The following is a 56,644-nucleotide window of genomic DNA, read 5'->3' as shown; positions in this document are numbered from 1 at the left end:
TCGGCCTGCTGATCCCCCCGCTGCGCGAACCCGAGGAGGAGGCCGAAGAGGCACCCTCCGCGGTCTGACGCACCCCTCCTGGTCCGGCCCGGCCACACCCCCGTGTGCGCCGGGCCTTGAGAAAGGCACCGATGTCGCACCACCACTGGACCGCCCAGGTCATCAGCCCCCGCCCGCCCGAGGAGACCCCGTCCGCCGACGAGGCGGCCCGCCCGGCCGCCCTGCTTCGGGGCGAGTTCGCCGTACGGCCAGGCGTGCGAGCGGCCCGGCTGACGGTCACCGCGCTGGGCGTCTACGAGCTGGAGCTCAATGGCAGCGTGGTCGGCGACCACGTCCTGGCCCCGGGCTGGACCAGCTACCGCCACCGCCACCGCTTCCACTCCTTCGACGTGACCGGGCTGCTGCGCACCGGCACGAACGCCTGGGGCGCCCACCTCGCGGACGGCTGGTACCGGGGCCGGCTCGGCTTCAACGGCGGCACCCGCGACATCTACGGCCCGGACACCGGCCTCCTCGCCGAACTGCGCGTGGAGTACGCCGACGGCACGACCCAGACCGTCACCACCGGCCCCGACTGGCGCGCCTGTTACGGCCCGGTGCTCTCCGCCGGCCTGTACGAGGGCGAGCACCACGACGCGCGCCGCGAACAGCCCGGCTGGAGCGAGCCCGGTTTCGACGACCGCGCCTGGCACCCGGTGCGCGTCCTCGACTTCGACACCACCGTCCTCTTCCCCGCCGACAGCCCGCCCGTGCGCCGCGTCGAGACCGTCCGGCCCGTCGCGGTCACCGCGCTGCCCGGCGGTCGCGCGCTGCTGGACTTCGGACAGAACCTCGTCGGGCGCCTGCGCATCCGGGTGCGCGGCGAGGCCGGCCGCACGGTCACCCTGCGCCACGCCGAAGTCCTCGATCAGGATGGCGAGTTGTGCGTCCGGCCGCTGCGCACCGCCGCCGCCACCGACCGGTACACCCTGCGCGGCGGCACGGACGCGGAGGAGTGGGAGCCGCGCTTCACCTTCCACGGCTTCCGCTACGCCGAAATCGACGGCTGGCCCGGCCCGGTGACACCCGACGACGTCACCGCCGTAGTCCTCCACAGCGACCTGCGCCGCACCGGCTGGTTCTCCTGCTCCGACCCTGCCCTGCAGCGGCTGCACGAGAACGTCGTATGGGGCATGCGCGGCAACTTCCTCGACGTACCCACCGACTGCCCGCAGCGCGACGAGCGCCTCGGCTGGACCGGAGACGTGCAGGTCTTCGCCCCCACGGCCGCGTTCCTGTACGACGTGCGCGCCTTCCTGCGGTCCTGGCTGCGCGACCTGGCCGCCGACCAGAGCGAGGACGAGCACGGCATTCCACCGGTGTTCACCCCCGCCATCCCGGTCATCGCCGACGTCCCGCTGCCGCCCGGCAACCCGCCGATGGCCGGCTGGTGCGACGCCGCCGTCATCGTGCCCTGGGTGCTGTACGAGCGGTACGCCGACACCGACGCACTGCGCGAGCAGTACCCCTCGATGCGGGCGTGGGTCGACGCCGTCGAGGAGATCGCCGGGCCGGACCGGATCTGGGGCGAGGGCTTCCAGTTCGGTGACTGGCTGGACCCCACGGCCCCTCCCGAGGCCCCGGGGAAGGCCGTGACCTCCTCCGCCCTGGTCGCCACCGCCTACTTCGCCCGCTCCGCCCGCCTGCTCGCCCGCAGCGCCGAAGTCCTCGGCGACCTCGACGACGCGCTGCGCTACGACACCCTCGCCGACGCGGTGCGCGACGCCTTCCGCGGCCGCTTCCACGCGGCAGGCGGTCGGCTGACCGAGGAGACGCAGACCGCGTACGCGCTGGCCCTCAGCTTCGGCCTGCTGGAGGAACCGGCCGAGCAGGCCGCCGCCGGTGACCGGCTCGCCGCCCTGGTCGCCGCACGCGGCCACCGCATCGGCACCGGCTTCCTCGGCACCCCGCTCGTGTGCGACGCGCTCACCGCCACCGGGCACCTGGACACGGCGTACCGGCTGCTGCTGGAGCGGTCCTGCCCGTCCTGGCTCTACCAGGTGGACATGGGCGCCACGACCGTCTGGGAACGCTGGGACAGCATGCTGCCCGACGGGCACGTCAACCCCGGTGAGATGACCTCGTTCAACCACTACGCGCTGGGCGCGGTCGCCGACTTCATCCACCGCACGGTCGCCGGACTCGCCCCGGCCGCGCCCGGCTACCGGCGCCTGCTGGTCCGGCCCCGTCCCGGCGGCGGCCTGACCTGGGCGAAGGCCGCACACGACACGCCGTACGGCCGCGCCGAGGTGTTCTGGCGCATCGCCGGGCCCTCCCTGCACGCCGATGTCCTGGTGCCGCCCGGCACCACCGCCGAGGTCCACCTGCCGGGCGCCGAGCCCGTCGAGGCCGGACCGGGCCGCCACAGCTTCTGCATCCCCCACCCCATCCCCGCAGCCGCCGAGGAGCAGCAGTGACCCACCCGTACCAGGACCCCGCCCGCGGCGTGCAGGAGCGCGTCGCGGACCTGCTGCCCCGCATGACGGTGGAGGAGAAGGCCGGGCTGGTCTTCCACCACGTGATCGGCCCCGGCCCGCAGGCCGCGCCGGCCGGGCGCACCGCCGAGCAGATGCTCTCCGAGAGCCGGATGACGCACTTCAACGTCCTGGGCGCCGCTTCCCCCCGCGAGATGGCCGCCTTCCACAACCGGCTCCAGGAACGGGCCGCCCACACCCGGCTGGGCATCCCGGTCACCCTCTCCACCGACCCGCGGCACGCGTTCACCGACAACCCGGGCACCGCGATGATGGCCGGGCCCTTCTCCCAGTGGCCCGAGACGCTCGGCCTGGCGGCCGTCGGCGACGCCGACCTGGTGCGCCGGTACGCGGACACCGTACGCCGCGAGTACGTGGCCGTGGGCCTGCGCGTCGCGCTGCACCCGCAGATCGACCTGGCCACCGAGCCGCGCTGGGCCCGCATCTCCGGCACGTTCGGCGAGGACGCCGACCTGACGTCCCGCCTGGTCGCCGCGTACATCGAGGGCCTGCGCGGACCGGGCGGCGGTCTCGGTCACGACAGCGTCGCCGCGATGGTCAAGCACTTCCCGGGCGGCGGCCCGCAGAAGGACGGCGAGGACCCGCACTTCCCCTACGGCAAGGAGCAGGTGTACCCGGGCGGTTTCTTCGACTACCACCTCAAGCCGTTCGAGGCGGCCATCGCCACCGGGGCGACGCAGGTGATGCCGTACTACGGCAAGCCCGTCGGCACCGGCCACGAGGAGGTCGGCTTCGGCTTCAACAAGGACATCATCACCGGACTGCTGCGCGACAAGCTCGGTTTCGACGGCATCGTCTGCACCGACTGGGGCCTGGTGACCGACCAACTCGTCATGGGCGAACCGCACTTGGCCCGCGCCTGGGGCGTGGAGGACCTGACCCCGGCCGAACGCGTCCTGCGGATCTTCCACGCGGGCGCCGACCAGATCGGCGGCGAATCCTGCTCCGAGCTGGTCGCCGACCTCGTCCGGCACGGACAGCTCGCGGAGTCCCGCCTGGACGCCTCAGCCGCCCGGCTGCTCGCCGAGAAGTTCCGCCTCGGCCTGTTCGACGAGCGGCGCTACGTCGACGTGGACGCGGCCGAGGCCGTCGTCGGCCGCACCGACTTCCGCGCCGCCGGGGAGGCAGCCCAGCGCTCCGGCCTCACGCTGCTCAAGAACGGCGACGCCCTGCTGCCGCTGACCGGGACCCCGCGCCTGTACGTCGAAGGCGTCGACCCGGCCGTGGCCGCCGAGTACGCCTCACTCGTCGCCGACCCCGCCGACGCCGACCTCGCGGTGCTGCGGCTGGCCACCCCGCACGAGCCGCGCCCCGGTCTGTTCGAGTCCTTCTTCCACGCGGGGCGGCTCGACTTCGACGAGGACCGGCTGAAGGAGATCCTCACGCTGCTGGACACGGTGCCCACCGTCGTCGCCGTCCACCTGGAGCGGCCGGCCGTCATCCCGGAGATCGCCGACCGCTGCGCGGCGTTGCTCGCCGCGTTCGGCGCGGGCGACCGGGCGCTGCTGGACGTACTGTTCGGCCGGGCCGAGCCCGTGGGGCGGCTGCCGTTCCAGCTGCCGCGGTCGATGGCAGAGGTCAGGGCCGGCCGGCCGGATGTGCCGCAGGAGAGCCGCGACCCGCTGTTCGCCTTCGGGCACGGCTTGCGTTACGCACCGCGGGAGTGAACCGGGGGTGTAGCTTGGCCCCGGCCTGCTCACAGCCCCTTGCCGTCGGCCGAGATGGTCCGCAGCAGGTGGTCCAGATGTGAACGCGCGACCCCGGCGAGGTCGAAGGCACGGCCGCTGGCCAGCCACTGCAACCGCAGCCCCGCGTCGACGGCCGCGCACTCCCGCGCGATCGCCTCGTGGTCGAGATCGGGCTTGAGCTCACCGGACTCGCTCGCCGCGCGCAGCCGGTCGGTGAGCTCCCGGACTCCCTTCTCCTGCCACTCGGAGAAGAAGTCGTGCGCGGGGTGGCCCTCCGCGGTGGCCTCGGCGGCGAGCACCACGGACAGTTCGATGATGCCGGGCATGCGCAGCGCCTCCTCCATGTCCTCGACATGGCACCGGAAGGCGTCCCGTACGGAGCCGGTCACCCGCAGCCACCGTTCGTCCATCTGGTGGTGCCAGTACTCGACGACTGCCTGGAGCAACTGCTGCTTGCCCCCGAAGTGATGCAGCAACCCCGCGTCGGTGAGACCGGCGTCCCGCGCAACGCGGGCGAGCGAGGTGTTGTGGTAGCCGTCCTGGCCGAACCGCCGCATGGCCGCTTCCAGGATCTGCGGCCGCCTCGCCTGCCCCGCCGCGTACGAGCCACGCGGCCCTCTAGGTGTCCCCATGAGACAACCGTAATGGGCCACGTGTCCGGCTCACGATCAGCCCCGCGTCGGAAGGCGGACACCGCCCGGATCACGACGCACCGTCACGCAATGGTGCTGGAGTGTGACACGGGCGGTGTGGGTGTGCCTGTACAGCGGCCCCATCGTGGCTACCGGAGCAGGACTTCCTCGCTCATCAGATTCCACACCGTCCTGCTCCGTACCCTCCCTCGCCGGGATCGGGACTTGCGCTTACACGCCTATCGCTCCGTCGATCCGCTCCCGAAGCAGGTCGGCGTGGCCGTTGTGTCGCGCGTACTCCTCCACCATGTGTATGAGCACCCAGCGCAGCGAGACAGTGCCGCGCCACTCGTCGCTGCCCTCGACGTCGAGGTCAGGTGCTTCGGCGACGAAGTGGTCGGCGAAGGTCACTTCCGAGCGCCACGCCTCCCACGCCGCCGCGATGACCGCGGGGTCGGACACTGCACCGTCGAAGTCCCCGTCAGGGTCCGCCTTCGACGAGAAGAGAGGTGCTGCGTCCTCTCCGGCCAGCACCTTCCGGAACCATCGGCGTTCCACATCCGCGAGGTGCCGGACCAGACCGAGCAAAGAGAGCGTGGACGGCTCGACGGCCCGCAGTGACAACTCCTCTTCCAGGCCGGCGCACTTCAGCTCCAGAGTCGCACGCTGTGCCTGGAGAATGCCGACGAGCATCTGCCGCTCGTCGCCGGTCGCAGGGCCGCTGAAGCGGGGGTCATCGTCGTTGCCCGTGAAGAATTCGGCTCGCCTGGTCACGTTGGTCATTCCCTCCATCATCCTCTGCACTCCTCGGTTCGGAGGAGATCGATACCCTGGTCGTCCTGGCCAGGTCGTCGGTCGTCAACACAAGGAAAGAACATGGGCATTCGTCTTGGCGGCATCGTCGTCGACGCTGTGGACCTCGATCGTCTGGCCCGGTTCTGGAGTGGGTTGCTCGATCTGGAGGTGACCCGTCGTGAGGAGGACTGGATCAGTCTCGGCCCTGGCTTTGCCCTCCAGCGCGTCCCCGAGTCGAAGACGGCGAAGAACCGCGTCCACGTGGACCTGGTCGCCGATGATTTCCCTGAGGCCGTCGCCCGTGCCGCGGCGCTGGGAGCCACGGCGGTCGGAGAGATGCACGAGGACCTGTGGCAAGTCTGGCAGGACCCTGAAGGCAACGAATTCTGTCTCTGCGTCTCCTGACCCGCGGTGCCCTGCGAGCAGGGCCGGGGCCACGGTGGCAGGCTGGCTAGGCGGCACGGACGCGCAACCGCCGGTGCGGGCTCAGTCCCAGCACCAAGGTGCAGCCGTAGACGAGCACGACCATTCCCGGCCCCAGGTGCAACTCATCAGTCAGCACTCCCGTATCGCCGCACACGGCTGGCACTCACCACGCAGCCGCCTCACGGGCAGCATGTCAGGGCCACCGCACTCTGTCGCGGCAATTTGCCCTCAGGCCAAGCACGGACGGGGCGTGAAGGCTCGTAGTAAGTCCGCGACTACCGCTCGAACAGGCTGGGGGCAGTACCGCGCCAGTCAGGGGCAGCAGGTCATGCGCGCCTTCCGGTTGGGTCTCCGTGGGTACGGGATGTACCGGGCGGGCGGTGCCGTGGCTGCGACCACCGTCCGCCCGGAGTCTCAGGGGCGCGCCACGAGTGCGGCGTGTTCGGGATGGTCGTGGTCGCAGGTGTCGTCGATGCCGTAGGTGTCCCATGCGGGGAACGGATCGTCGGTCGGGAGGCTCTCGCCGTCCGCCATCAGGCAGTCGGTGAGCGCCGATCGGAGCACCTCGGCGTGCAGGTGTGTGCCGATGAAGACGAGCTCCTGGCCTGCCGGACTGTCGGTGTCACGGGCGGCGGAGGGCTCGAAGCGGGCGACGGAGCCGGCCTGCGACCACAGCCCCGTCACATGCGGCCGGCTGGCCAGGGTGAAGAACCCCTTGGAGCGCAGGATCTGCCCGTACGCGCCGCTGTCCATCTCCGCGGTCACGAACTGCCACAAACGCCCGGGGTGGAAGGGCAGTTCGGAGCGGAAGACGGTGGAGGAGATGCCGTATTCCTCGGTCTCCGGGACGTGGTCGCCATTGAGTTCCATGACCCAGCCGGGGGCCTGCTGGGCGCGTTCGAGATCAAACAGCCGGGTTCCGAGTACTTCCTTGAGCTCCACCTGACCGTGCACGGCGGGCACGATCCGGGCCGCCGGGTTGAGGCGGGTGAGCGTGGCCGTCAGGCGCTCGGCGGCGGTGTCGTCGACCAGGTCGAGTTTGTTGAGCACGATGACGTCGGCGAACTCGATCTGGTCCATCAACAGATCGCTGACGGTGCGTTCGTCGTCCTCGTACTGGTCGAGGCCGCGCTCGATGAGCTCATCGCCGCTGGCCAGTTCGGGCAGGAAGTTGGCGGCGTCGACGACCGTGACCATGGTGTCCAGGCACGCGAGGTCACCGAGGGTGGCACCGTCGTCGCGGGCGAAGGCGAAGGTGGCCGCGACCGGCATGGGCTCGGAGATGCCGCTGGACTCGATGAGGAGGTAGTCGAACCGTCCTTCCCGGGCCAGCCGCTCCACTTCCTCCAGCAGGTCGTCGCGGAGCGTGCAGCAGATGCACCCGTTGGTCATCTCGACCAGGCGCTCCTCGGTCCGCGACAGCGCCGCCTCACCGCCGCGCACGAGCGCCGCGTCGATGTTGACCTCACTCATGTCATTGACGATGACCGCGACGCGCAGCCCTTCACGGTTACCGAGCACGTGGTTGAGCAGCGTGGTCTTCCCCGCGCCGAGGAACCCGGACAGAACGGTCACCGGCAGCCGGTCGTGCGTCATCCTGGGCTCCTCTCAGTCTTGGGGACGGCCATGGTGCTCCCTCTTCGGGGGTGCGAGCAGAACGCTACATGAAAATGGATCCCATTACGAACTTCCGGGTGACCGGCAGGCCGTCGCACCGGCTGACGGCTACCCCGCCACGAGCCGCCCGTCCCGCATCTCGATCGCACGGTCCGCGAAGTGGCGTACGACTGCCTGGTCGTGGCAGATGAACAGGTAGGCGAGCCCCAGGTCTTCCTGAAGTCCGGCGAGCAGGTTGAGGATGCCGGCCCGGACGGACGGGTCGAGGGCGGAGACCGGCTCGTCGAGGACGAGGAGCCGGGGCTGGGACGCCAGCGCCCGTGCGATGCCCACGCGCTGGCACTGCCCGCCGGACAGCTCGTGCGGGAAGCGGTCGCCGTGGGCGCTGTCCAGGCCGACCCGTTCGAGGAGCTCGGCGACCCGGGCGGGGCCATCCGTGTCGTCCCAGCGTCCCTGGACGCGCAATGGTTCCGCCAACGCGTCCCGGACGCGGTGGCGAGGGCTGAGTGATCCGTAGGGGTCCTGGAACACCGGCTGCATCCGGGGGCGGAGGGGACGGAGCTCGCGTTCGGTGAGCGCGGTCAGCTCCCGGCCCTCGAAGCGGACCTCACCCCCGTCCGGGCGACGCAATTGCAGCACGGCGGTGATCGTCGAGGACTTGCCGCATCCAGAGGGGCCGTTCAGGGCGAGGGTCTCGCCCGCCTCCAGGGCGAAGGAGACGTGGTCCACGGCGGTGACCGGACCGTAGCGCACGACCAGGTCGCGAACGTCCAGCAGCGGATCGTCCCCGGTACGGCGCTGCGGGGGGATCACAGGCGTGCTCATACGGACCGCTCCAGGAACAACTCGGTCGCCGGACGGGGTACGTCCTCCCAGCGGTGACAGGAGACCTCGTGGCCGTCGCCCACCGTGCGGGCCCGCGGCTCCTCGCGTCGACAACGGTCGTCGGCCAGCGGACAGCGGGCCGCGAAGGCGCAGCCGGGCGGGAGACGGTCGAAGGCGGGCGGGGCTCCGGGGATGGTGGGGAGACGCCGACGCGCGCTGCGCCCACCGGATCGTCCCGGCGGCAGTGACGCCAGCAGCCCCGCTGTGTACGGAGCCGCGGGGTGGTCCAATACGCGTCGGGCCGGGCCCTGTTCGGCCTGGCGTCCGGCGTACATCACGAGCACGCGGTCGGCTCGGTCGCGGACCGTCCCCAGTTCGTGCGTGACCAGGACGAGGGCGGCGCCCACCGCCTCGCGCTGCTCCCCGAGGACGCGCAGCACCTGCTCCTGGAGGCCCGGGTCCAGCGCGGTCGTCGGCTCGTCCGCGATGAGCAGGTCCGGCTCGTTGATCGTGGCCATGGCGATGACGGCGCGCTGGCGCATCCCGCCGGAGTACTCGTGCGGATACGCCCGCGCCTTGCGTGCGGCGTCCGCGATGCCCACCCGGTCGAGCGCGGCGACCGCTCGCGCGCGCGCCTCCATCCGCGAGACGCGTGCCACGGACCGTACGGCCGCGACGAGTTGATCACCCACGGAGTGCACCGGTGAGAGCGCGGACAGGGCGTCCTGCGGAACGAGCGCCGTGCGGCGGCCCCGTAGGGCGGCGAGGACCGAGGCCGGGGCCCCCACAAGTTCGTCGTACGAGCCCGGCGTGCGGCGCAGCCGCACACTCCCCGTCACCAGGGCGCCTCGTGGGGCCGAGCCCAGCAGCGCACGTGCCGTGAGGGACTTGCCCGCGCCGGACTCGCCGACCACGGCGAGAACTTCCCTGGCGCGCACGTCGAAGGCCAGCCCACTGACGGCCGGGACGCCGTGCAGGGTGACACCGAGTTCGCGTACCGAGAGAAGGACGTCGGCGTCAGGTGGCGTCGCTGTCAAGGCAGGCCTCCTTCCGTGAGGGGTGGGCGGGGGAGCCGGGTCGAGCGGCTGCGCGGTCGGATGCCGTGCGGCGGGCGCGGACGGTGCTTCCCTGCGTGTACGCCGAGGTCGCCACGGCGAGACCGGCCAGCAGTGCGAGGGCGACCGCTGGGGTGAGCGCCGCCCACGGGGCCCGCTCCACGTACGCGCGGGACTCCTCCAGCAGCAGGCCCCACTCAGGGGCGGGCGGCTGGGCGCCGAGTCCCAGGAAGCCCAGGGAGGCCAGGGCGAGGGCGATGCCGGGGAGGCGGAGGACCGCGTGCCGGGCGACGGGGCCGGCCACCGACGGCAGGACGTGGCGGGTCAGGATCCACCACGGGGTGGCGCCGATGGCACGCTGGGCGGTCAGGAACGACGACGCGCGCACCTCCTGCACCAGGGCCGCCGCGTGCGCGGAGAGCGGGGGCCAGGAGACCAACGCGACCGCGAGGGCGGCGCCGCCCGTACCGGGGCCCACGGCGGCGGCTACCAATATGCCGACGATCACCGGGGGCAGTGAGTTGGCGATGTCGGAGGCCCCGGCGGTCACGCGCGGCAGGAATCCCAGGGCCAGCGCGAGGAGCAGGCTCGCGAGGCACACGGCGACGGCCGTGCCGACCGTCATGGTCGCGCCGTGCCCGAGCCGGGCCAGCACGTCCCGGCCGAGCCCGTCGGTGCCGAGCGGATGTGTCCACGACGGGGGCAGCAACCGGGCCGTCATGTCCACGGTGTACGGGTCGCGCAGCAGGCCCCAGCCGACGGCGGCCAGCAGTACGGCGCCCAGCGCCACGGGGACCGCAGGGTGAGCGCGTACGGGTCGCGGCACGGGCAACGTGAGGCCCGCGTCGCGCAGTGCCGGGCCGAGCAGACGACGCCGTACGAGCGCGGCCAGCGCGCCCGCGGCCAGTCCCAGCACCAGCAGGGCAAGCACGGAACCCTGGAGCAGCGGCAGGTCCTGGGACTTCGCCGCCCCGAGCGCCGTACGGCCGATGCCGGGCACCGAGAACACTGTCTCCACGGCGACCGCACCACCGGTCAGGCCGACGGCCACCATGCCGAACTGCGGGACCAGCGGCGGCAGGACGCGCCGAAGCGCTGCCGCCGCGGTGCGCGCCCTGCTGACCCCGGCCTCCCGCCACAGTTCCGTCCAGCGCTCGTCCAGCACGGGCGGCAGCGCGTCCGCGACCAGGCGGCCGAGGAGTCCGCCCGCCGGGACGCCCAGGGAAACGGCTGGCAGGATCAGGTACTGCGGGCCCTGCCAGCCGGAGGTCGGCAGTATCCCCAGCCACACTCCGCACACCAGCAGCGCGACTGTGGCGAGCAGGAACTCGGGAACGGCGGCGAGCATGGCGCCGAACGCGCCCGCCGACCCCCGGCCGCGCACGAGCACCGGCGCGACCAGCGCGCACGCGAGCAGCACCGCGACGGCGAGGGCGGCGGCCATCAGACTCAACGACACCTGCAGACCGGAAAGCACGGAAGGCAGTACGTCGGCGCCCGACACCCACGACGTGCCGAGGTCGCCGCGGACCAGTCCGGCGAGCCAGTCGCCCAGCAGCGCCAGGGGACCCGCGCCCAGGCCGAGATCGCGGCGCACCGCGTCCAGGGCCTCCTTGGTGGGCTCCTGCTCAGCCGACCGGGCCCGCAGCACGGTCAGCGCGGGATCGCGACCGGAGAGCCAGGGCAGCAGGCCGACGGCGGCCAGTACGGCGGTGAGGCAGACGAGTCGCGTCAGCGTGGCCGCACCGGCCTGCCACCGTATGCGGGACCTCACTTGACGTGGGTGTCGACCGTGACCAGTTCCCGCTCGCGCGGGTCATGGGCCGCGCCCGTGACGCCGGCCGCGTCACCCTGGATGACGCGCTCGTGCAGCATGGGCACCGCGGCGTCCGTGGCGAGTACGGCGGCCTCCGCCTCGATGATCGCCTTGCGCCGCGCGTCACCGGTGGCCGCCGAGGACGCCTTCTGCAGCGCCTTGTCGACGGCCGGGTCGGCCAACTGGGAGATGTTGAAGGACCCCTCGGAGCCGAAGTCGCTGTAGAGGTAGGCGGCCGGGTCGCCGGAGTCGAGGACGGTCGCCCGGGACAGGATGAACGCGTCGAACTCGCCGGCCAGAGCGTCGGACTCGATGTTCGCGTACTCGCGGATCTCCAGCTTCACCTCGAAGCCCGCCTCGCGCAGCTGCTGTTGCAGGGTGGCGGCGACCTCGGGAAGTTCGGCGCGGTCGGTGAAGGTACCGATGGTGAGGGTCTTCCCGGCCGGGTCGCCGGCCTTCGCCCGCTCCTCGACCGGCTCGCGCAATGCGGCCGCCCACGGGAGCGCCGGACCCAGGAGTCCCTCGGCGACGTCGGCGCGTCCCTCGTACACACCGTCCACGATGGATCTCGCGTCGATCGCCTCCCGCGCCACCGCACGCAGCGAGGCGTCCTTGAAGATGCCCTTCTGCGTGTTCAGGTAGAGGGTGTTGGTGCGGGGCATGGGGACCTCGGTGATCAAGTCCTGGTCCAGCACGGCGGCCTGCGAGACGGGGACCGCCTCGACGATGTCGGCCTCGCCGCTGCGCAGGGCGGCGGCGCGTGCGGTGCCGTCGGGTACGAACCTGACGTCGATACCGGGGGCCTTCGCCTTGCCGCCCCAGTAGTCGTCGTAGCGGTCGAGCGTGGCGGAGGAAGTGCCGTTGACCTTCGTCAGTTCGAAGGGACCCGTACCGGCACCGACCGGGTTGACGGTCTTCCCCTTGTACGCCTTGGTGGCGAGGATGGCGAGCTGCGGAGAACTGAGTCGCTGCGGGACGAGCGGGTCGTCCTCGGTGGTGGTGACGGTGACCCGGTCACCGTCGGCCTTCACGGACATGTCGACGCCGTCGAGGATGCGTGGCTTGGGGGAGGCGGTGGCGGCCCGGGTGAGGGAGTTGGCCACGGCCTCGGCGGTGAGGTCGGTGCCGTCGTGGAAGGTGACGCTGTCCCGGACGGTGAAGGTCCAACTGCGCCCGGAGCGCTGCCACTCGGTGGCGAGCGCGGGCTCGGCGTCGCCGTCCGCGTCCAGCTTCACCAAGGTCTCTGCGGCCGACCAGCGGGACAGCTTGAACGCGTCGTCGGAGAGCGGGGAGAGCCCGGAGCGCGGCGGCTGCATCATCGCGACGCGTATCCGGCGGCTCTCGCCCCCCGAAGCGCCGTCGGTGTCCGACGCCGCGGAGAAACAGCCGGTGAGGACGAAGCCGGCGGTCGCGGCCGCGGTGAGCGAGAGGGGACGGGCAGGGGGGCGCACGGGGACACTCCGGGGTGGTGCTCGGTCAAGATCGGATGTGCGATGACCGTAACACAATGACAATCGTTTTCATAAGTTCGGTGGCTTGGCGGGACTCTCTGCGCGACCCGGCGGAGGAGTGGGCCTCAACGTTGCGGGTCCGCGCCCCCGGCGCCTTCCGCGCAGCGGGGCACCAGCGCCACCGCCACGGCGGGAACCGCGGCGAGAAGCAGCCATGGCACCGCGGGAGGGAGGCCGAGGTCCAGGAGGGATCCGGTGGCGGAGCTGCCGATGAGGACGATCAGGCCGGAGACGGAGGACAGCGCGCCGGTGTACAGGCCGAGGCGTCCGTCCTCGGCGAGGTCGGAGACCCAGGCCCGGGCGGCCGGGACGATCAGCATCTGGCCGAGGGTGAGCAGGACGACGTACCCGGCGGCGGGCAGCAACCCGGCGATGCCCGTCCAGCCGGCGGGGCGTGCAGCGGCCACGACCGCGAATCCCGCGGCGACGAGAAGGAGGCCGGCCGTCATGGAGCGGCGCAGGTCGAGCCGGTCACCGGCCCAGCGGGTGAGGGGGAGTTGAGCGAAGACGATCAGGAGAGAGGAGAGGGCGAACAGCCAGGACAGGGCCGACTGCGAGCCCGTCGCACGCTGCACCTCGTCGGGCAGGGCGAGATAGAGCTGGTTGTAGGCGAGCAGGTAGGTGCCGTAGGCGCAACACAGGGCGAGGAAGCGGCGGTTGCGCAGCAGCGTGCGCAGCCCGCCCCGCTCCAGGGTGCGGGTCCGGCCCGGTATGTGCTGCGGCATCAGCCGCACGTGCCCGGTGAGGACGAGTACGAAGACGCCGGCCCCGGCGAGGCAGGCGGTACGGAAGTCCACGGCGAGGAGCAGGGCGCCGAGCAGCGGTCCGACGAAGGCTCCCGCCTGTCCGGCGGCGGAGAACAGGGCCAGCACGCGGGTACGCGGGCCGTGGCCCTCCGCCTCCCATGCCACGGCCTGCCGGGCGACCTCCGACTCCACGGCCGGGGAGAACAGCGCGGCGGCGAATCCGATCAGCAGCACCGCTGCGATCACCGCCCAGGTCTGTTGCGCGTATCCGAGCCAGGCGAACCCGGCGATGCGCAGCAGGCACCCGGCGAGGACGACCGGGCGTACGCCGTAGCGGTCGACGAGCCAGCCGCCGACCACGAACAGGCCCTGCTGGCTGAAGGTGCGCAGTCCGAGGACGAAGCCGACCATCCAGCCCGCCATGCCGATGGCGGTGCCGAGGTGTGCGGCGAGGAACGGCAGGACGGCGTAGAAGCCGACGTTGAAGGCGAGTTGGGTCAGGATCAGCAGCCGCAGCAGTGGGGAGAGGTGCTTCCAGGTCCGCTCGCGCGGAGGCTTCGCGGCCGGACGGCGGGGGTGTGTGCGGGGGAGCAGGTTGGTCATGGGGTTTCTGTGGGGGAGGCGGATACGGCGATGAGGGGGGTGTCGGCACGCGGCGGCCGGGTGCTCGACGTGACCGAGGGGGCGGGAGGGTCAGGCCGGGAGCGCGGCGGGCGAGGCGGGTTGTGCCGGGACAGACGCACCCCGCCCGCCGCGGTCACGGCAAGTGCGCCGAGGAGGGCGAGGGCGGCGGCGGGGGCGAGGACGGCCCAGGGGGCGCGTTCGGCGTACGGCTGGTTCTCGGCGAGCAGCAGGCCCCACTCGGGGGAGGGTGGCTGGGAGCCGAGGCCGAGGAAGCCGAGGGCAGCGAGGCTCAGGGCGATGCCGGGCAGCCGGAGCAGGGCGTGGCGGACGACGGGTGGCAGGACGGCGGGGAGCAGTTCATGCCGGAGCAGGTACCAGCGGCCGGCGCCGAGAGCGCGGGTGGCGGTCAGGTGGAGGGTGGCGCGCTCCTGTCGCAGGAGGGCGGAGAAGTGGGTGGCCAGCGAGGACCAGGCGACGACGGCGATGGCGAGGGCGGGTGTCCAGGGGCCGCTGCCCGCGATGCCGGTGACGAGAAGGGCGGCCAGCACCGGCGGTACGGCGTTGACGGTGTCGACCAGGGGGCCGGACAGGCGGGGCAGCAGGCCCAGCAGCATGCCGGTCAGCAGAGCGGCGGCGGCGACCGCGAGGGCGGTGCCGAGGGTGTCGAGTGCGCCGTGCGCGACGCGGGCGAGGACGTCACGGCCGAGCGCGTCGGTGCCGAAGGGGTGGGTGACGGAAGAGGATTGGAGTTTGGCGGTCGTGTCCAGGGCGAGCGGGTCGCGGGGCAGGCCGAGGCCGATGACGCCGGCGAGCAGCAGTGCGTAGACGACGGGTACGACGCGTGCGGCGGGCGGGGTGGGCCGGTGCAGGGAGTGCAGGGCGCCGTCGCGCAGTGCCGGCCCGATCAGCCGTCGCACGCCGAGCCGGGCCAGCACAGCCGCCGCTGCCGCGAGCGCGACGAGCGCGAGTGTGCCGGTCTGCAGGACGGGCAGGTCCTGGGCGAGCGCCGCGCGCAGGGTGAGCCGGCCGAGTCCCGGGATGTCGAAGATCTGCTCGACGGCGACCGAGCCGCCGGTCAGGCCGACCACGAACAGTCCCGCGTTGGGCAGCAGTCCCGGCGCACACCGGCGCAGTGCCTGCCGCGCGACGGAACCCGGCGGTATGCCGCGCGCGGCGGCGGCCAGCGCCCACGGTTCGGTGAACGCCGCGGGCAGCAGGTCGTCCAGCATCCGCCCGAGGACGGCTCCGGCGGGCAGGCCGAGGGCGAGCGAGGGCAGGATCATCCACTGGGGGCCGTACCAGCCGAGGGCGGGCAGCCAGCCCAGCTGTACGCCGACGACCGAGGCCAGCACAGAGGCGATGAGGAACTCCGGGAGCGCGGCCAGCACCGCCGATCCGGTACCGCCGGGGCCGCGGGTGCCGAGGCGGCGCCGCGAGCCGAGCCACAGGGTGCGGGCGCACACCGCCGCGACCGTGACCAGGGCGATGACGACGGCCCCCGCCATCAGCAGCAGGGAGGCGCCGAGGGCCTGCGTGGCGGCGGGCAGCACCTCGGTGTCCGACACCCAGGACCGGCCCGCGTCCCCGCGCAGCAGACCGCCCAGCCAGCGGCCGAGCAGTGTCACCGGGCCGTCGTCCAGGCCGAGTTCGTCCCGGATGGCCCGCAGCGTCTCCGGGGTGGGGTCGCGCTCCGCCGAGCGGGCCTTGAGCACGGTCAGCGCCGGGTCGGTGCGCGACAGCCACGGCAGCAGGCCGATCGCGCACACCAGGGCGCCCGTCAGAAGGGCCCGCCACAGCAGGGTGAGGCCGCCGCCCCGCGCGAGCGTGCGCAGGGCGGCGGCAAGGGGCCTGGCCAAGGGGTTCAGCGCCGGGTCCCGGTGCCGACGAACTGCCGCTCGTAGGGGTCGAGCAGCGCGCCCTGGACGGACGCACCGAGGCCGGTGACGACCTTCAGGTGCACCAGCGGGATCACCGCGTCGGTGCCGATGATCGCGGCCTCCGCCTTCATCGCGGCGTCCTGCCGTCTGCCCGGATCGGCCTCGGCCCGGGCCTTCTCGACCAGCCGGTCGACGTCCTTGTCGCACAGGAACGACAGGTTGTAGCTGCCGTCGCAGGTGAAGTCGCCGGCCAGGACGGTGACCGGGTCGCCGGTGTCGAGCATCATGTTGCGGGAGGCGACGGCGGCGTCGAACTTCTTCGCCAGCAGGTCGCTTTCGAGGCGTGCGTAGCTGCGCACCTCCAGCTTCACCGTGAACCCGGCCTTCTGGAGCTGCTGTTGGAGCACCTGGGCGGTCTCGGGCAGCTCGGCCCGGTCGTTGTAGGTGGCGATGGTGAGGGGCTTGCCGTCCGGGTCGGTGGCCTCGGCCCGGCCGGTCGGCTCGGTCCTCTTGCCCGCGGTCCAGGTCAGGGCGGGGCCGTAGATGCCCTGGGCGGGCTCGGCGTGCCCCTCGTACACGCCCTTGGCGACGGCGGAGGTGTCGATCGCCTCGCGCGCGGCGGCCCGCAGCCCCGCGTCCTCGAAGGCACCTCGCTGGGTGTTGAGGTACAGGCTGGTGTTCCGCGCGGTGTTGATCTCGTGGACGGTGTCCGTGTCCAGGGAGGCGACCTGCGCGACGGGCAGAGCCTCGGCGATGTCCACGTCCCCGGTGCGCAGCGCGTTGGCGCGGGCGGTGCCGTCCGAGACGAACTTCGCGTCGATGCCGGACGCCTGGGCGCGCCCGCCCCAGTAGTCGTCGTAGCGGTCCAGGGCGGCTGCCGTGTCCCCGGTGGTCCGGGTGAGTTCGAAGGGGCCGGTGGCGGTGCCGGCCGGGTTCACCTTGCCGTCCTTGCCGTACGCCTTGGGGGAGAACACCGCCAGGCTGGGGTTGGTCAGCCGCAGCGGCAGCACCGGGTCGGCCTCGCCCGTGCCGACCTTGACCTGGTCCTCCCCGACGGCCTCGGCGGTCAGCTTCACGCCGGAGATCGCGGTCGGCGCCGGGTCGGCAGCGGCGGCGTGGGTGAGGGCGGAGGCGACGGCCTTCGCGGTGACCTCACTGCCGTCCTGGAAGGTGGCGTCCCTCAGCGTGAACACCCAGCTTTTTCCGCCCTGTTGGCTGCTCCACGACTCGGCGAGCGCGGGGGCCGCGGTGCCGTTGGCGTCCAGCCGGGTCAGCCCTTCGCTCACACCGAGCCGGGACAGGATGAAGGTGTCCTGGCCGCCGTACGGCGAGTAGTTCTCCGTCGGCTGGAAGGCGAATGCCACCCGCAGGCGCCCGGCCTCACCCGAGCCGGAGGAGTCCGAGGACGAGTCGTCGTCAGTGGAGGCGAAGCAGCCGGAGAGCACGGGGGCGAGCAGCAGGCCGGCTATGAGTCGACGGCGGGGAGATCTCATGGTCCTCGTTCTGACTTTCCATAGGGCGGACGTTCCCGTACGGGTCGGTCGGCCGACATCGACCAGCATCATATGAATATGATTTTCATTTAAGCAAGCGGGATCTCGAAGTGCACCACGCCGTTGCCGCCGCCGGGCAGGTCCTCCCTCTCGTCGCAGACGGCCTTGCCCAGCGTCCGCCACAGACCCATCGCGCCGGGGGAGTGCGGGTCGGTGTGCAGGTACACGGACCGGTAACCGCCGTCCGTCCGCGCGAAGTCCAGCAGCTCTGTCACCAGTTGCCGGGCCAGCCCGCGCCGCCGGTGCTCCGGGCGCGTGTACACGCGCCGCAGCTGCGCGGTCTCACCCGACGGGTACCGCTCGGCCAGCCACCGCGGGTTCGGCGGATGGACCGGCCCCCGCGCGTCGAGCGCGGCCGTCGCGGCCACCGTCCCGTCCTCCTCGTCGACGGCGACCAGCAGGGTGTGCCGGGGCGGGGCGACGTAGAACGACCCCGGATCGATGATGTCGGCGTGCCAGCGCGGCACGTAGCCGGTGCCGAAGTCGCGGTAGACGGTGTCGAGCATCACCGCCCGCGCCTCGTCGAGGTCGGCGGCCATGGCGGCCCTGATGCGATAGTTCTGCATCTGCGCATCATATGCAGGTAGCCCTGTGCGATGATGTCCGGCGACAAGGCGACGGCGGACGAGGAAGCCGGTGTGAATCCGGCGCGGTCCCGCCACTGTGATCGGCGAGCCAGTCCCGAACAGGCCACTGCCCCAAGCCGGGTGGGAAGGCCGGGACGCGCTTCGACCCGAGAGCCAGGAGACTCACGCGGTCGCCTCCTCGACGAACCCGGGGCGGATTTCTCGGAGGAGGGTGGTTCGGCATGCCCGTGAGGCCGGCCGAGGAGGCGTACGGCAGCCCAGTGGGCGCAGTCGGTACAAGACCGGTAACTCCGGTGCCGTGCCGGGTCGTTGTGTGCCGGGACTGCTGCTGCGGCAGTCCCGAGGTGACCGGCGTCGATCACACCGCGCAGACCGCGCGCCTGGGCGAGGTCGCTCCCGTACGCGTCTCCGCCTGCCTGGATGTGTGCGATCAGGCCAACGTGATCGTCGTGCAGCCCTCCTCCGCCGGACGGACCGCCGGGGCGCGGCCGGTCCGGCTGGGCCTGGTCAACGACCCCGCCGCGACCGAGGACATCGCCGCCTGGGCGAGCGCGGGCGGCCACGGCATCGCTGCCCGGCCCGAGATCCTCGACCTCTACGCCTTCACCCCGCCCCGGCGCCGCGCGGCCCGCTGAGACCGGCAGCCTGCGCGCCGACCGTCCGTAGCACCCGTACGAGAGGACCTTCCCCATGACGGGCAGACGTCTGCTGTCCCCCTTGCTGGCCACGGCCACCGCTGTGCTCATCACCAGTTGCGGTGCAAACGCCCAGGACAACGCCCGGGGCTCCGACGGACCGGCCGTGAAGGGATTCCCGGTCACCGTGTCCAACTGCGGGGTGACAACGACGTTTCAGCGCCCGCCGCAGCGCGCGGTGTCCTTGAACCAGCACGCGACCGAGGTGATGCTGGCGCTCGGGCTGGAGAAGTCGATGGTCGGCACGGGCTACCTCGACGACGCGATCCTCCCCGAGTACCGGGCCGCCTACGACAAGGTCAAGGTGCTGTCGGAGCAGTACCCGTCGTACGAGACGCTGTTGGCCGCCGAGCCCGACTTCGTCTACGGCGGCTGGGCCTCCACCTTCGACGAGAAGGAGGGCCGCTCCCGTGACGCCTTCACCCAGGCCGGCATCAACACCCGCCTCAACATCGAGGAATGCCCGGCCGGGCCGGTGACGATGACCGCGATGGACAAGGAGATCCGCGAGGTCGCCAAGGTCTTCGGCGTCCCCGAGCGGGCAGAACGGCAGATCGAACGGCTGCACACCACCCTGGAGGAGGTGGACAGCAAACTCGACGGAGCGGAGCCGGTAAAGCTGTTCGTCTACGACAGCGGCGACAAGAGCGCCTTCACCGCGGGCGGCGCGGGCATCGGCAACGACATGATCGAGCGCGCCGGAGGCGTCAACCTCTTCGCCGACCTCGACAAGCCGTTCGGTGACGTGTCGTTCGAGCAGGTGGCCGAGCGGGCGCCCGAGGTCATCGTCATCTACGACTACGGCGACCAGAGCGTGGCGAAGAAGAAGGAGTTCCTGCTCGCCAATCCGGCGCTGAAGGACGTGCCCGCCATCAAGAACCGGCGGTTCGCGGTGCTGCCGCTGTCCTCCACCGTCGTGGGCGTACGGGTGCCCGCGGCCGTTGCGTCGCTGGCCCGTCAGCTCCACCCGGACCGCTTCCGGTGACCGGCGTGAGCGAACCGGCCGCCGCCGGCACCGACGCCGTCGCAACGGGCAGGACGCCGGTAACCGCCGACACGGTCGGCAAGGGCTCTGCCAGGACCGGGACCGCGCAGGCCGTCACCGGCCGCCGCAGGCTCCCTTACGCCCTGGTGCTGGCCGGGCTCGCCGCCTTGGTGGCGGTGGCGGCGACGTTCGGGATCGCGGCCGGTTCGGTCACGATCCCGGCCGACGAGGTGTGGGGCATCCTGCTCCACCACCTGCACCCCGCCCTCGCCGATGAGACGTGGCCCCCGGTACGGGAGACGATCGTCACCGACGTCCGGCTGCCCCGCGTACTGCTGTGCGCGGTGGTGGGAGCCGGCCTGACGGTGGCGGGCATGGCGTTGCAGGCACTGATCCGCAACCCGCTCGCCGACCCGATGCTGCTGGGAGTGTCGTCGGGCGCGAGCGTCGGCGCGGTCCTGGTCCTCGTCCTCAACGTCACGCTGTTCGGAGCCTTCTCGCTGCCGCTGGCGGCGTTCTGCGGCGCGCTGGCGGCCCTGGTCGCGGTGTACTTCCTGGCCCGCTCCGGCGGACGGATGACCACCGTACGGCTGGTCCTGGCGGGCGTGGCGATGGCCGAGGTGCTGTCGGCGGTGGCGAGTTTCCTCGTGGTCACCTCCAACGACCCCCACAAGACGCAGTCGGCGATGCGCTGGATGCTCGGCGGACTGGCCGGTACCACCTGGACGATCGTGTGGATCCCGGCCGCCGTGGTCCTGATCGGTACGGCCGTCCTGCTCGGGGTGAGCCGTCCGCTGAACCTGCTGCTCGCCGGTGAAGAGGCCGCAGCCGCCCTCGGCCTGGACGTCCACCGCTTCCGTGCCGCACTGTTCACCCTGGTCGCGTTGATGATCGGCACGATCGTCGCGGTCAGCGGCCAGATCGGCTTCGTGGGCCTGATCCTGCCCCACGTCGTACGGCTCCTGGTCGGGGCCGACCACCGCCGAGCGCTCCCGGCCGCGGCTCTGCTCGGCGCGGCCTTCCTGATCGCCGCCGACCTGGCCGCGCGCACCCTGATGAGCCCCGAGGAGATCCCCGTCGGCATCCTCACCGCTCTGGTCGGCGGCCCCTTCTTCCTCTGGCTGATGCGAAGGAGCGCGCGATGACCGGGATGACCGGACGGCCGCCAACGGCACCCGCGATTCTGCACATTGACGACGTGTCGGTGGTTGTCGACGGCACGCCCTTGGTCGACCAGGTCTCTCTGACGGTGTCCGCCGGAGAGATGGTCGGGCTCGTCGGCCCCAACGGCGCCGGCAAGTCCACCCTCCTGCGCACCGTCTACCGGGCACTGCGCCCCACGTCGGGTCGTGTGCTGCTGGACGGGACGGACGTCTGGCGGATGCCCGGCAAGCAACTGGCCCGGCAGTTGGCGGCTGTCCTGCAGGAGCACGCCGGGGACTTCGAGCTCACCGTGTATGAGGTGGTGGCCATGGGCCGCACCCCCCACAAGCGCCCCTTTGCGGGCGATGACGCCGACGACCGCGCCATCGTCACGGCCGCCCTGACGGAACTGGACGTCACCGACCTCGCCCAGGCACCCTTCGACCGGCTGTCCGGCGGTGAGAAGCAGCGCGTCCTGATCGCCCGCGCACTCGTCCAGCAGGCCGGGACGATCGTGCTGGACGAACCCACCAACCACCTCGATCTACGCCACCAGCTCGACGCGCTCCGCCTCGTCCGCCGCCTCGGGGTCACCGCCGTGGTCGCCTTGCACGACCTCAACCTCGCCGCTTCGTTCTGCGACCGCCTCTGCGTGATGGACGCCGGACGTGTGGTCGCCCACGGCACACCCCGCGATGTCCTCAGGCCCGCCCTGTTGAGGGACGTCTACCGCGTCGAGGCGGACATCACCGAGCATCCCCGCACCGGCCTGCCACAGGTGATCCCGCTCACCGCCCACCAGCCCGCACCCGAACAGGAAGCCACGCAGACATGACCGCACCGGTACCTGCACCTGCTCGTGCGCCCGCCCGGGCCGTCGCCGCCGCGCTGCAGGACGTAGCGGCGCTGGGAGGCTTCTTCACCCTGACCCTGGGCGGCCCCGACCAGGGATGGCACCCGGTCACCGATGCCTACGCCCGAGGCTTTGCCGACCTCGCGCAGGTGATCACCGACCGGTACGACACCCGGGAGACGCGCATCGGCCTCTCCATCGCGCAGCTCGGCCACGCCGCCCGCCTGTGGTCCCCGGTCCTGGCCTGCACCCTCCTCCACGGCATCGTCCCCGACCTGGCCGGGCTGCACCGGGCCGACGAGGGCCCCACGCTGAGGCTGCCCAACCCCAGCGGCTGGCCCGCCGACCGAATCCCGCACCTCACCGAGAAGTTGTACGAGGTGGTGGTCGAGCAGCACCTGGACGCGCTGGCCGCGGGGAGCCGCGTCAAGATCTCGCCCCGACTCCTTGACGGCAACGCCGCTTCAGCACTGGCCGGCACCGCCCAGGTGCTTCTGACGGCACGGCCGGACCTGCGCGGCCCGCTCACCGAGCTCACCACCGGTCTCCTGGCCACCGGACGCCTGTCCGGCACCGGCCACTTCACCGCCGCCGACCTCAGCTTCCGTCGCCGCAGCTGCTGCCTCTTCTACCGCACTCCGGCGGGCACGAAATGCGGAGACTGCTGCCTGACCGGATGAGCCTGTTTCCGACTGACACGGACTTACTCGGTGACGAAAGGTGCATATCCGACTGCCACCTCGCTCACCTGAAGCTCCGAGAAGAGCAAGGTCACGTTGTGCGCGTCGGTTTCCATGCGCACCTCGGACTCAGGGAGGAGTTTGGCTCCCGGGTACAGGGCGTGCCATCGTAATCGCGCATGTAGTTGGTATATCCGTGGTGCACGACCATGGATAGCGCCGTACTTGAGCAGATGTTGGACGAGACCTTCGATCACGCTCGCCCTTCTATCTCACTCGACGAGCCCTTTCATAGCGAGACGCACGGTTCTGGGCGCTGTTGCCTCATAGGTGAGGAGATCTTCCTGGTGCGGATGACCCGGCTGCCCCCTGCCTCGCCTGGCCGGCAGGGTCGAGGGGGATCACTTCCATGCGAAAGGTCAGTAGCACGGGTTCAGGGGAGCAGATCACTTGCCGGCGGAGGCGCGTACGGCTTCGTGGACGGCGCGGGCGAGGCGGGCGCCCCATAGGGAGCGAGGGCCTGCGAAGGCGTGGACCTCGGATTCGGCGCGCGGGGAACGGGCGGCTATGCAGACGGCGTCCGTGGGGGTGCCGGAGCAGTCGTACCCCGCGTCGAGCAGTGCCTGCACCTTGGCTTCCGTGGCTGTGGCCACCGCGTTGACCAGTGCCGCGTCGGTCAGGGCGACGGGGAGTGTCGCGACGATGTTGATCGTGCCGGCGTGCGGTGCCGTGACCGTGCCCTCGGCCGGGGAAGCAGCCCATCCGCGTACCCCGAGCCCCGCGGTGGCCACGGCGTGCACCCCGCCGTCGAGGGCGTACCCGTAGGCGCGGACATCGGCCGCGGTCATCAACCCGACGCCCGGGCCATGAGCGCCGGCGGCCCGCGCCAGGCTGGCGAGGTGGCGGTCCGGGTCGATTCGACGGTAGCCATGGCCGACTTGAGCGTTCAGGATCCAGGCGCGTTCGCCGATGCCGCCGCCGAGCACTGCGCTGCTGATCATCCGCCAGCCGTCGCCCAGCCGCCACAGCAGGCTGTGCAGGCGCTCACCGTCCTCGACGCGGGTGAGGTGTTGCATGCCGGGCAGGCCCGCACGGTGGCGGGTCGGCGGATCGAGGGCGGTCACCGGACGGGCTCCTGTGCTTGCCGGGCGAGGATCCGGGTGATCGTACGCCGCGCTGTGTGGGCGGGCTGTGCCGGGCCAGGGCCGTCAGCGCGGCCGTTGTCATCGCCGATGGAGAGCATGGTCCGCGGGGTCGGCCCGCTCGGGACGCCGAGCGTCCGCTAACCTACCGGCCAGTAAGAAGCTTGTCCGTCAGCTTCCGCCCGACGTTGCGAGGTACTCGTGGACTCCACCGCCTCCCGTACGCCCGACCGCGCCGCCGCTCTCGCCGCCGACCGGTCCGCACTCCAGCTTGCCGGACTTCTGGCCGTGGCGGGGGCCGCGCACTTTGCCGTGCCGAAGCCCTTCGACGCGATCGTGCCGCGCGGGCTGCCCGGCAGCCCGCGGACCTGGACCCATTTGAGCGGCGCGGCCGAACTCGCTGTCGCCGCGGCGCTCGCCGTGCCACGCACCCGGCGCGTCGGCGGCTGGCTGGCGGCGGGGCTGTTTCTCGCGGTGCTCCCCGCCAACGTGCAGATGGCAGTGGACTGGCAGCGCCGCTCACCGGCGCTGCGCGCCGCGGCTTGGGCGCGGGTGCCGTTGCAGGTCCCGCTCGTGATGCGGTCCCTGCGGGCGGCCCGGGGGGCGACGGGCGCGAAGACCTCCTCAGCGCCTCAGTAGTCCGAAGTACCGACCAGGGTGCGGTCCGTACCTGGTGGCCCGGCGGTGCGTGGGGCGGGCCACCCGCTGCGGTCGCAAACCGCAGGACCGTCGGGACCAAGCGGCTCCCGTCCGCAGAGGCGGGGGAGACGCTGGGCCTGGCATGCGCATTGCTGGAATATTCCCGTGCCCAGGCTCACTCCGGTCCCTATACTCTCGGTACGCGTCCGGCCCGAACTGGCCCGTGCGTCCTACGTGTTCCGAGTTCAGATGTGAGGGGAGGCCGACAGTGCGTACCGCCATCGCTGTCGTCTCCCCCTGGGCACGGTTCGACGTGATCCTCGTGTCTTCGTGAGCCCGGTGCCCGCCGCGCGGCCGGCACTGGAGATCCCGGTCGAAGACCGTCGCTGACCCCTGCCCTGCCGCGCCGTGACTTGTCGCGGCCCGGCGCAGGCGTGCGCCCCGCAGGCTTCGTCCGCCCATCGCGCTGCCTCTCACCACTCACGACACACGTAGAAGGGCCTCAAGGCCGTGCGTACCGACCTCACATTCCGCGCGCTCCAAGCCGTCCGCAACCTGGGCATCCTCGCCCACGTCGATGCCGGGAAGACCACCGTGACGGAGCGCATCCTGTTCCTGACCGGTGCCGTCCACAAGCGGGGCGAGGTGCACGAGGGCACCACCGTCACCGACTTCGACTCCCAGGAACGCGACCGGGGCATCACCATCTTCGCGGCGGCGGTCAGTTGCGACTGGGACGGACACCGCATCAACCTCATCGACACCCCGGGACACGTGGACTTCGCCGACGAGGTGACCCGCTCGCTGCGCGTCCTCGACGGCGCGGTGGCCGTCTTCGACGCCGTCGCCGGCGTCGAACCGCAGAGCGAAGCCGTGTGGCGAGAGGCCGACAAGCACCAGGTCGCACGCCTGGCATTCGTCAACAAGATGGACCGCGCGGGCGCCGACCTCGACACGGCGGTTACGTCGATCCGGGAACGGCTGGGCACCACACCCCTGGTGGTGCAGTTGCCGATCGGCCGCGAGGAGGGGTTCGAGGGCGTCGTCGACCTGGTCCGGATGCGGGCCGTGGTGTGGCCCCCGGACACGGACGCGTACGAGGAACGCCCCGTGCCCGAGGACTTGCGCGCCGAGGCCCTGCGACGCCGCCGGGCGCTGGAGGAGGCAGTCGCCGAACTGCATCCGCGGGCGCTGGAGGAGTACTGCACGGTCGGAGCGATCGCGGAGACAACACTGCGTACGGCGCTGCGCGAACTGACCGGCACAGGCACTGGTGAGGCCGTGGTGGTGCTGTGCGGTTCGGCGTACCGCAACCGTGGCATCGAGCCGTTGCTGGAGGCAGTGGTGGCGTACCTGCCCTCGCCGGCGGACGTGCCCGCCGTGCTCGGCACGATCGACGGAACCGAAGAGGAGCGTCCCGCCGATCCGGCCGCGCCCCTGGCCGCGCTGGCCTTCAAGGTGCACGCGGCGCCCACCGGCCGGATGACGTACCTGCGAATCTATTCCGGCGTCCTGCGAAAGGGGGACACGGTGCTGGACACGGGAGCCCAGCGCACCGAACGGGTCGGCCGGATCCTGCGGGTGCAGGCCGACCGGCACACCGAGACGGACCTGGCCGTGGCCGGGGACATCGTCGCCGTGATCGGTCCGAAGTCGGCGCGTGCCGGTACGACGTTGTGCGCCCCCTCGGCGCCGATCGTGCTGGAACCGCCGGGCACGGCCGACCCGGTGGTGTCGGTGGCCGTCGAGGCCCGACGCGGCCAGGACACCGACCGGCTGGCCTCGGCGCTGGCCAGGCTGGCGGAGGAGGATCCGTCGTTGGTGGTGCGTACCGATCCGGAGACCGGCCAGACGCTGCTGTCGGGCCTGGGTGAACTGCACCTGGAGGTGGCGGTGGAGAAACTGCGCCGCGACCGGGGCCTGGAGGTCTCGGTCGGCCGCCCGCAGGTGTCGTACCGGGAGACCGTGGTCCGCGGGGTGACGGGTCTGCTGTACCGGCACGTCAAGCAGGACGGCGGCGCCGGGCAGTTCGCCCATGTGGTGCTGGACGTGGAGCCGTTGGACTCTGCGGACGGCGAGGCCGGCTTCGTGTTCCGTTCGACGGTGGTCGGTGGCCGGGTCCCGCGGGAGTTCGCCCGCGCGGTCGAGGCCGGTTGCCGGGACGCGCTGACGGAGGGTCCGCTGGGCGGTCATCCGGTGACCGGAGTGCGGGTCACGCTCACCGACGGAGCCACGCACACCAAGGACTCCTCGGAACTCGCGTTCCGTGCCGCCGGCCGGCTCGGACTGCGGGAAGCCCTGCGGGCCTGCGTGCTGCGGCTGCTGGAGCCGGTAGCCGAGGTGACGGTGACCGTGCCGGAGGACTGCGTGGGGGCGGTCCTGGGCGATCTGGCAGCGCGCCGCGGACGGGTGTCGGCGTCGGCGACGCGCGGCGGTACGGCAGTGGTGACGGCAACGGTGCCGCTGGCCGAACTCTTCGGCTACGCCTCCCGCCTGCGCGGACGCACCCAGGGCCGGGGCACGTTCACCACCCGCCCGGCGGGCTACGCGGAGGTTCCACAGGGCCTGACGGCGGCGGGGGTGAGGGGACGGTATTGACATCCTCTCCCCCCTTGAAGGGGGGAGATTCCCGCCTACCGCGCCGTTGAAGCCTGCGGGTCGAGTGGGTTCCTGCTTCACTGCGCGGTGCGGGCACGGGTGCCCGTCTTACCTGCGCTCCACAGGCTGACACGGCCAGTCCGGCCGCCTTGGCGACGTTGACCGCCGCGTTGAGGTCCCGGTCGAGGACGGCCCCGCAGGCACTACAGGTCCACACACGGACGTTAAGGTGCTTGGGGCCGTCTTGACACCGCACGCCGAGCACACCTGAGACGTGGGCTCGAAGCGGCCGATCCGGATGAAGGTCCGCCCGTACCGGGCAGCCTTGTATTCCAGCATGCTCACGAACGCCGACCATCCGGCGTCGTGCACGGACTTGGCCAGGCGCGTGCGCGCGAGTCCCTTCACCGCCAGGTCCTCAACGGCGACCGCTTGGTTCTCGCGGATCAGCTTCGTGGAGAGCTGGTGGTGGAACTCGCGGCGCGCGTCGGCCACCTTCGCGTGAGCGCGGGCGACCGTCAACCGGGCCTTGTTCCGGTTGCTGGAACCCCTTTGTTTGCGGGTGAGGGCGCGCTGTGCCTTCTTCAGACGCTTCTCGGCCCGGCGCAAAAAGCGCGGGCTGTCGACTTTCGTCCCGTCCGACAGCACCGCGAAGTGCCCAAGGCCCAGATCGATGCCCAGCTCGGGCGTGACCTCGGGCAGGACTTCCTCAGGGCCGCTCTCCACGACGAAACTCGCGAAGTACCGGCCCGCCGAGTCCTTGAGCACCGTCACCGTGGACGGCGTCGACGGCAGCGTGCGCGACCACTTCACCTTCAGGTCGCCGATCTTCGGCAGACGCAGCTTCCCGCCCGGCGTGATCGACCAGCGGGCGTTCGCCGTGAAGCGGACGGCCTGCCGGCTGTCCTTACGCGACTTGAACCGGGGCGCACCCATGCGGGGGCGTTTGCCCTTCAGTCCGTCGAAGAAGTTCCGGTATGCGGTGTCCAGGTCCCGCAGAGACTGCTGAAGGACGACCGCCGACACCTCACCCAGCCACGCCCGCTCCGGGGTGTTCTTCGCCTCGGTGATCAGCGCCTTGGACAGGTCGCCGGTCTTCGGGAACGGCATGCCCTCGCTGCGGGCCCTCTCCCGAGCGCGCAGCGCGTCGTTGTAGACCACCCTCGCATACCCGAACGCCCTCGCCAACGCGATGCGCTGACCGGCGCCCGGATACAAGCGGAAGCTGTACCGTAGCTGCACGCGAATCACGATACAGACTGGCTCGTCACGGCATCTTCCGCATGCACGTCCACTTGGTCTTTGTGACGAGTACCGACACAGCGTCTTCGCCGACCGGCACCTGACGCGCTGCGAGCAGATCATGCGCGCCGTGTGCGAGGACTTCGAGGCCGAACTGGTCGAGTTCAACGGCGAGGCCAACCATGTCCACCTCCTCGTGAACTTCCCGCCGAAGGTCGCCGTGTCCAGGCTGGTGAACTCCCCTCAAGCCGTGTCCTCGCGCAGGCTCCGCCAGGAGTTCCCCGGCCTCGTCCACCACTACTGGCGGGCACAGCGCCTGTGGTCCGGCTCGTACTTCGCCGGGTCACTCGGCGGCGCCCCGCTCAGCATCGTCAAACAGTACATCGAGCAGCAGAACCGCCCGCTCTGACCGGGCTGAGGCGAACAGTACGGATCCGCGCCCACCGCTTAGGGCCTGTGTGATGTTGTGATCAATTAATCGCCTTCAGCAGGTCGTTGATCCAGATCATGGAGGCGCGGAGGTGGAGGCCGGCGAGGTAGCTCTCGGGTGTCTTGTCGTATCGAGTTGCGATACCCCGCCAGGCTTTCAGCTTGTTGATCAGGCGCTCGACGGTGTTCCGTTCCTTGTAGAGATCGGCGTCGTGGCGTGTGGGCCGGCCGCCGCGACTGCCCTTCTTCTTCCTGTTGGCGGCCTGGTCCTTCTTCTCAGGGATGACTGCCTTGATGTTGCGTTTGCGCAGGTAAGAGCGGTTGGCGCGCGATGAGTAGGCCTAATGGGAAGCGAAGGTCGGCGGTAGCTGACCTTCAGGGGCGCGAGCCGAGCCTTTGAGTATGCCCGGGCCTGAGAGCCCTGTTGACAAGACGAGGCTGGCTCGCGCCCGGCAGTGTGGGCACGAAGTGCTCAAGACTGCGTGCAGATCCGTCTGCGCGGTTATCGAAGTGGTCCGGTGGGAGCATGGGGGTCCGTCTGCGACTTACGGGCGGTTTGCTGTTCGTTGTCCGAGCCGGTTGTGCGGATCACCTCTCAGTTCTGTCTTGAGCTTTCAGCTCTGACGCGGACCGAGGGCCGTATGACTCACTGGGGTTGCGAACGGCTGGTGGGATGACGTGCCTTGAGCACTTCCATTAGGGAGCACGCGCACCCTGCACAGGCTCTGACCTGGGAAGAGAGTCGTCACGAAGGAGGGCCGGATGGAGATTACCGGGTTATCGACACCAGTGTTCTGTGGGGTGGACTGGGCCGAAGACCACCACGACATTGCATTGGTCGATGCGGGCGGAAAGCAACTCGCCAAGGTGCGGATCAGCGACGATGCTGCAGGGTTTGCCCAGCTCATGGCCCTGTTGGCCGAGCATGGCGACAGTGAGGACGCCCAGATCCCAGTGGCGATCGAGACATCACGCGGACTGCTTGTCGCGTGCCTGCGGGCCAGCGGCCGACCGGTCTTCGCGATCAACCCGCTGGCCGTCGCCCGCTACCGTGACCGCCACTCTGTCGCCCGCAAGAAGTCGGACGCCGTCGACGCCGCTGCCCTGGCCAACATCCTGCGAACCGACATGGCGGCCCACCGACCGCTGCCGGCGGACTCCGAACTCGTCCAGGCCATCGCCGTGCTCGCCCGGGCCCAGCAGGACGCCGTCTGGGCCCGCGGCCAGGCGCACAACAAGCTTCGGTCCCAGCTCAGAGAGTTCTACCCAGCGATCCTCGACGCCTTCGCCCCGCACAAGCACGGCCTGTGTTCAAGGGAAGCCCGCAGCATCCTGCGAGTCGGGTCCGTAGCCGCCCAGGCGGGCATCGGCTGCCCACCAGGTCTCGGTGTGCCCGTCGCGGAAGTGACGCTCCACGGCCGTCCAGTCGCCTGGGTGTCTGGCATCGCGCCAGGTCAGGGCGTGGGCGGCTTCGATGGGGGTGTGCGGCTGGTCGGCGCGGGCCCAGGTGCCGCGGTGCGGCTTGAGCGCGACCACGTAGGCCAGGCCGGCCTCGCGCAGTGCGAGGTACCAGTCGTCGCTGACGGAGTAGGCGCAGTCGGCGACCACGGCCCGGCAGGCGAAGCCCGCCTCCTTCCCGCGGGTCGCGAGAGCGGCGGACAGCTGGGGTTTCGTGCGGAAGGCGGGATCGGACCGGCCGCGGGCGAAGTGGTGGGCAGGGGTGTAGGGATGCGCGTGCAGCGGGTAGTAGACGCGGCCGTCGGTCCACACCGTGGTCACCGTGACGATGCCGTTGTCGGTCTTGCCCAGTCGGCCCAGCCACTGGCGGCCCACATGCGCGGTCGCTCGGCCGTCCTTGCGGTCCCCGGAGTCGTCGATCACGATGACCCCGCCGTCGTGCGGAGCCGTCGCCGGCTGCTCGCGCAGCAGTTCAAGCCGCCGGTCGTTGATCTGCTCGGCCTCCCACGGGGACTCGGACAGGAAGAACTGCAGCCGCTGCACCCCCGGCATTCCCGCACCGGCCACCGGCTCCGCCCCGGCCAGGCAGGTGATCGTCTTGTTCCGCTCCCGCGGCGCCAGCAGCCCGGTCAGATACTCACGAAACCCCCGCCGCTGGGCCAGGCTGAAGAAGAGGTCGTCGAACCGAGCCGCGTAGTCCTCCAACGGTCCCGGCGCGGGCGGACACGGACGGCGAGCAGTCATCTTCAGCCCCCAGCCAGGCAGTTGGCTCATACCACCGGCCTACGACCAACCCGACCCGTCGTCAATCCCCACCACCGACCGGTTCTAACGAACTACTGATACTGACTTCGGCTCCTTGCCGATGCACATCCCTGCGGCGTCGTGGTGGGCGCGGGTGGTCGTGGAGTCCACGCTGACCAGGGACAAGTCCGTCTGGCCCTGGCGGGCGGCCTCGGCGATCACACCTTCCAGCAGCGCGGTGAAGACGCCGGCGTCCCTCCACGCCCGGAAGCGGCCGTAGACCGTCGGCCACGGGCCGAACTCGCCTGGCATCTCCCGCCACTGGCTGCTGGTGCGGAACCGCCAGATCATCCCCTCGAACTGCTCACGCAGCCGCTCGGGATACGGGCCGTAATCGCCTATCGGCAGGAACGGCTCGATCAACTTCCATTGTCTGTCGGTGAGTTGCCTTCGCGTCACGATCGTCTTCCTACCGGATCCGCCTTTCAGGCGGATCCGGATCGGCAAGGTTGATCACGACGTCACACAGGCCCTAGGTCAGAGCAGTTCTCAGATTCGCTTCATCACCGGGCTGAAGCCCGGTGCACTGCGAATAGACCCGGTAGCGCGGCGATGAGCCGGCCTCGCACTCCGAGGGGTGCGGGGTCGGTTCGTCCCCCCTGCCGTGAACACAGACCGGGGCGGTTCGACCGAACCATGGGCGGCCCGGATCCCCCGGGAACCGGGTCGCTTCGTGGGCACACCCCGATTTAACCGCGCTTTGAGGCGTCCGGCCCGAGCCGCACGGCCGAGGCGCTGGGCGGCGGTACGTCTCCCGGTCTGACAAGTCCTGTCTCGTACGCGAGAACGACGGCCTGGGCGCGGTCGCGGAGGGTGAGCTTGGCGAAGATCCGGGCCACGTGGGACTTCACTGTGGCTTCGCTCAGGGTCAGCTCGGCCGCGAGTTCCGCGTTGGACAGCCCCCGGCCCAGCAGGATCAGGACCTCCCGTTCGCGCGGGGTCAGGGCCGTGAGTCGTGCGTGCTGGGTGGGAATTTGAGGGGGTCGGGAGGCGTCGTGTCGATGTTCGTCTTCGGTATCCCAACCATGGTCTTCCGCGGCATCCCCTGCCTCGCGGCCTCCGGCAAAACGCTCCACCAGGCGGCGGGTTATCGACGGAGCGAGCAGGGCGTCGCCGGTGTCGACCAGGCGTATGGCCGCTGCCAGGTGTTGCGGAGTGACGTCCTTGAGGAGGAAGCCGCTGGCTCCGAGCGCCAGTGCCCGGTACACGTAGCGGTCCAGGTCGAAGGTGGTCAGCATGAGGACACGGCAGTCGGGGGTGTGGTCCAGGATGAGGCGGGTTGCCTCCAGGCCGTCCATGTTCGGCATGCGGATGTCCATCAGCACGACGTCCGGCCGAAGACGGCGAGCCGCTGTGACCGCTTCGGCCCCGTCGGCCGCCTCACCCACGACGTCGATTCCGCGTGCGGTGAGGATCAATCGGAAGCCGGTCCTGATCAGTGTCTGGTCATCGGCGATGAGCACCCGGGGCGCCCGCTCGGGTGGGGTCGGTGTCATGGGCGGTCCAAGGGGATGCGGGCACGGACCCGGTAGCCGCCGCCGAGACGACGGCGGGCGTCCAGGTCTCCGCCGTACACCGCGACTCGTTCCCGCAGGCCCAGCAGCCCGCGACCGGGTCCTTCGCGGTGCAGCGGGACGGGGCGGGCCGGCGCGGGCCGCGTGGGGGCGCCGGCGGTCAGCACGCTGGGGCCGGTGTTGAGCACCTCGACCCGCAGGTTGTTGTCCGCGTAGCGCACGGTGACTTCGGCCTTGCCGCCGTCGCCGTGTTTGAGCGCGTTGGTCAGCGCCTCCTGGACGATGCGGTACGCGGTCAGTTCGATTCCTCGGGGTAGGGGGCGCGGTTCGCCAAGGATACGCACCTCGACGGGCAGCCCGGCGAACGAGACCCGGTCCACCAGGGGGCTGAGCCGGTCGAGGCCGGGCTGCGGTGTCAATTCGCTCATGTCGCCGTTGCCATCGCCGTCGCCCGCCTCGGTTCCCGGTGCCTGGTCGAGATCCTCGCCGTTCGGGGACGGTGCCAGCACTCCCAGCAGGTGCCGCAGGTCGGTCATCGCGCCACGGCCCGCATCCTGCACGGCGCGCAGGGCCATCTCTGCCTCGTCCGGCATCGTGCCCATCACCTCACGTGCCGCACTGGCCTGGACCACCATCAGGCTGACGTTGTGGCTGACGATGTCGTGCAACTCCCGGGCGATACGGTCGCGTTCGGCGGCGACCGCGGCGCGCGCGGCGCTCGCCCGTTCCCGCTCCACGAGCCAGCCGCGCTCTCCCACGGCCGCCTGCCAGCGGCGCCGCGTCCGCACCAGTGCCACAGTCAGCCCTACGACGGCCACGCACGCCAACCCAAGCGCGACGGCCAGCGCAACCTCCAGCGCAGCCGGATCCCTGTCCCACACGATGTTCACTGTCGCAGACCGCTTGCGGGGTCCGCATCCGCCTGTGGGCTGGGGATGCTGCATCTGCGGGATGAGGAGACACCCAATGTGCCATCCGGGGGCGGATGTTCGTGTTGCCGCGCCGACGTAGCGTCCTGTTCATGGTCAACGAGGACAGCAGGGCAGAGGCCGTCGTACGACTCGACGGTGTGCGCAAGGAGTACGGGGAGACGACCGCTCTGGACGGGGTGTCCCTGGAGATAAAGGCAGGGGAGGCGGTCGCCGTGATGGGGCCTTCGGGCTGCGGCAAGTCCACCCTGCTCAACATGATCGCCGGCCTGGACCGGCCGACGGCCGGGACGGTCGTCGTACGCGGCGAGGATGTGGGGGAACTGAGCGAGAAGGGCCTCGCCCTGTACCGGCGCCGCCATATCGGCATGATCTTCCAGTTCTTCAACCTCATCGACGACCTGTCGGCGCTCGACAACGTCGCCCTCGCCGCCCAGTTGACCGGCACCCCCGCCCGTCAGGCGCGCCGCCGCGCACTGGAGTTGTTCGAGGAGCTGGAGATCGCCGACCGGGCCCGCGCCTACCCGGCGGTGCTCAGCGGCGGCGAGCGGCAACGCGTGGCCGTGGCCCGGGCGTTGATGAACCGGCCCGCACTGCTGCTGGCCGACGAACCGACCGGCGCTCTGGACAGCCGTGCCGGCGAACAGGTCATGGACCTGCTGCTCGACCTCAACCAGATCGGCCAGACGCTGATCCTCGTGACGCACGACGAACGTCTCGCGCGACGTTGCGCGAGTCGGCTCGTCCTGCTCGCGGACGGCCGGGTGGCCGGCGAGCACACCCTGGAGCCGGCCGCATGAGGGCGGTGTGGCGGACCGCGCGTGCGGCCGTACGACGGCGCAGGCTCCAGACCCTGGTCATCGGCCTGGTCACCTTGGTCTCCACCGTTGCGATGGTGCTCGCGCTCGGCCTGGTCGACGCCGCCTCCGCACCGTTCGACAAGGCGTTCGCCAAGCAACGCGGGCCCCATGTCGTCGCCGTGTTCGACCCCGCTGCGGTCTCGGACGCACGGCTGGCGCGGGCAGCACGGCAGCCGGATGTGGAGGCCGCCGCCGGGCCGTTCCGGCAGGCGACGGTGGAACTGCCGCGCGACGCAATGAACTTGGGCCTGGGCAGCAACCTCACGATCGTGGGCCGTCCCGACCCCGGCGGCCCGGTCGGCCAAGTGGACCTCTGGGCCGGGCGCTGGGCCACCGGGCGGGGCGAGGTCGTCGTCAACCGGCAGTCGGACTGGACCGACGACGACCTGGGCAAGCGGATCGAGGTTCCGTCGGGCCCGGACCTCACCATCGTCGGGTTCGGCTTCGACCTCAGTGGTACGGCGGACGCCTGGGTCGCGCCCGCCCAGATGACGGCCCTGCGCCCTTCGGCCACCCAGATGCTCTTCCGCTTCGAGGACGCCTCATCGGACAACCGTCTGCGGGCCCAGTTGGCCACCGTGACCGACAGCCTGCCGAAGGACGCGCTGACCGGATCCCGGTCACATCTCGCCCTCAAGGCCCAAATCGGCGGTTCGGCCCGCGCCTACGCACCTTACCTGCTGGCCTTCGGGCTGCTCGGCATCCTTGTGTCGGTGCTCATCGTCGCCAACGTGGTCAGCGGCGCCGTCATCTCCGGCTTCCGGCACATAGGCGTTCTCAAGGCACTCGGATTCACGCCGGGCCAGGTGCTCGCCGTCTATCTCACGATGATCTGCGTCCCCGCGATCCTCGGCTGCGCGCTCGGCACCGTGATCGGCAACCTGGTGGCGGGACTGTTCTTCGACTTCGTGTTCACGGGGCCCGAGGCGGGGGTGTTCCACGGCGATGTCGGCATCGCGCCTTGGGTGAACGCGCTCGCCCTGCTCGGCATGCCGGTCGTCTGTCTCCTGGCCGCGCTCGCCCCGGGGCTGCGCGCCCACCGGCTCTCCGCGGCACGCGCGATCAGCGCGGGCGGCGCCCCGAGCGCCGGGCGGGCGCTGGGCATCCAACGCCGCTTGGCGGGCAGTGGGTTGCTGCCTCGATCGGTGAGCCTCGGCGTGGGGCTGCCGTTCGCGAGGCCGGGACGCAGCGCGCTCACCCTGGCCGCCGTGGTCCTGGGAGTGACGACCGTGACGTTCGCCACCGGCCTGGCCACGACGATGACCAGGTTCGGCGACGCGGGCCGGGACGCCTACCAGGTCACGGTCTACGCGAGCAATCACAAGAATGGCAAGGAGATCACGCCGGATCACTCCGACCTCGAACTCCATGCACTGCTGCGTTCCCTGCCCGCCGCGATCGAGGTCACAGCGCGCGCGAACGCCGAAGTGCGCATGACCGGCACCGACCAGGAAGTGTGGTTCGAGGGCCGCCGTGGCGACGAGATCCGGCTGGGCGGCGTCCTCACCGACGGCCGCTGGATGCGCCACACCGGCGAGGTCGTGGCCTCGTCGGCCTTCCTGCGCCACCACGACCTGCGCGTCGGCGACCGCGTCCGGCTGGAGAAGGGCGAGCGTCGGCAGACGCTGACGGTCGTGGGCGCGATCATGGACAGCAACGCCCAACTGCTCGCCACCAATTGGTCCACTCTGACCAGGCTCGCCCCGCAGGAAGAGCCCATCGCCTACCACGTCAAGCTCCGCGAGGGCGCCGACCCGGCCGCATACGCGCGCGCCGCCAGAGCCGCGGACCCCGGCATCAGCCCCGCCCCGGCGGGCCCCAACACCGTCACCCAGACCATCGTCGGCTCCGCGACGGCGCTCACCCTGATGCTCACCGTGGTCGCCGCCCTCGGCGTCTTCAACACGGTGGTTCTCAACACCCAGGACCGGCGACGCGACTTGGGCATGCTCAAGTCCATCGGCATGACTCCACGTCAGGTCATCGTCATGACGATGACGTCGATGGCGGTGCTCGGCGCGATCGGTTCGCTCGTCGGCATCCCTCTGGGTATGGCCGGTCACCACTCGGTCGTCCCGCGGATGGCGGACGCCGTGGACATCGACCTGCCCTCCTACATGATGGACGTCTGGCAGCTCCCGGCCCTCGCCGCCCTGGCACTGGCCGGCCTGGCGACAGCGCTCCTCGGGGCCTTCATTCCGGCACGACGCGCGGCACGGCTGACGATCGCGCAGGTCCTGCACAACGAGTGAGGCACCGCAGGTGACCCTGAACGCGCCTCGCCTGACGGCACCGGTCCGGTCGTCGCGGGCGCGGCGGGCTCGTCACTCGCGCGCAATGCACTGAGCGCGGAAAGGGACCTGAGCTAGTTAGTACTGCAACGGTGCTCGCCGTTGCAGTACTCGGGTCCGTCTTCAAACGGATCTTGCCCAGATCAGGAACGATGCGAGGGTGACCGCCGCTTCGTAGGAAGTGGCGGTCTTTTCGTATCTCGTGGCGATCCCGCGGAAGCCCTTGAGCCGGTTGAAGCAGCGCTCGATCATGTTGCGCCGCTGGTAGGTCTCCCGGTCGAATCCTGGCGGCCGGCCGCCGTGGCCACCACGCCTGAGCCGGTGCCGTCGCTGGTCGGTCTTTTCGGGGATGGTGTGCGCAATGCCGCGTTTTCGCAGGTAGGCGCGGAAGCCTCGGGAGCCGTAGGCCTTGTCTGCGATGACCTGGTCGGGCCTGCAGCGCGGCCGGCCCGGGCCGGTGCGGGGAACACGGATCCGTTCCAGCAGAGGGCGTGCGCAGACACTGTCGTGGCGCTGGCCGGGCGTCACCAGGATCGCGAGCGGGCGTCCTTTGCCGTCGCAGGCGAGGTGGACTTTGGTGGTCAGTCCGCCTCGGGATCGGCCCAGGGCGTGATCGTCCGGTTCGTCCTGCCGGTGCTGCCCCCTTTCCGGCCGGTAGCGGCGGCATGCTGGTGAGCGCGGACGATGGTGGAGTCGATCTGCACCAGCCAGTCGATGTCTCCGGCCGCGTCGGCACGGGCTTGGATCTGTTGCAGGGCCCGTGTGAACACTCCGGCGAGGGCGTAGCGGCGGAAGCGGGTGTACACGGTCTTCCACGGCCCGTCGCGTTCCGGCAGGTCACGCCAGGAGATCCCGGTGCGGATCTTGTAGACCATCCCGTTGATGACCTGGCGGTCCTCCACGCGAGGCCGCCCCGTGGCGGCCCGGGGAATCAGCGGAGCGAGTAACTCCCACTCCAGGTCAGTGAGTTCATGACGACGTACCACGACACCATGATCCACCAACCAGATGATCTTTGAAGACGGACCCTAGTGCTTATGGGCTGTGGCCTCGTCGTTTGTAGTGGCAGATGCGGGCCTGGTGTTGGCGTCGTCGGCGCCAGGTCGGCCAGTGCAAACCTTCTCCAGCCAATGGGTAAGTTCTCGCTGTCCTGAACGGCGCGGCCGGCGACGCTGACAAGGCGAAACTCACCGAGCGGCAGCAGAGTGAGTTCATGAACGCGTGGGCGGTGTGGGCTCAGAAGAACGAGCACGCCCTGATCGATCCGGGGCGCCACTCTTTCGCAAGAAGTTGGTGACGGCCCAGTGGTCGAGGACTTCACTGGTGCGAAGACCGGATACGCGATCGTGGTGGCCGAGACCACGAAGACGCGGCGCGGCTCTTCAGCGACCACGCTCATATCGCTTTGATGCCAGGGAACTCGATCGAGGTCCTCGAGTGCCCGCCTGTCCCGTCCTGAGTGCTGCTTCTTCGATCATCTTCGTGGCCGGATGAGGATGGCGGCGAGGTGGAGCGCTGCCTGTGAGCGAGGGCGAGTTTGTCCGTGCGCATGGCCAGACCTCGCCACTGCTTGAGCCGACTGATGCAGTGGTGGCCGACGTGGTCGGAGGGCTGAGGGATGACCGCACGGGTCCTGCCCCGCCGGATGTGGTCCCGGATCGCGCGGGATGCTGTCTGGAACAAGCCAAGCTCGTCCGGCAGGTCCCTCCAGGGCGAGCCGGTGCGGTACTGCCAGGCAACTGGTCACTGGGGCGGATCGGTGTGCGCTTGCAGGCGCTGCCAGCAGCGTTGGATGTGCTGTTCGGCGTCGCGTACGGCGGCCTCGGCAGCACCCTTCGGCGGGGTGATGACTGGCGATGCAGCCTCGCTGGGGTGTCGGGGCCCACGGCGTCCCGGGCGGGGCGCGTAGGTGGTGCGTCGGCGCCCACCGTGCAGGAACGCGGCCCGGGTGATCAGGATCAGGGCGATGACGGCGGCGGCCGTCACCGCGGTAGCCGCGTGCTGATCGGACATGACGGTGATCTTTCGTATGGTGTCGGACCGGGGTGGGGGACCGGTCGGCTGCTATCGACCGGTCCCCGGTGGTGGTGTATCTCGGCCGGGTCAAGTCCCGGTGACATGGCGGGTGTTAGCGGCACCGGCGCGTTCGACGGCCGATTTGACCCCGGCGAAGAGTGCGCCCTGCCTGCCTGTTTGAACAGCGCACCCGTGAGTGAGCCGCTGACCGCGCCGGTTGTCGAAGCCTTTACAACCTCATCCCTTACGGCGGCACAGCAGCCACAGCACGACACCGGCGCCCGCGGCTGCCAGCACCAGGCTGCGGTTGTCCCGCGCGATCTGGGACCCCTGGACTGCCTGGGCCCGCACCGGCTCAGGTGTCTTCTCCTGTATCAGCTGACCGGCCTGGGCTGCCTTCGCACGGGCCTGCCCGGCGGCCTGGACAGCCTTGTCCTTGACCGGCTCGGGCAGCTTGTCCTGCACCCGGGACGCGGCCTCGGCGGCCTTCGCTTTCAGCTCCCCGGCCTTGAGCGCCGCCTGCTCCTTCAGCTCCCCGGCCTTGGCGGCAGCCTGCTCCTTGGCCTCGGCGGCCTTCTCCTGGGCGCGGGCCTTGACGTCGGTCTTGGCCGCGAGCGCCTCCACGGTCCGGCCGAGTTCCTGGCGGGTCTTCTCGACCTGCTCGCGCAGCTCGTCCGGGCCGGCGGCGGTGGGTTCGTCGTGAGGCGGCTGGGTCATCGCTTGGCACTCTCCTTGATCTCGGCCACGTCGGCCTTCACGTTCTGAAGCGTCTGTTCGGGCATGGGGGGCGCGGCCTGGCTGACCTGCTTCTTCCCGGTCAGCGCCATCACCGCGGCGATCGCACCGAGAACGACGGTGACGATGAGGGCAGCGGCCCACACCGGCAGCGGTACCGCCAGCGCGGCGATCGCGGTGGCCACCAGCGCCTGGAGCATCAGGAATCCGACGAGGCCGGCGCCACCGAAGAGACCACCGCCCTTGCCGTACCGTTTGCCCTTCTCCTTCATCTCCGCCTGTGCCAGGCGCAGTTCGCCGCGCACCAGCTCGGTCAGCTGCTGCGATGCGCGCTGCACCAGTTCTCCCACCGGCTCCGAACCTGTCGTCGCCTGCTGACCGGATCCGCTGGGCGGCTGGATACTCGACATGGCGATCACCTCCCGTCGCACGATTGCTTCTCGGCCCGTCGGGCGCTGCGGCACGCCCGCTCGGTGAACCCGCGGGTACCCCGAACACGGCAGTTCAGGGCGGCCACGTGCCGGCGGTTTGTCACCTACGTCGCGATACCGGTCGTACGGAGGAGACGTGAGGAGCGGGATCGTGCCTCTGCCCGGTGCCGACCCCCTTGTGGCCGGGCAGAACGCGGCGCGGCGGCTGGGGCAACACCACCCAGTGCCAGGGCCTTGTTCGGCATCGGTCGGCGGTTACGGGTTAGACACGCGTGCGTCTGGCTGGTTGTGAGGGGCAGGTGCGGCCTGGGTGCGTCGCGGCGGCGGCCCGTGCGGCTTGACGTGTGTGCCCGTTGGTTGGGGCCGGCGGGCACACACGAGTTGGCCTGCCCGAGACGGATCCGGGCGGGCCGACGCTCTGCGCGTACGCGGCTGGCAGCGAGACCTACATGCCGCGGCGGGGCGCTCCTCGGCCGCCGCTGGCGACCGTTCATGCATGCAAGTCCGGCTTCTGGGCCTCCGTCTCGTTGCGCGGCTCGGTGCGGTGGTCGAAATACGCCCACGCGAAGATCCCGAGCAGCGCCACCGTGCCCATGGTGAGGTATTGCACCACCGTCGGTGTGTTCCGGGTGAGCAAGCCGGCGAGTCCCGCCGCCAGCCCGCCGCCCAGCATCACCATGCGGCTGAGGAAGTACTGGCCCGGATCGATCCCTTCGCGTTCGGAGAACAGACCCTCCGCCGCAGCCTTGGCGGGGCGTGCGGCACCCCTGCGCTTCTTCGACCGGTACTCCAGCCCGTACCCGATCAGCAGGTAGATCGCCAGGATCGCGGCGATCCACGCCCAGTCGGACGGATCATCCGTACTACCGCGCGCCAGTGAACTCTTCAGCTCCGGGCTCATCCAAGCCTCCTTTCCATGTGAGGCCGGATGCCCTGCCCAAGCAGTGGCATGCGCATGAACTCCGCCGCAGTGAAAGGGGTTTGACCCGTGGCGTCGTCGATCACGTGTCGGCGTGAGGGCTCTTGTTGATGGGGCGGCGGGGCATCAGGGTGGCGAGTGCCCAGTTCAGCTGTGCTTCGCAGCATGCCGGAATGCTGTGCCGAGAAGGCAAGGGACCGCCCCGAGTCCGCTCGGTGTGAGCGGAGTCGGGGCGGCTTCCCGGCGATCTCGTTCGTCCGTCTGGCGGTCAGGCCGCCAGGGATTCCGCGGCGGCGAACTTTTCCACGAACTCCCCTGCACGTCGGTCGAAATCGGCGTACTGCGCCTCACGTTCAGCACCCGCGACCGCTTCGCCGATCAGGATGTTCCCTTCGGCGTCGATGTGCTGCGGGCGCTCCTCGGCGTCGGTGAGCAGACCGACGGTGGAATGGGAGAAGCCGCAGTAGTAGGCGATTCCTTCGCTCAGGTTCGTCTCGAGGACGGTTTGCATTCCTTCCACGATCGGGTCGTCGGCGGAGGCGCCGGCGAGGCCGAGCCACAGCATGCGCTTGCCGGCCAGGCGGGGCTTGCTGCGGCCGTAGGCGAACCCGTAGTTCCATACGCGGTCGATCCAGCCCTTGAGGATGGCCGGCACGCTCTGCCAGTACACGGGGAACACGGCCACGATGACATCGGCGTCAAGGATGCGCTGCATATGGGCGTGCACTTCGTCCGAGTACGCCTTTTCCCTGTCACCCCAGTCCGGCTGGTCGGAGGTGTTCATCCGTGGATCGAATCCCTCGGCGTGCAGGTCGAGCAGGTCGATGCGGTATCCGGCGGCCTCCAGCCGGGCGGCGGCACGACGGGCCGTGTGCGCGGTCAGGGAATCGGAGCGGTGGTGTGCCACGACCACGAGGGCTGTCCTGGCATGGCCGGCGTGCTGCGTCACGGTGTCTCCCGGGTCTCGGTCGATTCGATGTCTCCAGTACAGCCGCGGTGCCGTAGATGATCCATGGGAGAAACGCTCCAGAACATAGGAGAGCGTCTACGATGTGCCGTGTGGATCCTTTGAGTTCGCTGCTCAGTGGCATCCGGGCCGAGGGCTCGGTCGTCACCCACGCCGTACTGACGGCGCCCTGGACCATCCGCTTCGCCGACGAGGCCCCGCTCACCATGATCAGCGTGTTGCGCGGCGGGGGCACCCTGCTGCTGCCCGACGGCACCGAGCGGGCGGTTGGTGCGGGGGATACAGCCATCGTGTGCGGCCCCGCACCGTTCCATCTCGCGGACCGTCCCACCTCGGTCCACGGCTCTCATGCCGCGTACGAGATCGCCTGCTTCACCACGGACGCGGAGTGCACCGACCAGCAGCTCGGCGGTATCCGGTGGGGCAATGACTCGGAGGAGGCGACGGCGATGATCGTGGGTGCCTACCGCGCCTCGGGCCACCGCCACGAGCGGCTCCTGCGTGCTCTGCCGCCCGTCCTGGTGATGAAGGAGGACGTGGAGGTCTGTGCCTGGTTGGAGACGGCCGCCGCCGACGCCGCCCAACTCTCGGCCGGTTCGCAGGCGCTGATGGACCGGCTCCTCGACTGGGCCCTGGTGTGCACCTTGCGCAGCTGGTTCGACCAGGCCGGCGCCGAAGCGCCCAGCTGGTACCGGGGCTTGGCCGACCCCGTCCTTGGCCCCGCGCTGCGGGCCTTCCACGACCAGCCCGCCGAGGCCTGGACCGTTGCGTCACTGGCCGCTCGGGCCGGCGTTTCCCGGGCGCTGTTCGCCAAGCGCTTCACCAAGCTGATGGACCGCTCGCCCCTCGCCTACGTCACGGAATGCCGCATGGACGAGGCCGAGACGCTCCTCACCGACACCGACCTCAGCGTCGCCCAGATCGCAAGATCCGTCGGTTACGCCGACGCCTTCGGCTTCAGCGCCGCGTTCAAACGCCACAAAGGTTTGAGCCCCAGCATGCTCCGCGCCGCGGCGGCCTGAACTCCGGCCCGGCGACGAGCGCACTTCTCACAGCGGTCGCATGAGACCAAGGTCATCGCCCCACGCGTCCAGCACGGCACCGTGTCCGGCTTCTCGGGTCGCCGTCTCGACAAGGGCGAAGACGTGTCGTTGCTGGGTTACGTCACCCGTGGCCGAGATGCGGTCCACGTCTCGTAGCAGTACGTGGGTGTCCCAGCCCGGAAGCGGATGGTGGGCGAGTTCCCACTCCAGGTACTTGTTGTAGGGCGGGGGCGTCGATCGAGCGCGAAGAGCAGTTCGAGCAGGAACTGGATGCTGTCGGCGGCGTCAAGTCGAGCAGCGAGAGTCTGCCCGTCGCGGTGGTTCTTGACGGAGCGGTAGAGGGCGTTGGCATAGGCATCGAGCCAGCCACTTGCGTCCTGGAATGCTTCACCGGCACTCAGGCGGGCCTTGCCGGCGAGGATCCGGGCGATGTCTCCGTCAAGCCGGTCGAGCACGATTCGGGCACGGGCGAGAGCGTAGCGTTCCCAACCGGGCGTCCCGGGCCCGCGGAACTCGGTGAGAGTGACGATGACGAGGTCGAGGTCGGCGCTACGGTGACCCGCGAACCGGGTGAGTTGGGTGCGGGCGTGGTCGGCGACCACCACGTACAGGTCGTGGTCGGAGTACGGGGTGACCATGCCGTCGTGGGCTTGGGACCCTTTGAGGACGAGGCCGACGACGGCGGGATCAGCCGTAGCGAGTTCGACGAAGGTGTCGTAGGTGAGGGGTTGCTGAGCAGCCATGGGGTGGATCTCCGGTGAGGTATCGACGGGTATGCCTGCTGGAGCGCCCCGTTACGAGGCACCCTGCACCGTCCGCGGCTGCACGCGGCTGCCGCCCGGAAGATCAACGCATCACTCGACTCTATCCGCCGACCAGGCCGTGATGCAGGGCCGTGATGCAGTGCATTGAGGTGGCGCCGGGAAGTCGGCGACGCGCTGCACATGCGGGATGGCGCGGCCTATGGCTTTGTTCTTGAGAACGGGGTTCTGGCACAGATCTTGGGGAGCGGTCGCGGAGGGTCACTGAAGCAGGATCATCTTGCGGAGTAGTTCGAATCCGGCTCGCCCGTAGAGCTGCCTTTTGATCTTCTTGATGCGGTTCTCGGCGCCTTCGGTGCCACCGGAACTCCAGTGCAGGCTGAGCCCGGCTGTCACAGCGTCGAGGTCTCGAAGCAGGTGAAGTGCGAAGCCGGTGAGGCCGGGCAGTTGGCTGGCATCGACGGCGTCGATCCAGGCGGGAAGCGTGGCGCCGAGGCGGCTGGTGAGTATCTCGCCGAAGTCGCGGACATGCCCGGCGGCAGTGTCGAGTTCGGGGCAGCGGGCCAGGACGTCCTTCAATGCGGCGCGGTCCTCCTCGCTCAGCGCCGTGGGATGGCGGGTGAGCCAGCCCGGGGCCCTTGGAGCCGCATTCGGCGTGTGGCGTATCCGACGCACCCCCGAGGACGAGCGTGCGGACGACGGCGGCTACTTCTGATCTTGCGAGAGTGCCCCGGCCATTGGGCCGGGGGTGAATCGCATTTCTGTACTCGCCTGGCCGACCTCCTCGCCCGCACCGCCGCAGGCGAACTCCCGGCCCGCGTCCACGCGGTCGTCTCCCTGGACCAAGCCGCCGACGCCCACCGGGCCACCGCCCAGAGCGGCCTTCGCGGCCCCTACATCATCTGCCCCTGACCAGCCCGGCACGGCGCCAAGTGCGCCACGCCAATCACCGGCACCTGCCCGCCACAAGCCGCCGACGCCCGGCGGCTGGTTGCCGCTCGGCAGCGGACCGGGGTCCCGGCCACGCCATCGAACGGCTGCATGGAAACCGGCGGACCACAGCAGACTGCGCCCTCACGAGACCGGTCCGGACCACGCCGGGACGGACGTCACTCGGGCACTTGACGAGGGGAAGTCGCAGCCCGCCGTCCATGGCCGCAATGGCCAGCCCGAGTGCCTGTCGCTGTCCGGCCAGCAGCAGCGTCGCTGTCGGCCGCTCGCGCAGCAGCAGTGCCGCGGTCACGGCGACCGCCGCGGCAGCCAGTCCGCGGACGCCGTAGGCGGTCGTCGCCGGGCCGCCTTCGCTCAGCACGATCAGCATGTCGCCGGCCGGAACAACGGCCACTGGGCCGGTGTCGCTGGCCCGAGCGCTTCCCGCTGACCGTCGCGCCGCGTCCAGGGCCAGGTACCGCGATGCCGCCGCGACCCCCGTCAAGCCTGCTCGGCAGGCTGGCCATCAGCCCAGGTAGTCGGCGCGTCCCTCGTCGTCGAGTTCGAAGGGCCCTTCGGGGATGATGCAGAACTCATTGCCCTCGGGGTCCGCCATCACCAGGAACCCGCCCTCGGCGTACTGCTCGAGCCTGCGCCCGTCGAGCCTCTCGATGCGCTGTTGTTCGGCGGCGGGATCGGGGGAGCTGATGTCGAAGTGCATCCGGTTCTTGCCCAGTTTTGGTTCGGCGGTGTGCTGGAAGCCCAGCGCCAGGCCGCCTTCGCGCTGGAGCCAGACGTAGGGGCCCATGCGGGCCACGACCGGCCTGCCCAGCAGTTCGGACCAGAACGCAGCGAGCCGCTCGGGATCTTGGGCATCGACGATGAGGGCATTGATCTGCATAGGTGACTCCGCCATGACTCGATCTCCTCAAGCGGGCCCGCAACCGCTCACAGGCGAGAGCGGCTGCGTGGTGGGCGGCCCAGGAACTGAAGAAGAGCCGGAGGCAACGGCACGTCGGCAGGGGGCAGGGAGAGGGGTATGGCCTTCGGCGCCGACGAGGTGTGCACTGGGCCGTCCTCGCGGGCCCAGTTGCGGTGGGCTGTCAGCGCCAGTCGTCGATGACGTAGGCGTCGGGGTGGCTGTAACCGGATTCGTTGGGTCGGTGCATGGCCACGCCCTGCAGCCAGGTGCGGAACCCGCGGTTGACCATGCGCTGGTAGGCGTCCTGGCGGGCCAGGTTCACTCCGGCGTCCAGTTGGCTCAGGTTGCGTTCGGCGGCGAGCTGCTCGCAGGCGGTGAGCAGGCGTTCGAACCGGTCGGCTGCCTGCGGGCCGGGGCGTACGGCGCCGAATTTGACGAAGCAGACGTCGTCTCCGGCCTCTGTTCCGCCTCCGCAGTGGCAGACGGCCAGGCCGTCGAGGTCGGAGTCGGCTCCCTGGAGGAGGATGGTGTCACCGAGTCCCTGCGCGTGGGTGGCGATGATCTCGCGTTCCACGCTCAGGCCGTCGAACACGCTCCCGGTGAGTGTGCGGCAGAGGCCGAGGGCGTCGGGCTGCTCGGCGGGGGGAAGCTCGCCGTACAGCATGCGGCCGGGGGCCGCGGCAGGGCCTGTGACCTGCTTTTTCATGATGGCTGTGAGGAATCGGGGCCAGAAGCCGTAGCGGCGGTAGAGCTCCAGGTGTTTGGGGCTGTGGGAGAAGGTGAACAGGCCCAGGTGCCGGTTCTCCCAGGTGGCGAAGCAGTCCATGACCGGTTCCATGAGGTGTCTGCCGATGCCCTGGTCCCACCGGTCCGGGTGGACGGTCAGCGGGCCGAAGAAGCCGACGCTGCCCCAGTTGGCGGCGAAGTTGGACGCGACGACTTCGCCGTCCACGGTTGCGGCGAAGGCGGCGTGTGGATCGGCCGTCCAGCGGGTGCGGACGTAGTCGGCACTCCCGAAAAAGGTTTCCGGTTCGGGAGCTCCGAGGAACGTCCCGAAGGCGATCCTGAAGATTTCGTCGGCCCGGTCCAGGTCCGCCTCTTCCAGCGGGCGGATGGACACAGGGCCGGTGCTGCTCTTGTGCTGCCCTGCCGGTGGGATCATCGCTCGCTCCTTCCCCGGCCCCCACTTTCATCGCACCACGGCTCGGCGCCGCAGGCGAGGCGAAGGGTCCGCTCCCATTACGGTGGAGCCCACCGAGGCGCTGGAGCGGTTCTTCGTCGCCTCCAGGATCTGCTGGCTCGTCCCGTACGCCCCGGCGCCCGTCATCGCGAAGCCACTGGGGTGCCGAGACAAGGGCGCCACCGGGCCGGCCACCGAAGTACGAGGTTGTTCGCGCAACCGGCCCGATGTCAGACCCAGGTGGCATGCTCTGCCGCCATGAACAGGCAGCAGTTCTGGCAGCTCATCGAGGCGGCCCGCGATCAGACGTCCAATCCGGACGACGGCGAGGAGGTCGCCCGCCGCGCCACTTCGGAGCTGGCGTGGCTGGCTGATCGTGCAGGGACGCGAGACCTTCGAACGCATCGTCGCTGACCCCGATGCGCTGGCGGAACTGCCCATGGTTCGAGCGTCGGCGGCCGACGGACACTATCTCGAGTGCGAGGAGGCACTGAGCATCGTCTGGAACGCTCACATCGTGGGCCACCGGGAAACACGTCCCTGACGACGCCTTCACCATCCGGTACCCGGAGCTGGATCCCACGTGGAACTTCGATTTCGGCCACCACGGCGGAATCGCTCACCGCCTGCCCCGCTTGGCAGTTCTCTACAGGGAGTAGGCCGCAGCTCGCATCAGGGCCGTCTGTCCCGTGGCGGGCTGATCACCGATGCGGTGTTCCCGCGGGTGATGCGCGGCAGGCGCTGCCCCTCGTCTTCATTGCCCAGTCGGGCTGGGGGTGTCAGGCGAGGAGGTCGCGCAGCCATGCCCGTTCGGCGTGGTTGGTGGTGCGGGCGAGGGTGAGCATGCCGCGACGGTAGGGGTCGTCGGTGTCCTCGGCGCGCAGGGGGCGGTCGCCGTCGTGGAAGAAGCTCGCGGGCTGCTCCAGGAAGTCGAGCCGCCGACGTAGGACGGCGTGCTGGTCTGCGGGGTCGGGGAGCTGGGAGAGAAAGGCCAGGATGGTGAAGTAGCGGGTGCTGTCGCTGATGTCGAGGCCGTCGGCTTCCCGCAGCCGACGCAGCAGTTCGGTGCGGCCGGCACTGGTCAGGCTCAGGGTGTGCCGCTGGGCGGCGGAGACGCCCGGCTCGGCTCGGCGGTCGAGCAGCCCGGCGGTGACCAGGCGGTTGATGGCCGGGTAGAGGCTGCCGTCGCTGACCGGGCGGGCATGGCCGGACAGGTGCGCAATCCGGCGGCGCAGTTGGTAGCCGTGCAGGGGCCTTCGGCAAGAAATCCCAGGATCGCCAGTTCCAGCATCCTGCTACTCTCGCACATCGAAACGAGGTACCTCGAATCGAGATAGGGGGCAGTGGCGTATACCGAGGATTGGGTGGTCCGGCGGGCGCGGGAGGCGTACGAGAACGGCCGGGCATCGTTCGACATGACGCCCGAGCGCACGGCGCTGCTGGTCATCGACATGCAGGACGAATTCGTCCGCCCCGGGTGGAGCCCGTACTGGGTGCCCGCGGCCACCCGGATGGCGCCGCGGCTGCGGCAACTGATCGAGGACTGCCGGGCTGCCTCGATCCCGGTGATCTGGACCCTCTTCGACGACACCCATCTCGGGCTGGACCGGCCGCACGCCCTGCGTTTCCTCCCGCATGCCGACACCGCCTGGCGCCGCCCGGGACCCGCGGAGGTGTGGGCTCCCATGGGCCGCCGCCCCGATGAGGTCGTCATCCGCAAGCCCTCCTACGGCGCGTTCTACGACACCCCGCTGGACACCATGCTGCGCAACCTCGGCCGCGACATCGTTATCGTCACGGGCACCCTCACCAACTACTGCTGCGGCACCACGGCCCGCCAGGCGTACGAACGCGGCTACAAGGTCGTCTTCGGATCCGACACCACGGCCACCGACGACGAGTCGCGCCAGGAACCCGAACTCGCCGTCCTGCGCAAAGGCTTCGCACTCGTGCTGAGTGCCGAGGAGATCACGGACCGATTGACCGTAGCCGCCCCGGCGGGCGGGGGGCGGGGCGAGCGTCGGCTGAGGCGGCACCGGAAGCCACCGGGGCGCAGGGTGTACAGGTGGCTGGTCACCGGGGTGCTGGCTCGTACCGACTTTCGGACACTTCCATGCCGTGGGGGACTGAGGCGCGCGCCGTCCGGGGACGCATGGGGCGTGGTGCCCTGCCCACCCGACTGGAAGGCGTTGCCCGTGCCCTTCACCGCACGCACCGCCGAGGAGACGGCTGCCGCCCGCCTGCGGTTCTACGCCGACGGCTACGCCCCGCTACCCGGACTGCTCACCTCGGACGGCCTGGACGAGCTGCGGGCGGAGACCCAGCGGCTGGTGGCAATCGCCCGACGCCGGGACTTCACGATGTCGTGCATGGACGACTCCCCCCGGCACATGACCACCCTCGGCGGCCACGTCATCGCCCGGGAATCATCACTTGTACGTGAGCTCTACGGCGACCAGCGTCTGCTCGGTCTCGTGGGCGCGGTTGCCGGCGAGCCGCCCCTTACCGTGCCCGATCCGCTGGAACGGCACGTGCTCAACGTCCTCCACCGACAGGGCGACACCCATGGCGCCCACACCGACGACTACCCCTACGCCCTGGTGATTTTCCTCGAAGCCCCGCACTCGCCGGCCCACGGCGGTCTGCTGCAGTACGTCTCCCGGGCCGGCTCACTGGCCGATCTGGACACCGACCGAGCATGCTCGGCCCATCACCGTGCGGGCGACGCCTACCTCCTGCGTAGCGACACCACCGCGCACCGCGTCACCTCCCTCACCCGGCCCGGTGTACGCCGCACGGTCCTCAATTTGGCGTACACCACCCGCTCAGCCGCGCCGCGCAGCACGCAGTCGGCACGTGAGCTGTACATATGACGGCCCTCGCACACCACCTCGGCACGCCACGGGGACACGGGCGGGACGGCCGGCATGTGTTCCGAACTGCAGTCAGGCCGGCATAACGCTCGCTGCCGGACCGGGGCTTTCCGCACGCAACCCGGCATCCAGTACCAGGGCGGCCAGCCGTCTCGGCCATCCGCCGGTGTGCTGAGGGGGCCGGTGTACCCGATGGGTGCGGCCGCCAGGTGGGGGCGGGGGGCTTATTTGGTTGTGACGCGTCCGATGGGGTGGGGGCCGGTGGTCAGTGTCTGGCAGGCGGTGTGCCAGGCAGAGGCGCCGGGGTGGAACTGGGCGTGGAGGTAGGCGGCGGTGAGGTGGGCGAGGGCGGCGACACGGGCGGGGTTTTCGTCGGTGGTCTCGGCGGCGTCGTATCCGGCGATGCCGCCGAGTCCGTGTTCGGCGTCGTACACCGTGAGGAGGGTTTTGGGGCTGGGGGAGAGTGTGTAGGGGTCGGTGTGCCAGGTGGGGCCGATGTCGGTGAAGTGCCGGGGGTCGTCCTTGTCGCCGGCGACGACGAGGGTGGGCGCGGTCATGGTGGAGAAGTCGACGGCACCGATGACGGGCCAGTGCTGAGCCATGGGCCCGTTGTAGGCATCACCGCCCCTGCCGGGCGCGGCGAGCAGGACGCCGGCCTTGATCCGGGGCTCGCGCAGGTGCACCAGGTCGTCGGTCTCGGGGTCGGTGAGGCCGGCGCCCAGCAGGAGGGCGGCGGTGAAGCCGCCGAGGGAGTGCCCGGCGACGGCGACCTTGGCGGGGTCGATCCGGCCGGCGAGCTGCGGCACGCTGCGTTCGATCAGGTCGAGCCGGTCGAGGATGTGGCTCATGTCCTGGGCCCGCGAGCGCCACCAGTTGGGTTCGTCGGCGATGAGGTGGCTCAGGGTGCGGGAGGTGAGGTGGGTGGGCTGGATGACGGCGAATCCTTGGGCGGCCCAGAGGTTGGCGAGGGGCGCGTAGCCATTGAGCGAGGAGAAGTGGTGGGAGGGGCCGTGACCATGGGAGAGGAGGATGACGGGCAGGCCAGTCCCGGTGGCAGGGGCGGAGACGCGCACCTGGAGGTCTACGGGACGCCCAGGCACCGGGAAGGTGACGGGGCTGTAGGACAGGACCGGGGCGGGCGCGCCGAGGGTGTCGGCGCGGGCGGCGGTGGATGTGCTCACGAGGGGGTTCCCTTTCATGTGGCGCCGACTGTCCGCCGCCTCTGCTGTAAGCGGCGGCAGGCATGACGGACAGGGGCATCCGCTTCCGCTAAGCTGAAGCGGAGCGCTGCTCCACTTAGTATTCGGAGCGCTGCTCCGCTTTGTCAATCGTGGGGAAGGAGCGCACTCGGTGACCACCGGCAGTGCCGCAGACAAGCCGCCGTCCCAAGCCAAGCGGGCCGACGCCCAGCGCAACCGCGACGCGGTGCTCGCTGCCGCGGCCGAGGTGTTCGCCGCCTCCGGCGTCGACGCGCCGATCCGTCAGATCGCCGCCCGGGCGGGCGTCGGCATGGCCACCATTTACCGCCACTTCCCGACCCGCGCGGACCTCATCACCGCGGTCTACCGCCACCAGATCGAGGCCTGCGCGAAGGCCGGCCCGAACCTGCTGGCCGCCGCCGACCACCCCCTGGACGCACTACGCGAGTGGATCGACCTCTTCGTCGCCTTCCTCGTCACCAAGCACGGACTCGCCGACGCCCTCCACTCCGAGCAGGACCGCTTCGCCGCGCTGCACGACTACTTCCTTGACCGCCTGCTGCCCGTCTGCGCCGAACTGCTCGACGCGGCGGTCGAGGCCGGGGACATCAAGCCCGGCATCCAGCCGTACGAGTTGCTGCGCGGCATCGGCAACCTGTGCATCGGGCACGACCACGACCCCCGCTACGACCCCCGGCGCCTGATCGCCCTCCTCCTCCAAGGGCTTCGGCAACCGCACGCGTCCTGAATGCCGACGCATTTCATCGCGGACGACCCGCCGACGCCTTTCGCAAAGTCCCCGGACCACATGGTCAAGAAGGTCCTGACGCTAATCTTCAAGTCAGCTGGCTTGATCACGCAGGAACTGGGCACACGAAACCTGTGACCTCTATGCCCACCGACCTGTACGCGCAGGTCAGGCATGCCTTGCTCCAGGCAGGGTTCCACCTGGTCGCGGGGGACGCGAAAGGCGGCCGCCCCGGGCTTTCGGTGACAGAGGTCCCGGTCGGCGTACTGGTGAAATGGACGGCTTCAGACGGCTTCACCGCACTGGCGAAAGATCAGCCCGGAGCCTCCTGCGGCAGCATGCAGGCGATCGTCCAGGCCGCGGTATCGGGCTTGCTTCTCCAGCTGGGACACACCGTCGCGGAGCCTCCCGATGGCGTTGGCCTGCTCGTCCTGGCCGACCAATCGGCAATGTGCCGCACCTCTTCGGCCTCGTGACCTGAACGCTCAGCGCCCACCCGCACGGGGGCGGACGTCGCCGTCGCCGAACGGCGGCTACTCCTGGACGTCGATGTCCGTGCGGATGCGATGCGACCACGCCGGGTCGCCGCCGGCCACCCCCATCGGGGGCGACAGCTACCTCCGTTACGCATAGCGGCGCCGCCCCGCTTACGTCGAAGACCAAGAGGCGTGCCGGCAACCAGCACGCTGCCTCGGCCCCACTGGCCCCGCGCCGGGCGAGCCGCTGCTCAAGCCGCTCCAACGCCGGGCCGATACCGCTCCCACCCCACCAGCTCGCCGTTTACGTGGGCTGCCATGTGTGTCTCATCGAGGGCCCTCCTCCCGTAGACGGTGTGCAAGGTGGAGCAGATCCGCCAGGCGCAGCACTCATCCGTCGAAGCCCGGGAGAGGGATATGGAGCGGCGCGGTCCAGTGGGCGGGGATGGCATCCAGCCCGTAGTACGCCCCGGCGAGGCCTCCGGTCACCGCGGCGACGGTGTCCGTGTCGCCGCCGAGGTCGATCGCCGCGCGTATCGCGTCTTCGAACGTGGTGGTGGCGCGGAGGGCCCAGACTGCGGAGCCCAGGCAGGGCCAGACGGCGCCGTTGAACTCGGTCGCCTGATCGGGATGCCAGTCGGGTGCGAGGACGGTGGCGTAGCGAACGCGGTGGTCGGGATGGACAAGTGCCGCGATGTCGCCGAGTGCGTTGAGAGGGTCGGTGTGTCCCTCGAGCGTGAGGCGGATGAGTTCGTGGAAGATCGCGGTGCCGTCCCAGGCCGCGGGGTCCCCGTGGGTCAGGGCCGCGATGCGACGGGCCGCGTCCATGGTGGCTTCCTGGCCGGCAGCAGCGAAGTAGACCGCGGGGGTCGATGCGCGCATCAAGGCGCCGTTTCCCGCTGCTCGTTGGTTGGCCTGGAAATGGATCGCGGCGGCAAGGTCCCACGGCATGCCGTTGGTCAGGACGTCCTCGGTCTGCAAGCCGATGTCCTTGGGTTCTGATGTGGCCCACCGCTGGAAGCGGGCGAAAATATCCGGCAGATTCAGTCCGCCCCGTTCCAACAGCGACTCCGCGACCAGAACGGCCATCTGCGTGTCGTCAGTGGCCTCGCCGGGGTCCCAGCCACCGCCTCCGCACATCTCGCCACCGGCACCAGGCGCGGGAAACCGTGCGGAGAACGCTCCCTGGGGACCCCTTTTGTCTCCGGATCCCAGGGAAGGGCGTGCTTCATCATGTGCGTTCCCCGGCGGGAGCGCAGCAGTACCCGCCCGCCCGTAGGCGGGCGCTGCCGGTTTATGCGAGGTTCTTCTCCAGGGCTGTGACGTAGGCGTTGATGAAGTGGTCCCGTACGCCGTCGCTGGTCGGGGCCAGGACGTCGGAGCTCAGGCCCCTGGCCCGGTCGGTGAGCGAGCCGAGCAGAGGCATGCTCTCGTGCAGCTTTCCGCGTGAGTCGATGTAGCGCAGGGCGTTGACGTGGGTGAAGACCGGCTCCGGCGGCATCTGGGGCACGATGTCGTTGTTGTTCACGAAGCGGTACATGCGGTTGCGGAAGCCCTTGTTGTACGCGGCGGCCAGGAGCCGGTCGCAGGTGCGGGGCTGGCCGTAGGTGTACACGCCGTCCGCGGCCAGGCGGGGCTCTTCGAGGTACATGCGGGCGCCCGCCAGCATGGCCAGGGCTCCGCCGAGGCTGTGCCCGGTGAACCACACGCTCTGACCGTTGGTGCGGTATTCAGCGAGGGTGTCCTTGACCGCGGGGTAGATCGACTCCAGGGCCTCGGCGAAGCCGTGGTGGACGTACCCGGTACCGCCGGGGCCCGGGCGGGGCGGAGTGGTGGCGTCCGAGAGCCAGTCCTTGATCTGTACCGGCTCCGTGCCCCGGAACGCGGTGATGATCATGTTGTCGCTCACCGCGGTGTACGCCTGCGTGTCCTGCAGAGGAAAGGGCGGGCTGAACTGAGTCTGGTGGTGCCGGACCCGGTCGAATCCCCATGCACGTGCCTGCTTCTCGATCGTGGCTTCGTCCTTGTAGGCGAGATCGGATGCCTTGGCCAGCCAGTAGGCATGGGCCAGGCTGTAGCTGGTCGCCCGGTGGTCGATGGTCGTCGGCACGCTCATGCGCTGTTCTCCTCGCCTCAGGTCACCTGGAGCGCCCTCACGTCCGGCTGCGGGCGCTTTCGCTGCCTTCATACAGGCGGAGATCCGAGGGGCCGGCGACCCGCGCCCGGACTCTCACCCGAACGCGTACGCAACCGCGTCCAGACCTGGGCGGCAGAGTGCTGGCGGCTGTGCCTGTTTGAGCGTGGGGGTGGGGCTGGTGGTGCTCGTGGTGCCAGATGGGGCACCGGTGCCGTTGCACCCCAGGAGGAACGCAGGGGTGCAACGGCACTGACGGTTCACATGGCGCCGGGGGGCTGCTGCCGGGCCTCGTCGGCTACCTGCTGGCCGGACTGCCGGGCCTGCTCTGTGACCTGCCCGGCCTGGCCGCTTGCCTCTTCCTTGGTGGCGCGAGCCGCTTCCGCAGCGCTGTCCTTGACCTCCTGGGCGGCCTGCCTGGCCGTCTCGGTGGCGTCCTCCTTCACGCGCTGCGCGGACTCCATCGCCGCCTGCTTCACGGGCTCGATCGCCTCACCGGCCTTCTCGGAGAGCTGGGAGGCTGCTTGCTCCTCGGCCTGCGAGGTGGGCAGCAGCGAGGCGGCCAGCAGCCCGGCGCCGAAGGCGATCAGTCCGGCCGCGAGCGGATTGCCCTGTGTCTGCCTCACCGCCTGCTCCGGCGCGTTGCTGACCGCCTCGCCGACCTGGCCGGCCGTCTGCCGCATCGTGTCCGCGGCCTGGCCGACGCCGTCCTGGACGGATGCCGCGGCCTGCTGCGTACGGCCCTTGGCGCTGTCCGTACTCGAGAAAGCGGTGCCCATGACGCGCTCGCGCACGCCCGAGACCGCGCCCCGGACTCGATCGGTGCGGCGGCGCACGATCCGCCCGGGACTGGTGCGGTCGGCCAGCCGGTCGGCCTTCTTCGACAGGCGCTCGCGGGTCGCCTCGATCTCGGTTCTCACTTGGTCGGGTGACGTGCCCATTGCGCGTCCTCCTTCAGCGTCGCCACGGTCTGTTCCGGCTTCGGGGACACCTCCCGCATCCTGGAGCGGCCCATCACGAACAGAATCGCCGCGATAGCCGCCCACACCGCGGTGACGATCAGAGCCGCCCACCCGGTGTCCATCACATTGGCCAGCGCGAACATCGCCGCGAGCGAGGCGAACAGCGCGACCATGTAGCCGCCGAACCCCGCTCCGCCGTACATTCCGGCGGCTTTGCCCGCCTTGCCGGCCTCCTCGCGAATCTCGGCTTTGGCCAGCTCCACCTCCTGCCGGAGGAGTGTCTGGATGTCCGATGCCATCCCCGACAGCAGCTCTCCGACCGAGGAGTCCTGCTCGCGCGGCTCCGGTGCCATCTCACACCTCCGGGTAAGGCCGCGGCTCCGGCTGTCCGGCACTCTGGGGGTAAGGCCGCGGCTCCGGCTGTACGGCCCCCTGCGGGTAAGGTCCCGGTTCCGGCTGTACGGCACCCTGGGGGTAGAACTGCGGATCCGGCCGTACGGTCCCCTCGGGCACCCCTTCCGAACGATCACGCCAGTCCGGGGTCTGCTCCTGCTGCGCCCCTTGTCCGGACTGCGCCTTGCTGCCGACCTTGGCCATCCTGCCGACCGCGAGTCCGGCCAGCGCCGCCGACGCCAAGAACGCCCCTGGTCGCCGTCGCGCGAACCCCTTCAGGTCTTCGGCCATGCCTTGGACACCGTGGTCGTCGAGGTAGTCCGCCGCCCGATGGCCGCCATCGGCGACCTGGGACACGAGGCTGCGGGCGGGGGAGTCGTCGGACGCGTTGCCTGCCAGCTCCGCCAGATCATCTGCCCACTGGCGCACCGTCCCGGCCGCACGCCGCGTCTGCCCCTCCACCTCCTCGGTCACCCGGCCTCGAACGTCGCCCACGGCGCTTCCGGCATGCCGACGCGCCTCCCCGGCTACCGTCTTGGCCTGGTCCAGCGCGGTGCCCGCCACCTCTCCGGCGGCTTTGCCCGCCTGGCCGGCGGTGGCCGATGCCTGTTCCTTCGCGGTCTGTCCGGCCGCCTGTACACGCCCGGCCCTGTTGTCGGCGGACTCAGTAGTCATGGCCTTACCTTCCCCGGGCGTGGACAGTCTCCAGGCTTCGATGAAAGACCGTGCCGGAGGATCGTTGCCCCACTTGGTCGTCGTTTCTCGGCTCGAGGCGGGGCCCTACCACGCTCGTGTGCTTATGTACGATTGGCGCCTTTTGCGAGTATCCGGGCTGCGGCATGCGAAACGACATCAAAGTGCCTGGCTGAGTGAGAGCTCAACTCATGAGCCGTGCGCGGCCATTCAGCACCGGACCCGTCAGGGTGCCGTGATGCCGCCGGGGAGACGGTGGCGCCGGGAGCAAACCGCTTCGTGGCGCGATTTGCCCGGCCGACCAGAGTTCGGCGATGCCGGTGGCCACAGCCCACGCTCCAACGAGGGTCCCCAGCGGGCGCGGCGATGCTCGGCAAGCCGAAGGTGATCAGGAGAGTGAGGTCGTCGACGAGTGCGAAGAGTTCGAAAAACAACGCCGGTGCCGTCAGAGTCACCGCGGCAGCCCCGGGCCGGCTTCGCCGACCTGGCTGGCGGTACGCCTTCGAGGCGGGGCTCGTGATGATGCCGGCCATCGCCCAGAGGTACGGCCCCGGCGACGGCGACCGGCGGGTGTGTCACCGGTGGGCTCGTCCGCACACGCTGACGGCTCCCGTCCTGCGAGCAGGGAAGGGAGCCGTTCAGTGTGGTTGGAGGCGTTATGCCTTCAGCGGGTTACGCGTGGCGGTGCGAACGTCGGTTGCCGGTGACGAGGCG

Annotated in this window: 49 protein-coding genes, 10 pseudogenes and 1 riboswitch (1 of these 60 cut by a window edge); of the genes and pseudogenes, 21 read left to right on the top strand and 38 right to left on the bottom strand. The window is 70.5% G+C overall.

All coding sequences use genetic code 11. The annotated features are described in order from the left end of the window. From ACWD11_RS23750 to ACWD11_RS23740, 3 genes are all read left to right on the top strand, one after another. Positions 1–68 carry the 3' portion of an MFS transporter gene (locus ACWD11_RS23750; RefSeq protein ID WP_451285312.1) on the top strand. Its footprint begins 1,408 nt before the window's first position, so only the last 68 of its 1,476 coding nucleotides appear in the window; its start codon lies beyond the left edge, outside the window; its stop codon occupies positions 66–68. Between the two features lie 63 nt (positions 69–131). Then, positions 132–2,456, top strand: coding sequence for a family 78 glycoside hydrolase catalytic domain (locus tag ACWD11_RS23745; RefSeq protein ID WP_451285310.1), 2,325 nt, complete (start codon positions 132–134; stop codon positions 2,454–2,456). Continuing rightward, complete coding sequence (locus ACWD11_RS23740) at positions 2,453–4,201, top strand: glycoside hydrolase family 3 protein (protein ID WP_451285309.1); 1,749 nt, start codon at positions 2,453–2,455, stop codon at positions 4,199–4,201. Before ACWD11_RS23745 ends, ACWD11_RS23740 begins: the two co-directional genes overlap by 4 nt. Positions 4,202–4,230: 29 nt before the next feature. Here the strand turns inward: ACWD11_RS23740 and ACWD11_RS23735 are convergent, their stop codons facing one another. Together ACWD11_RS23735 and ACWD11_RS23730 are read right to left on the bottom strand one after the other, a co-directional pair. Next, positions 4,231–4,854: a TetR/AcrR family transcriptional regulator gene (locus tag ACWD11_RS23735; protein WP_389420418.1), complete on the bottom strand. Its 624-nt coding sequence runs from the start codon at positions 4,852–4,854 to the stop codon at positions 4,231–4,233. Positions 4,855–5,085: 231 nt separating this feature from the next. Next, positions 5,086–5,637: a DinB family protein gene (locus tag ACWD11_RS23730; RefSeq protein ID WP_389420419.1), complete on the bottom strand. Its 552-nt coding sequence runs from the start codon at positions 5,635–5,637 to the stop codon at positions 5,086–5,088. A gap of 93 nt (positions 5,638–5,730) precedes the next feature. Between ACWD11_RS23730 and ACWD11_RS23725 the strand changes: the two genes are divergently transcribed. Further along, entirely contained in the window at positions 5,731–6,054 is a 324-nt protein-coding gene (locus ACWD11_RS23725; protein ID WP_389420420.1) for a VOC family protein, read from the top strand. Between the two features lie 435 nt (positions 6,055–6,489). Here the strand turns inward: ACWD11_RS23725 and ACWD11_RS23720 are convergent, their stop codons facing one another. The 9 genes from ACWD11_RS23720 to ACWD11_RS23680 form a co-directional block, all read right to left on the bottom strand. Then, complete coding sequence (locus tag ACWD11_RS23720; protein WP_451285306.1) at positions 6,490–7,671, bottom strand: GTP-binding protein; 1,182 nt, start codon at positions 7,669–7,671, stop codon at positions 6,490–6,492. A gap of 129 nt (positions 7,672–7,800) precedes the next feature. Next, on the bottom strand, positions 7,801–8,517 hold the full coding sequence (locus ACWD11_RS23715) for an ATP-binding cassette domain-containing protein (RefSeq protein ID WP_451285304.1): 717 nt from the start codon (positions 8,515–8,517) through the stop codon (positions 7,801–7,803). Continuing rightward, on the bottom strand, positions 8,514–9,554 hold the full coding sequence (locus ACWD11_RS23710) for an ABC transporter ATP-binding protein (protein WP_451285302.1): 1,041 nt from the start codon (positions 9,552–9,554) through the stop codon (positions 8,514–8,516). The genes ACWD11_RS23715 and ACWD11_RS23710 overlap by 4 nt, the downstream gene beginning before the upstream one ends. Continuing rightward, on the bottom strand, positions 9,535–11,346 hold the full coding sequence (locus ACWD11_RS23705) for an ABC transporter permease subunit (protein ID WP_389420424.1): 1,812 nt from the start codon (positions 11,344–11,346) through the stop codon (positions 9,535–9,537). Before ACWD11_RS23705 ends, ACWD11_RS23710 begins: the two co-directional genes overlap by 20 nt. Continuing rightward, positions 11,343–12,839, bottom strand: a complete 1,497-nt coding sequence (locus ACWD11_RS23700) for an ABC transporter substrate-binding protein (protein WP_451285300.1) — start codon at positions 12,837–12,839, stop codon at positions 11,343–11,345. Before ACWD11_RS23700 ends, ACWD11_RS23705 begins: the two co-directional genes overlap by 4 nt. Before the next feature lie 125 nt (positions 12,840–12,964). After that, a complete protein-coding gene (locus ACWD11_RS23695) occupies positions 12,965–14,248 on the bottom strand; it encodes an MDR family MFS transporter (protein WP_451285298.1) in 1,284 nt (427 codons plus the stop codon). After that, positions 14,245–16,125: an ABC transporter permease subunit gene (locus ACWD11_RS23690; protein WP_451285296.1), complete on the bottom strand. Its 1,881-nt coding sequence runs from the start codon at positions 16,123–16,125 to the stop codon at positions 14,245–14,247. The genes ACWD11_RS23695 and ACWD11_RS23690 overlap by 4 nt, the downstream gene beginning before the upstream one ends. Before the next feature lie 5 nt (positions 16,126–16,130). After that, a complete protein-coding gene (locus tag ACWD11_RS23685) occupies positions 16,131–17,639 on the bottom strand; it encodes an ABC transporter substrate-binding protein (protein WP_451285294.1) in 1,509 nt (502 codons plus the stop codon). Between the two features lie 89 nt (positions 17,640–17,728). Then, complete coding sequence (locus ACWD11_RS23680; protein WP_389420428.1) at positions 17,729–18,265, bottom strand: GNAT family N-acetyltransferase; 537 nt, start codon at positions 18,263–18,265, stop codon at positions 17,729–17,731. A 16-nt stretch (positions 18,266–18,281) separates the two neighbouring features. Then, a riboswitch (cobalamin riboswitch) is annotated at positions 18,282–18,470 on the top strand. Positions 18,471–18,507: 37 nt separating this feature from the next. On the opposite strand from ACWD11_RS23680, the gene ACWD11_RS23675 reads away from it, so the two are divergent. From ACWD11_RS23675 to ACWD11_RS23655, 5 genes are read left to right on the top strand one after another with little or no spacing between them, the layout of a single operon-like run. Continuing rightward, on the top strand, positions 18,508–18,921 hold the full coding sequence (locus ACWD11_RS23675; RefSeq protein ID WP_451285292.1) for a (2Fe-2S) ferredoxin domain-containing protein: 414 nt from the start codon (positions 18,508–18,510) through the stop codon (positions 18,919–18,921). 55 nt (positions 18,922–18,976) lie between these two features. Next, positions 18,977–19,966, top strand: coding sequence for an ABC transporter substrate-binding protein (locus tag ACWD11_RS23670; RefSeq protein ID WP_389420429.1), 990 nt, complete (start codon positions 18,977–18,979; stop codon positions 19,964–19,966). Positions 19,967–19,971: 5 nt separating this feature from the next. Further along, positions 19,972–21,111, top strand: coding sequence for a FecCD family ABC transporter permease (locus ACWD11_RS23665; protein ID WP_451285290.1), 1,140 nt, complete (start codon positions 19,972–19,974; stop codon positions 21,109–21,111). Positions 21,112–21,116: 5 nt separating this feature from the next. Next, positions 21,117–21,944: an ABC transporter ATP-binding protein gene (locus ACWD11_RS23660; RefSeq protein ID WP_451285527.1), complete on the top strand. Its 828-nt coding sequence runs from the start codon at positions 21,117–21,119 to the stop codon at positions 21,942–21,944. After that, positions 21,941–22,642 carry a (2Fe-2S)-binding protein gene (locus ACWD11_RS23655; RefSeq protein ID WP_451285288.1) on the top strand — a complete coding sequence of 234 codons (702 nt, stop codon included), beginning with the start codon at positions 21,941–21,943 and terminating at the stop codon, positions 22,640–22,642. Before ACWD11_RS23660 ends, ACWD11_RS23655 begins: the two co-directional genes overlap by 4 nt. 23 nt (positions 22,643–22,665) lie before the next feature. Here ACWD11_RS23655 and ACWD11_RS23650 read toward each other — a convergent pair. Together ACWD11_RS23650 and ACWD11_RS23645 are read right to left on the bottom strand one after the other, a co-directional pair. Next, positions 22,666–22,815: pseudogene (locus tag ACWD11_RS23650) on the bottom strand (YxiG-like protein); the annotation flags it as partial. Positions 22,816–23,088: 273 nt separating this feature from the next. Then, a complete protein-coding gene (locus tag ACWD11_RS23645; RefSeq protein WP_389420432.1) occupies positions 23,089–23,766 on the bottom strand; it encodes an adenosylcobinamide amidohydrolase in 678 nt (225 codons plus the stop codon). A gap of 219 nt (positions 23,767–23,985) precedes the next feature. Between ACWD11_RS23645 and ACWD11_RS23640 the strand changes: the two genes are divergently transcribed. Together ACWD11_RS23640 and fusA are read left to right on the top strand one after the other, a co-directional pair. Next, positions 23,986–24,423, top strand: a complete 438-nt coding sequence (locus ACWD11_RS23640; RefSeq protein ID WP_451285286.1) for a DoxX family protein — start codon at positions 23,986–23,988, stop codon at positions 24,421–24,423. Between the two features lie 510 nt (positions 24,424–24,933). After that, positions 24,934–27,021 (top strand): elongation factor G, encoded by a 2,088-nt coding sequence (gene fusA / locus ACWD11_RS23635; RefSeq protein WP_451285284.1) that lies wholly within the window; start codon positions 24,934–24,936, stop codon positions 27,019–27,021. Here fusA and ACWD11_RS23630 read toward each other — a convergent pair. Beyond that, positions 26,948–28,263: pseudogene (locus tag ACWD11_RS23630) on the bottom strand (RNA-guided endonuclease InsQ/TnpB family protein). The gene fusA and the pseudogene ACWD11_RS23630 sit on opposite strands and share 74 nt — an antisense overlap. A 41-nt stretch (positions 28,264–28,304) precedes the next feature. On the opposite strand from ACWD11_RS23630, the pseudogene tnpA reads away from it, so the two are divergent. After that, positions 28,305–28,672: pseudogene (tnpA, locus tag ACWD11_RS23625) on the top strand (IS200/IS605 family transposase). A 61-nt stretch (positions 28,673–28,733) separates the two neighbouring features. On the opposite strand, the pseudogene ACWD11_RS23620 reads toward tnpA, so the two are convergent. Continuing rightward, a pseudogene (locus ACWD11_RS23620) lies at positions 28,734–29,147 on the bottom strand (transposase); the annotation flags it as partial. A gap of 307 nt (positions 29,148–29,454) precedes the next feature. Between ACWD11_RS23620 and ACWD11_RS23615 the strand changes: the two are divergent. Then, a pseudogene (locus ACWD11_RS23615) lies at positions 29,455–30,054 on the top strand (IS110 family transposase); the annotation flags it as partial. Here the strand turns inward: ACWD11_RS23615 and ACWD11_RS23610 are convergent. The 4 genes and pseudogenes from ACWD11_RS23610 to ACWD11_RS23595 all read right to left on the bottom strand — a co-directional run. After that, positions 30,028–30,894: pseudogene (locus ACWD11_RS23610) on the bottom strand (IS701 family transposase); the annotation flags it as partial. The pseudogenes ACWD11_RS23615 and ACWD11_RS23610 sit on opposite strands and share 27 nt — an antisense overlap. Before the next feature lie 114 nt (positions 30,895–31,008). Continuing rightward, positions 31,009–31,353, bottom strand: a pseudogene (locus ACWD11_RS23605) (transposase); the annotation flags it as partial. Positions 31,354–31,643: 290 nt separating this feature from the next. Continuing rightward, a complete protein-coding gene (locus ACWD11_RS23600) occupies positions 31,644–32,450 on the bottom strand; it encodes a response regulator (protein ID WP_451285282.1) in 807 nt (268 codons plus the stop codon). Then, entirely contained in the window at positions 32,447–33,358 is a 912-nt protein-coding gene (locus tag ACWD11_RS23595; RefSeq protein ID WP_451285280.1) for a sensor histidine kinase, read from the bottom strand. Before ACWD11_RS23595 ends, ACWD11_RS23600 begins: the two co-directional genes overlap by 4 nt. A gap of 131 nt (positions 33,359–33,489) precedes the next feature. On the opposite strand from ACWD11_RS23595, the gene ACWD11_RS23590 reads away from it, so the two are divergent. Both ACWD11_RS23590 and ACWD11_RS23585 read left to right on the top strand, forming a co-directional pair. Next, positions 33,490–34,197: an ABC transporter ATP-binding protein gene (locus ACWD11_RS23590; RefSeq protein ID WP_451285278.1), complete on the top strand. Its 708-nt coding sequence runs from the start codon at positions 33,490–33,492 to the stop codon at positions 34,195–34,197. Next, positions 34,194–36,509, top strand: coding sequence for an FtsX-like permease family protein (locus ACWD11_RS23585; protein WP_451285276.1), 2,316 nt, complete (start codon positions 34,194–34,196; stop codon positions 36,507–36,509). The genes ACWD11_RS23590 and ACWD11_RS23585 overlap by 4 nt, the downstream gene beginning before the upstream one ends. 162 nt (positions 36,510–36,671) lie before the next feature. Here the strand turns inward: ACWD11_RS23585 and ACWD11_RS23580 are convergent. The 7 genes and pseudogenes from ACWD11_RS23580 to ACWD11_RS23550 form a co-directional block, all read right to left on the bottom strand. Then, positions 36,672–37,534 (bottom strand): IS5 family transposase gene (locus ACWD11_RS23580; RefSeq protein ID WP_451285525.1). Its coding sequence is split into 2 segments (ribosomal slippage): positions 36,672–37,175 and positions 37,178–37,534, totalling 861 coding nucleotides; the frame shifts between segments, so codons are not numbered across the junction. 488 nt (positions 37,535–38,022) lie between these two features. Then, positions 38,023–38,135 (bottom strand): annotated as a pseudogene (locus ACWD11_RS23575) (IS5/IS1182 family transposase); the annotation flags it as partial. 156 nt (positions 38,136–38,291) lie between these two features. Beyond that, entirely contained in the window at positions 38,292–38,561 is a 270-nt protein-coding gene (locus tag ACWD11_RS23570) for a hypothetical protein (protein ID WP_451285274.1), read from the bottom strand. A gap of 240 nt (positions 38,562–38,801) precedes the next feature. Then, positions 38,802–39,281 (bottom strand): DUF3618 domain-containing protein, encoded by a 480-nt coding sequence (locus ACWD11_RS23565; protein WP_389420437.1) that lies wholly within the window; start codon positions 39,279–39,281, stop codon positions 38,802–38,804. Then, positions 39,278–39,709 (bottom strand): phage holin family protein, encoded by a 432-nt coding sequence (locus ACWD11_RS23560; protein ID WP_389420475.1) that lies wholly within the window; start codon positions 39,707–39,709, stop codon positions 39,278–39,280. Before ACWD11_RS23560 ends, ACWD11_RS23565 begins: the two co-directional genes overlap by 4 nt. Positions 39,710–40,220: 511 nt before the next feature. Next, a complete protein-coding gene (locus ACWD11_RS23555; protein WP_389420438.1) occupies positions 40,221–40,631 on the bottom strand; it encodes a hypothetical protein in 411 nt (136 codons plus the stop codon). A 286-nt stretch (positions 40,632–40,917) separates the two neighbouring features. Further along, on the bottom strand, positions 40,918–41,598 hold the full coding sequence (locus ACWD11_RS23550) for an NAD(P)H oxidoreductase (RefSeq protein ID WP_389420439.1): 681 nt from the start codon (positions 41,596–41,598) through the stop codon (positions 40,918–40,920). A gap of 110 nt (positions 41,599–41,708) precedes the next feature. Here ACWD11_RS23550 and ACWD11_RS23545 point away from each other — a divergent pair, with 110 nt between their 5' ends. Continuing rightward, positions 41,709–42,638, top strand: a complete 930-nt coding sequence (locus tag ACWD11_RS23545; protein WP_451285271.1) for an AraC family transcriptional regulator — start codon at positions 41,709–41,711, stop codon at positions 42,636–42,638. Positions 42,639–42,665: 27 nt separating this feature from the next. Here the strand turns inward: ACWD11_RS23545 and ACWD11_RS23540 are convergent. The 5 genes and pseudogenes from ACWD11_RS23540 to ACWD11_RS23520 form a co-directional block, all read right to left on the bottom strand. After that, positions 42,666–43,402, bottom strand: a pseudogene (locus tag ACWD11_RS23540) (hypothetical protein). A 279-nt stretch (positions 43,403–43,681) separates the two neighbouring features. After that, the gene (locus tag ACWD11_RS23535) at positions 43,682–44,095 is read right to left on the bottom strand and encodes a transposase (RefSeq protein ID WP_451285269.1); all 414 of its coding nucleotides are present in this window, start codon (positions 44,093–44,095) and stop codon (positions 43,682–43,684) included. Positions 44,096–44,366: 271 nt separating this feature from the next. Continuing rightward, positions 44,367–44,765: a hypothetical protein gene (locus ACWD11_RS23530; RefSeq protein WP_389420444.1), complete on the bottom strand. Its 399-nt coding sequence runs from the start codon at positions 44,763–44,765 to the stop codon at positions 44,367–44,369. A gap of 111 nt (positions 44,766–44,876) precedes the next feature. Next, positions 44,877–45,266, bottom strand: coding sequence for a VOC family protein (locus tag ACWD11_RS23525; RefSeq protein WP_451285267.1), 390 nt, complete (start codon positions 45,264–45,266; stop codon positions 44,877–44,879). Between the two features lie 187 nt (positions 45,267–45,453). Continuing rightward, positions 45,454–46,434 (bottom strand): GNAT family N-acetyltransferase, encoded by a 981-nt coding sequence (locus ACWD11_RS23520; protein WP_451285265.1) that lies wholly within the window; start codon positions 46,432–46,434, stop codon positions 45,454–45,456. Between the two features lie 276 nt (positions 46,435–46,710). Between ACWD11_RS23520 and ACWD11_RS23515 the strand changes: the two genes are divergently transcribed. Continuing rightward, entirely contained in the window at positions 46,711–46,866 is a 156-nt protein-coding gene (locus tag ACWD11_RS23515; protein WP_389420477.1) for a DUF4240 domain-containing protein, read from the top strand. After that, the gene (locus ACWD11_RS23510) at positions 46,829–46,996 is read left to right on the top strand and encodes a DUF4240 domain-containing protein (protein WP_389420447.1); all 168 of its coding nucleotides are present in this window, start codon (positions 46,829–46,831) and stop codon (positions 46,994–46,996) included. The genes ACWD11_RS23515 and ACWD11_RS23510 overlap by 38 nt, the downstream gene beginning before the upstream one ends. 235 nt (positions 46,997–47,231) lie before the next feature. Here ACWD11_RS23510 and ACWD11_RS23505 read toward each other — a convergent pair. Continuing rightward, positions 47,232–47,743: pseudogene (locus ACWD11_RS23505) on the bottom strand (PadR family transcriptional regulator). Positions 47,744–47,795: 52 nt separating this feature from the next. Between ACWD11_RS23505 and ACWD11_RS23500 the strand changes: the two are divergent. After that, complete coding sequence (locus tag ACWD11_RS23500; protein WP_451285263.1) at positions 47,796–49,325, top strand: HalD/BesD family halogenase; 1,530 nt, start codon at positions 47,796–47,798, stop codon at positions 49,323–49,325. Positions 49,326–49,549: 224 nt separating this feature from the next. Here the strand turns inward: ACWD11_RS23500 and ACWD11_RS23495 are convergent, their stop codons facing one another. After that, positions 49,550–50,524: an alpha/beta hydrolase family protein gene (locus tag ACWD11_RS23495; protein ID WP_451285261.1), complete on the bottom strand. Its 975-nt coding sequence runs from the start codon at positions 50,522–50,524 to the stop codon at positions 49,550–49,552. Positions 50,525–50,675: 151 nt separating this feature from the next. Here ACWD11_RS23495 and ACWD11_RS23490 point away from each other — a divergent pair, with 151 nt between their 5' ends. After that, the gene (locus ACWD11_RS23490) at positions 50,676–51,272 is read left to right on the top strand and encodes a TetR/AcrR family transcriptional regulator (protein ID WP_451285259.1); all 597 of its coding nucleotides are present in this window, start codon (positions 50,676–50,678) and stop codon (positions 51,270–51,272) included. Between the two features lie 143 nt (positions 51,273–51,415). Next, positions 51,416–51,748, top strand: coding sequence for a hypothetical protein (locus ACWD11_RS23485; protein WP_389420453.1), 333 nt, complete (start codon positions 51,416–51,418; stop codon positions 51,746–51,748). Between the two features lie 390 nt (positions 51,749–52,138). On the opposite strand, the gene ACWD11_RS23480 is transcribed toward ACWD11_RS23485, so the two are convergent. From ACWD11_RS23480 to ACWD11_RS23460, 5 genes are all read right to left on the bottom strand, one after another. Then, positions 52,139–52,963: an ADP-ribosylglycohydrolase family protein gene (locus ACWD11_RS23480; protein ID WP_451285523.1), complete on the bottom strand. Its 825-nt coding sequence runs from the start codon at positions 52,961–52,963 to the stop codon at positions 52,139–52,141. A 79-nt stretch (positions 52,964–53,042) separates the two neighbouring features. Continuing rightward, a complete protein-coding gene (locus tag ACWD11_RS23475; protein ID WP_389420454.1) occupies positions 53,043–53,864 on the bottom strand; it encodes a lipase family protein in 822 nt (273 codons plus the stop codon). A 278-nt stretch (positions 53,865–54,142) separates the two neighbouring features. Further along, positions 54,143–54,823 carry a DUF3618 domain-containing protein gene (locus ACWD11_RS23470; protein WP_451285257.1) on the bottom strand — a complete coding sequence of 227 codons (681 nt, stop codon included), beginning with the start codon at positions 54,821–54,823 and terminating at the stop codon, positions 54,143–54,145. Then, positions 54,799–55,197, bottom strand: coding sequence for a phage holin family protein (locus tag ACWD11_RS23465; protein ID WP_451285255.1), 399 nt, complete (start codon positions 55,195–55,197; stop codon positions 54,799–54,801). The genes ACWD11_RS23470 and ACWD11_RS23465 overlap by 25 nt, the downstream gene beginning before the upstream one ends. 1 nt (position 55,198) lies before the next feature. Beyond that, complete coding sequence (locus ACWD11_RS23460) at positions 55,199–55,912, bottom strand: hypothetical protein (protein WP_451285253.1); 714 nt, start codon at positions 55,910–55,912, stop codon at positions 55,199–55,201. Between the last annotated feature and the right edge of the window lie 732 nt (positions 55,913–56,644).

The sequence above is a fragment of the Streptomyces sp. NPDC002776 genome (assembly GCF_053592195.1).
The sequence above is the reverse complement of the archived record's forward strand: the minus strand, read 5'-3'. Positions and strand labels throughout refer to the sequence as shown.

Excerpts from the sequence above, each read along its gene's own strand:
- ACWD11_RS23745 (WP_451285310.1), top strand. The coding sequence starts at position 132 with ATGTCGCACCACCACTGGACCGCCCAGGTCATCAGCCCCCGCCCGCCC.
- ACWD11_RS23735 (WP_389420418.1), bottom strand. The coding sequence starts at position 4,854 with ATGGGGACACCTAGAGGGCCGCGTGGCTCGTACGCGGCGGGGCAGGCG.
- ACWD11_RS23730 (WP_389420419.1), bottom strand. The coding sequence starts at position 5,637 with ATGACCAACGTGACCAGGCGAGCCGAATTCTTCACGGGCAACGACGAT.
- ACWD11_RS23725 (WP_389420420.1), top strand. The coding sequence starts at position 5,731 with ATGGGCATTCGTCTTGGCGGCATCGTCGTCGACGCTGTGGACCTCGAT.
- ACWD11_RS23720 (WP_451285306.1), bottom strand. The coding sequence starts at position 7,671 with ATGACGCACGACCGGCTGCCGGTGACCGTTCTGTCCGGGTTCCTCGGC.
- ACWD11_RS23715 (WP_451285304.1), bottom strand. The coding sequence starts at position 8,517 with ATGAGCACGCCTGTGATCCCCCCGCAGCGCCGTACCGGGGACGATCCG.
- ACWD11_RS23695 (WP_451285298.1), bottom strand. The coding sequence starts at position 14,248 with ATGACCAACCTGCTCCCCCGCACACACCCCCGCCGTCCGGCCGCGAAG.
- ACWD11_RS23685 (WP_451285294.1), bottom strand. The coding sequence starts at position 17,639 with ATGAGATCTCCCCGCCGTCGACTCATAGCCGGCCTGCTGCTCGCCCCC.
- ACWD11_RS23680 (WP_389420428.1), bottom strand. The coding sequence starts at position 18,265 with ATGCAGAACTATCGCATCAGGGCCGCCATGGCCGCCGACCTCGACGAG.
- ACWD11_RS23675 (WP_451285292.1), top strand. The coding sequence starts at position 18,508 with ATGCCCGTGAGGCCGGCCGAGGAGGCGTACGGCAGCCCAGTGGGCGCA.
- ACWD11_RS23670 (WP_389420429.1), top strand. The coding sequence starts at position 18,977 with ATGACGGGCAGACGTCTGCTGTCCCCCTTGCTGGCCACGGCCACCGCT.
- ACWD11_RS23660 (WP_451285527.1), top strand. The coding sequence starts at position 21,117 with ATGACCGGACGGCCGCCAACGGCACCCGCGATTCTGCACATTGACGAC.
- ACWD11_RS23655 (WP_451285288.1), top strand. The coding sequence starts at position 21,941 with ATGACCGCACCGGTACCTGCACCTGCTCGTGCGCCCGCCCGGGCCGTC.
- ACWD11_RS23600 (WP_451285282.1), bottom strand. The coding sequence starts at position 32,450 with ATGACACCGACCCCACCCGAGCGGGCGCCCCGGGTGCTCATCGCCGAT.
- ACWD11_RS23590 (WP_451285278.1), top strand. The coding sequence starts at position 33,490 with ATGGTCAACGAGGACAGCAGGGCAGAGGCCGTCGTACGACTCGACGGT.
- ACWD11_RS23585 (WP_451285276.1), top strand. The coding sequence starts at position 34,194 with ATGAGGGCGGTGTGGCGGACCGCGCGTGCGGCCGTACGACGGCGCAGG.
- ACWD11_RS23570 (WP_451285274.1), bottom strand. The coding sequence starts at position 38,561 with ATGTCCGATCAGCACGCGGCTACCGCGGTGACGGCCGCCGCCGTCATC.
- ACWD11_RS23565 (WP_389420437.1), bottom strand. The coding sequence starts at position 39,281 with ATGACCCAGCCGCCTCACGACGAACCCACCGCCGCCGGCCCGGACGAG.
- ACWD11_RS23560 (WP_389420475.1), bottom strand. The coding sequence starts at position 39,709 with ATGTCGAGTATCCAGCCGCCCAGCGGATCCGGTCAGCAGGCGACGACA.
- ACWD11_RS23555 (WP_389420438.1), bottom strand. The coding sequence starts at position 40,631 with ATGAGCCCGGAGCTGAAGAGTTCACTGGCGCGCGGTAGTACGGATGAT.
- ACWD11_RS23525 (WP_451285267.1), bottom strand. The coding sequence starts at position 45,266 with ATGGCGGAGTCACCTATGCAGATCAATGCCCTCATCGTCGATGCCCAA.
- ACWD11_RS23520 (WP_451285265.1), bottom strand. The coding sequence starts at position 46,434 with ATGATCCCACCGGCAGGGCAGCACAAGAGCAGCACCGGCCCTGTGTCC.
- ACWD11_RS23515 (WP_389420477.1), top strand. The coding sequence starts at position 46,711 with ATGAACAGGCAGCAGTTCTGGCAGCTCATCGAGGCGGCCCGCGATCAG.
- ACWD11_RS23495 (WP_451285261.1), bottom strand. The coding sequence starts at position 50,524 with ATGAAAGGGAACCCCCTCGTGAGCACATCCACCGCCGCCCGCGCCGAC.
- ACWD11_RS23485 (WP_389420453.1), top strand. The coding sequence starts at position 51,416 with ATGCCCACCGACCTGTACGCGCAGGTCAGGCATGCCTTGCTCCAGGCA.
- ACWD11_RS23475 (WP_389420454.1), bottom strand. The coding sequence starts at position 53,864 with ATGAGCGTGCCGACGACCATCGACCACCGGGCGACCAGCTACAGCCTG.
- ACWD11_RS23470 (WP_451285257.1), bottom strand. The coding sequence starts at position 54,823 with ATGGGCACGTCACCCGACCAAGTGAGAACCGAGATCGAGGCGACCCGC.
- ACWD11_RS23465 (WP_451285255.1), bottom strand. The coding sequence starts at position 55,197 with ATGGCACCGGAGCCGCGCGAGCAGGACTCCTCGGTCGGAGAGCTGCTG.
- ACWD11_RS23460 (WP_451285253.1), bottom strand. The coding sequence starts at position 55,912 with ATGACTACTGAGTCCGCCGACAACAGGGCCGGGCGTGTACAGGCGGCC.